Consider the following 56,651-nt stretch of genomic DNA (forward strand, 5'->3'; position numbering starts at 1 on the left):
GCGGGACCGGGCGTCCGGTCCCGCGGCCCCGGCCGGCGGGAGCCCGTCCGGCGGGGCGGAGCTGCCGGGGCGGGGCTCAGGCGGGGCGGGGGCTCAGTTGGCGTGCAGGGCCGCGTTGAGCTCCACGGTACGGCCGGCGCGCGGCAGCACCTCGACCGCGCCGCTGAGCGAGTTGCGGCGGAACAGCAGGTTCGGGACCCCGGAGAGCTCCGAGGCCTTCGCCGTGGACTGCGCCCCGTCGGCGAGCACGCTCACCCGCGTGCCGGCGGTGACGTAGAGGCCGGCCTCGACCACGCAGTCGTCGCCGAGGGAGATGCCCACCCCGGAGTTCGCCCCGAGGAGCACGCGCTCGCCCACGGTGATCCGCTCCTTGCCGCCGCCGGAGAGGGTGCCCATGATGGACGCGCCGCCGCCGACGTCCGTGGCGTCGCCCACGACCACGCCGGCGCTGATCCGGCCCTCGACCATGGACTGCCCGAGGGTCCCGGCGTTGAAGTTCACGAAGCCCTCGTGCATCACCGTGGTGCCGGGGGCCAGGTGGGCGCCGAGCCGGATCCGGTTGGCGTCGCCGATCCGCACGCCCGAGGGCACCACGTAGTCCACCATCCGCGGGAACTTGTCGACGCTGTGCACGGTCACGTGCCCGCCGGTGGCCTTCATCCGCAGCAGGGCCAGGGTGAGCTCCTCGGCGAGCACGGGGCCGCGGTCGGTCCAGGCGACGTTGGCGAGCAGGCCGAACACCCCGTCGAGGTTCACGGTGTTGGGCCGCACGAGGCGGTGGGAGAGCAGGTGCAGGCGCAGGTACGCGTCGGCGGCGTCGGCGGGGGCGGCGTCGAGGTCGACGACCGTCTCGACGAGCTCGCTGCGGACGTTGCGGTCCGCGTCGGCGGTGGCCGCCAGCCGCAGGTCGGCGTCGAGGGAGGTGTCGACCGCGTCGGACAGGGCCGGGGAGGGGTACCAGACGTCGAGGACGGTGCCCTCCTGGGGGCCGGAGGCCACGACGGTGGCCAGGCCCAGACCGGAGGCGGGACGGCCGGGGGCCGGGCGGCCGGCGGCGGTGCGAGAGGTGGGAGAAGTCATGGCGCCCATCCTACGGGGGGAGCCGGAGCCCGGCCGAGCCGGGCCCGGGGACCCCGCCGCTATGCTGGCAGCCATGATCGCACCCGACCTCGACCTCGCCGCGGACCCTGCCGAGCTCACGGCCGCCCTCATCGACCTGGAGTCCGTCTCCGGCGGCGAGGGGCCCATCGCCGACGCCGTGGAGGCCGCGCTGCGCCGACTCCCGCACCTGACGGTGCACCGGGACGGGGACGCCGTGGTCGCCCGCACCGAGCTGGGCCGGAAGGAGCGGGTGGTGCTCGCCGGGCACCTCGACACCGTGCCCCTGCCCGCCGTGCCCGGCGCCCGCGGGACCGTGCCCTCGTCGTGGGAGGACGCCGGCGGCCGCCGGGTGCTCTACGGCCGCGGGGCCACCGACATGAAGGGTGGCGTGGCCGTCCAGCTCGCGCTCGCGGCGGCCCTGACCGCGCCCGGCCGGGACGTCAGCTACGTCTTCTACGACCACGAGGAGGTCGACGCCGCGGCCAGCGGCCTGGGGCGGCTGCAGCGCAACGCCCCGGAGCTGCTCGAGGCGGACTTCGCGGTGCTGCTCGAGCCCACGGACGGGACGGTGGAGGGCGGGTGCAACGGCACGATGCGCTTCCGGATCACCACCACCGGGCGGGCGGCCCACTCGGGGCGGTCCTGGATCGGGGAGAACGCCATCCACAAGCAGGCCGACGTCCTGGCCCGCCTGGCCGCCTACACCCCGCGCACGATCACCGTGGAGGGCCTGGACTACCGGGAGGGCCTCAACGCGATCCGGATCGGCGGCGGCGTGGCCGGCAACGTCGTCCCGGACACCGCCCACGTGGAGGTCAACTACCGCTTCGCCCCGGACAAGACCCCGGAGGAGGCCGTCGCCCACGTCCGGGAGGTCTTCGCCGGCTACGAGCTGGAGGTCACCGACCTCTCGGCCGCGGCCCGCCCCGGCCTGGACCGCCCCGCCGCCGCGGCGTTCGTGGCCGCGGTGGGCCAGGAGCCGAAGCCGAAGTACGGCTGGACCGACGTGGCCCGCTTCTCCGCGATGGGGGTGCCGGCGGTGAACTTCGGCCCCGGCGACGCCCTGCTCGCCCACACCGACGACGAGCACGTCAGCGCCGACGCCGTGCGGGAGTGCTACCGGGCCCTCGCCGCGTGGCTCACCGGCTGAGCGGGTCCCCGACGGCGGCCTCCTCGGCGGCGAGGGGGCCCTCGGCCGGCTTGGTGGAGCCTCCCGTGCGGTAGCTGAGGAACCGGGAGAGCCACGCCGCCAGCAGCGTCAGCAGGTAGTTGATCAGCACGAAGACCAGGGCCACGACGAACAGCGTCTGGAGGATGTTGCCGTCCCCCGAGCCCAGGCGCCGCCCGCTGGCGAGCAGCTCGGGGTAGGTGATGATGTAGCCCAGGGCCGTGTCCTTGAGGATGACCACGAACTGGCTGACCAGCGAGGGCAGCATGGCCGTCAGCGCCTGGGGGAGCTCGATCAGGCGCAGCGAGCGGGACGGCGTGAGCCCGATGACGAGCCCGGCCTCCCGCTGCCCCTTCGGCAGCTGGTGGACGCCGGAGCGGATCAGCTCGGCGATCACGGACCCGTTGTAGAACATCAGCCCGAGGACCACCGCCCAGAAGGGCACGTTCGACGGCTCGACGAGCCCCGCCCGCCCGATGCCCAGGTAGAAGAAGATCATCATCACGAGCACCGGGACGGCGCGGAAGAACTCCACGACCACGGTGGAGACCCACCGGACGGGCCCGAGCTGGGAGAGCCGGCCGAGCCCGAAGACCAGGCCGAAGGCGATGGAGAGGACCACGGCCAGCAGCGCCGCCCGCAGGGTGTCCCACAGGCCCGGGAGCAGGAAGTTCTCCCAGGCGCGCGCGGTCAGCAGCGGGGTCCACTTCTCGGCGTCGAGCTGGCCCTTCTCGGCGAGCTCGCCCAGCACGATCCAGGCGAGGGCCGCCGCGAGCAGCACGCCGAGCACGTTGAGCGCCGCGCTGATCCGCCGGCCGCGGGGTCCTTGGACGTCGAAGAGGACGTTCTGGGTCTTGGCCATCAGCGCTTCACCGCCAGTTTCCGGGAGGCCCAGGTGGTGAGCAGGCCCACCGGGACCACGATGAGGACGAAGCCGAGGGCGACCACCAGGAAGATCGCGACGATCACGTCCGGGCGGAACTCGATCATGGTCTTCATGAGCGAGGAGATCTCGGTGACCGACGCGGCCGCGGCCACCGTCGTGTTCTTCGTCAGGGCGATCAGGGTGTTGCCGAGCGGCGTGACGGCCCCCCGCAGCGCCTGCGGGAAGATGATCAGCCGGGCGGCGGGCAGGAAGGACAGGCCGATGGCCCGGGCGGCCTCGGCCTGGCCGGCCGGGACGGTGTTGACCCCGGAGCGGATGGCCTCGCAGACGAAGGCCGCGTGGTAGAGGCTCAGGCCGATGACCGCCCAGGTGAAGAAGTTCTGGTCGAAGTCGCCGGAGAGGTTGATCCCCAGCTGGCTCCACACCCCCAGGACCAGGAACACGAGGATGATGGTCAGCGGGGTGTTGCGGAACAGGTTCACGTACCCGGTGCCCAGCAGCCGCAGCGACGCGATGGGGGAGATGCGCATCAGCGCGATCAGCCCGCCCAGGACGGCCGAGCCGATGGCGGCCCAGAACGTCAGCCGGAGGTTGACCCAGAACGCGGCCAGGACGTCGAACTGCTCGAACAGGCTGGCGAAGTCTGCCAGGTAGTCGCTCACGGGAGCTCCCGGGGATCGGGGTGGTGCTGGGTCACGCGAGGGCCCTTCGTCGTGGATCGGTCGGTGTGCTGCGGGGGCGCGCCTCCCGTGGCCGGCCGGAACCGGCCGGCCACGGGCTCACGCGTCCGTGGTCACTCGCCGCAGGGCTCGGGCTCCGGCGGGTTCAGCTCCGCGTTGAACGAGTAGTCGGCCCCCTCCGTGTTGGCGGTGACCGCCTCCTCCCAGGCGCCCTCCTCGACCATCTTGGTGATGGCCTCGTTGACGGCCTCGCACTGGTCGGAGCCCTGGGGCAGGCCCACGCCGTAGCGCTCCTCGGAGAAGGTGTTGCCCACCACCTTGAACTTGCCCTGGTTGGCCTCGGTCGCGGCCAGGCCCGCGAGGATGATGTCGTCCGTGGTCACGGCGTCCACCTGGCCGGACTCCAGCGCGGTGAGGCAGTCGGCGTAGCCGGGCTGCTCGACGAGGTTGGCGCCGGGCTGGTCCTCCTTGACCTTCTGCGCGGAGGTGGAGCCCGTCACCGAGCACAGGTTCTTGCCCTCGAGGTCGTCCGGGCCGGTGATCGAGGTGTCGTCGGTGCGCACCAGCAGGTCCTGGCCGGCCACGAAGTAGGGGCCGGCGAAGTCCACGGTCTGGTCGCGCTCCTCGGTGATCGAGTAGGTCGCGAAGATCATGTCCACCTGGTCGTTGGAGAGCATGTTCTCGCGGTTGGCCGAGGGGGACTCGACCCACTCGATCTGGTCCTCCGAGTAGCCGAGCTCGGTGGCGACGTACTTCGCGACGTCGACGTCGAAGCCGGTGTACTCGTCCCCGTCCCGGAAGCCGAGGCCCGGCTGGTCGTACTTGATGCCGATCCGGACGGACTCGCCGGACCCGCCGGTCTCCCCGCCGCCGGCCTGCTCTTCGCCGCCGCCGCACGCGGTGAGGGTCAGGGCCGCGGCCGCGGCCATCGCGGCGAGTCCGAGGGGCTTGGTGTTGCGCATGGTCTGCTCCTTGCAGTCGGGGTGGTGACGTTCGGTTCGGAGGGGCGGTGGACGGTCAGTGGCCGAGGATCTTGCCCAGGAAGTCCTGGGCGCGCGCGGAGCGCGGACGGGTGAAGAACTCCTCGGGGGTGTTCTCCTCGACGATCTGCCCGTCGGCCATGAACACGACGCGGTCGGCGGCCCTGCGGGCGAAGCCCATCTCGTGGGTCACCACGATCATCGTCATCCCCTGGCGGGCCAGGGCCACCATGGTGTCGAGCACCTCGTTGATCATCTCGGGGTCGAGGGCGGAGGTCGGCTCGTCGAAGAGCATGACCTTCGGCTCCATGGCCAGGGCGCGGGCGATCGCCACGCGCTGCTGCTGGCCGCCGGAGAGCTGCGCCGGCAGCTTCTCGGCCTGGTTCGCCACGCCCACCCGGGTCAGCAGCTCCATCGCCCGCTGCTTCGCCTCGGCCGCCGAGCGGCCCCGGACCTTCACGGGCCCCAGGGTCACGTTCTGCAGGACCGACTTGTGGGCGAAGAGGTTGAACGACTGGAAGACCATGCCCACGTCCGCCCGCAGCCTCGCGAGGGCCTTGCCCTCCTCGGGCAGCCGCTTGCCGTCGATGAGGATCTCCCCGTCGTCGATGCTCTCGAGCCGGTTGATCGCGCGGCACAGGGTCGACTTCCCGGACCCGGACGGGCCGATCACCACGACGACCTCGCCGCGGCGCACCTCCAGGTTGATGTCCCGGAGCACGTGGAGGTCCCCGAAGTGCTTGTTGACGTGCGACATGCGGACCAGGGCCTCGCCCGTGCCGGGCGCGGCGGCGGACGGTGCGGCGGCCGGCGGAGTGGCGTGTGACATACCGGAAAGATAGCCCAGATTTCTTCCGTGTGATGGCGAACACGTTGCGGGCACGTTAAATGCGTACCCATCCGTAGGAATGTTTCGCCGGCGGGCGCCCGCGCAGTCGCCGGGCGGTGCGGGCGCGGCGCATAGCCTGGTGCCATGACCGAACTCTTCGTGGTGCTGACCGGCCTGGTCCTGCTGCTGACCGTCTCGGGCGTCGTCCTGCTCGGCCGCGACCGGCTCTCCGCCTGGACCGCTCCCGCCCGGGACGGGATCCGCGCCGAGCGCGCCCCGGACGCCCCGCTCGTGCTGCCCGAGATGATGACGCGCGAGGACGTCGGGCGGATCGCCTTCTCCGTCCGGCGCCGCGGCTACGACCCCGGGGAGGTGCACGCCGTGCTCGAGCGCCTCGCCCGGCAGCTGCCGGACCGGGACCCCGGATCCGCTCCGGCGCGGGGAGCGTGAGCTCCCGGCTGGCCGCCGCCCCCTGGTGGGTGCAGACAGCGCTCGTCTGGGCGGCCTCCCGGGTGTGGGCGTGGGCCGTGTTCACCACGGTGGGGCGCCAGCAGGGCCCCGGCCCGTGGGGGGACGGCGCCCTGGGCTACCTCGCCTTCACCGGCATCTGGGACTCGGACTGGTACGAGCGGATCGCCCGGGAGGGCTACCCGGAGTCCGTGCCGCGGGACGAGGCCGGGCGCGCCCAGGAGAACGCCTGGGCGTTCTACCCGGTCTTCCCGCTGCTCGTCCGGGCGCTGACAGGGCTCACCGGAGCCGGCTGGGACGCCGCGGCCTCGGCGGTGTCCCTGGCCGCGAGCCTCGCGGCGGCGCTGCTCGTCCACCGGCTCTTCCTCCGGTATGCCGCCCCCGACACGGCCCTGTGGGGCCTGGCGTTCGTGGCGTTCAACCCGGTGGCCCCGGTGCTGCAGGTGCCCTACGCCGAGTCCCTGCACCTGGCGCTGCTGGCCGGGGCCCTCCTGTTGGTGTCCCGGGGCCGCTACCTCGCGGCGGCCCCGGTGGTGCTCGTCATGTGCCTGACCCGCCCGGCGGGCGTGCCCTTCGCGGCCGCCCTCGGGATCACCTGGCTCGTGCGCACCGCGGCCCGGCACCGGGACGGGCGGCTGCACCGGGCGGCCGACGCGTTCGACGGGCTGTTCGCCCTTGCGGTGTTCTCCTGCGCCGCCGCCCTCGCCTGGCCGGCGATCGCCTGGTGGGTCACGGGGGAGCCGACGGCGTACACCGAGACGGAGACGGCCTGGCGGGGCGGCGGGCTGGTCCCGGTGGTCCCGTGGTTCGACGCCGGGACGGACCTCTTCGGCCCGGTCGCCGGACTCGCCGCACCGGTGCTGCTGGTGGCGGGCGGTGTCCTGGTGCTGCGCTCGCGGGTGGTGCGCGAGCGGCTGGACCTGCTCACCCGGGTGTGGCTGGCCGGCTACGCCGGCTACCTGCTGCTGTTCCTGCACCCGCAGACCAGCACCTTCCGGCTGCTGCTGCCGCTGTTCCCGCTCGCGCTGCCGCTGGCCGCGGTCTCGGACTCGCGCGCCTACCGGGTCGCGTGCGTGCTCTCCGGCGCCGTGCTCCAGCTGGTCTGGGTCGGCTGGCTGTGGCACTGGAAGCAGCTGCCCGGGGGCGGGGACTATCCGCCGTGAGCCGCTTCCGGGGTGCACCGGCGCGCGCCGTCCCGGCTCCGGACCGGCCCCGTCCTGTGCCGTCCGGGTCCACGGCGGCGGCTCGGATAGGATGTGGAGAACACCAACTGAGGAAGAGGAGTTCCCACATGGCGGCCATGAAGCCGAGAACCGGTGACGGACCGATGGAGGTCACCAAGGAGGGGCGCAGCCTCATCATGCGCGTGCCGCTCGAGGGTGGCGGCCGGCTCGTGGTCGAGCTGAAGCCGGGCGAGGCCGCGGAGCTCAAGGAGTGCCTGGCCGGCGTGACCGAGTGACGTCCCGCCCGGTGCGGTCCTGTTCGGTGCGGCCCCGTCCGGGGAACTCCGGCGGGAGGCTTCCTCTCCGGGGGCCGCGTCAGCGGCGGACGGCGAGGAGCAGGCCCGAGCCGGTGGTGAGCAGCGCGGTGCTGAAGCGCTCGTCGTCCCGGAACAGCCGGTGCACGGCCCGCATGGTCCGGGTGTTCTCCTCGCGGTTGGCCGGCTGCGCCACCTTGTCCTGGTGCAGGGCGTCGTTGACCACCAGCAGCCCGCCGGGACGCAGCAGCCGCACCGCCTCCTCGGCGTAGCCCAGGGTCCCCTCGGAGTCCGCGTCGAGGAACACGAGGTCGTAGGCCCCGGCGCTGAGCCGGGGCAGCACCAGGGAGGCGCGACCGGGGATGGTGCGGGTCCGGCTCGTGGGCACCCCGGCCTCCCGGAAGGTGTCCCGCGCCGCGCGCAGGGCCCGGATGTCGGAGTCGATGGTCGTCAGCACGGACGCGGCGGGCAGCCCGCGCAGCAGCGCGAGCCCGGAGACCCCGGCCCCGGTGCCCACCTCCACGACGGTGGCGGGCCGCGCCGACGCGGCGAGCACCGTCAGGGCGGCGGCCGTGCCCGGGGTGACCGGCGGGACGCGCAGGGCGAGGGACCGCTCCCGGGCGCGGTAGGCGAGCTCGTCCTCCACGGCGAACGCCTCGGCGTACGACCAGCTCGTCGTCTTGTCCGCGCCCATGTTCCGCCCTTCGTCGCTGTGGTCAATGCGCGTCATCCTACCGGCTGGGTCCCCGCGCCCGGCCATCGTCCAGTCCGCGCCCAGCTTGCCCGCCGATCATGGGACCGACGCCGCGCCCCGCGCCGGCTCCGCCCACCCGCCCCGCACGAAGGAGCCCCGATGCCCCGCCCGGACCGCGCCGCCCCGGTGCCGGCCCGCCCCCGCAGCAACGCGGTGCCGGTGGCCGCCGCGACCGTCAGCGCGGTGCTCACCCTGCTGCTGGGCTCCGGCTACGCGGTCGGGCGCTCCGTCGTGGCGGAGTCCGTGGCGTCCGCGGGTCCCGCGGAGCAGGTCCCGGTCTCGGCGTGGCACGGCACCGGCGGGGTGCTGCACGCGGACGAGGCGTCCGCGGACCGCTGGCGCGCGGAGGGCTGGACGCTGCCCACCCTCGCCGCGGACGGCTACCAGGTGCTCTCCATGGCCCGCGACACCCGCTCCGGCCACCCGGTGGTGGAGGTGCGGCTGCAGCGCGGCGAGGAGCTCGTCGTCGTGGTCGAGCAGCGCGGCGGGATCGACCGGGAGAACCCCATGGACGGGATCACCGGGCTGCCCGTGAGCGCCGAGGGGCTGAGGCCCTCCCCGGTCGAGGGCGTCCCGCTCTGGCTGGAGGCCGGCCCGCCGTGGCGGGTGGTGCTCGTGGGCGAGGACGTGGTGTACACGGTCACGGGGGACAGCGGCCCGTCCGCGATGGCCCGCACCGTCCACCACGTCCTGGCCGACGAGCTCAGCCGGGTGGCCGAGCCCGCCGCGGAGGATCCCGGCGTGGCCGAGACGGTGGCCGCCGGGCTGCGCCGGATCTTCGGCTGACCCGGCCGGCCCCTCCCGACTGGTAAAATTCCATCCTGTGCTCGGCATCAACGGCGGCGAAGCGATCATCCTGGTGCTCCTTGCCCTGTTCATCATCGGGCCGGAGCGGCTGCCGGAGTACGCGGAGAAGCTCAAGGAGCTCGTCAAGGCGGCCAAGCGCTACGCCACCGGCGCCACGGAGGAGCTCAAGGAGACCCTCGGGCCGGAGATCGCCGACGTGGACTGGCGCCGGCTGGACCCCCGCCAGTACGACCCCCGCACCATCGTGCGCCAGGCCCTGCTGGAGGACGACGAGCCGGCCCGGCCGGCCCCGCAGCGCAGCACGCCCCCGCTGACCCGGCTGGCGCCCGGGGAGCGCGCCCCCTTCGACACCGAGGCGACCTGAGCCACCCGTTCGGGACGACCAGAGCCACCCGTGCGGGACGACCGGCTCCGGGAGGCCGGCGGGCGCGGAGCGGTCAGCGGGGACCGAGGCCGAGCGGGCGGCCGGCCAGCCCGAGCGGCCGGGAGCCCAGCACGTCGGCCACCCCGCGCAGCGCCGCCGCCGCGGGCGAGTCCGGGGCCGACCACACCACCGGCCGGCCCGTGTCCCCGCCCTCCCGGAGGGCGACGTCGAGGGGCACGCCCCCGAGCAGCGGCACCTCGTAGCCGAGCCGGCGGGTCAGCGACTCCGCGATCCGGGCGCCGCCGCCGGCCCCGAACAGCTCGAGCACGCTGCCGTCCGGCATGGGCATGCCCGCCATGTTCTCGATCACCCCGGCCACCGTCTGACCGGTCTGCACGGCCAGGGCCCCGGAGCGCTCGGCCACCTCGATCGCGGCCTGCTGGGGGGTGGAGACGACCAGCACCTCGGCGGTGGGCAGCAGCTGGGCCACGGAGATCGCGACGTCCCCCGTGCCCGGCGGGAGGTCGAGGAAGAGGTGGTCCAGGTCCCCGAAGTGCACGTCCGTGAGGAACTGCTCGACCGCCCGGTGCAGCATGGGCCCGCGCCAGGCGACCGGCTGGTCCGGGTCCACGAACATCCCGATCGAGATGACCTTGAGCGCCCCGGCGCGGCCGGTGTCCTGCCGGGCGGCCGCGGGGACCTCCACCACCGGGGGCAGGATCATGTCCCCCACCTGGGTGGGGGACCGGTCGATGCCCAGCAGCCCCGGGACGGAGAAGCCGTGGACGTCCGCGTCCACGATCCCCACGGACCGGCCCCGGGCGGCCAGCGCGGCGGCGAGGTTCACGGTGACGGTCGACTTGCCGACCCCGCCCTTGCCGCTGGTCACGGCGTGCACCCGGGTCAGGGAGGACGGGTCGTTGAAGGGCACGGTCCGGGTGTGGCCCACCCGCTCCTTGAGCGCGGTGCGCTGCTCGGCCGTCATCACCCCGACCTCCACCGCCACGGAGCGCACGCCCGCCACGGTGGACACGGCCTCCCGGACGTCGTGCTCGATGGTCGAGCGCAGGGGGCAGCCGCTGATCGTCAGCAGCACGTGCACCGCGGCGCGGCCGGCGTCGTCGAGGGCGGCGGAGCGGATCATCCCGAGCTCGGTCACAGGCCGGCGCAGCTCGGGGTCGAGCACGCGGTCCAGGGCCGCGCGCAGCGCGGGGTGCAGGTCCTCGGGGGCGAGGACGTCCTCGGCACGGGGGTCAGACACGGGGGATTCCTCTGGTCTCGGGGGCGGGGACGCGGTCGAGGCTCCTGCTCCGGCGGCGGGGGCCCCTGCGCGGGTGCGCAGCCGGCTCGTCGGCGTCCGGCGCGTCCTCCTGCGCCTCGAGGAGCTCCTCGAGCACCGAGCGCAGCTCGGAGCGCACGAAGTCGCGGGTGGCGACCTCCCGCAGCGCGATCCGCAGCGACGCGATCTCCCGGGTCAGGTACTCGGTGTCGGCCAGGTTCTGCTGCGCCCGGCGCCGGTCCTCCTCCTGGGTCACCCGGTCCCGGTCGTCCTGCCGGTTCTGCGCCAGCAGCAGCAGCGGCGCGGCGTAGGAGGCCTGCAGGGACAGCATCAGCGTCAGCAGCGTGAAGTTCAGGGCCCGGGAGTCGAACTGCAGCTCCCGCGGGGCCAGGGTGTTCCAGCCCAGCCACAGCGTCACCAGCACCGTCATCCAGAACAGGAACTGGGGCGTGCCCATGAACCGGGCGAAGCCCTCCGTCCACTTGCCGAACGCGTCCGGGTTCGGCCGGAACCGGTCCAGCAGCCCGGGCCGGTGCTCCCGGGGCTGGTCCAGTGCGTTGACGCGGGCGCGCCGGGCCTCCCGCTCACTCATACCGCTTGCCCACCTTCCGGATCGGGGTGCCGTCGTCGGCGGTGCGCCAGTCCTCGGGCAGCAGGGCGTCGAGGACGTCGTCGATCGTGATCGCCCCCACCACCCGGTCGTGGTCGTTGACCACGGGGATGATGGTCAGGTCGTAGGTCGCCAGCTCGCGGGCGACGTCCTGCAGGGAGGCGAGGTCGGAGACCGGCTCGAGCGAGCGGTCGATCAGGTTGCCCACGGCCTCGGGCGGCGGATAGCGCAGCAGCTTCTGGGTGTGCACCATGCCCAGGTACTTGCCGGTGGGGGTCTCCAGCGGCGGGCGGGAGACGATCACGGCCGCCGCGACCGCGGGGCTGAGCTCCTCCTGCCGGATGTGCGCGAGGGCCTCGGCCACGGTGGCCTCCGGCGGCAGGATGATGGGCACGGGCGTCATCAGCGAGCCGGCCGTGCCCTCCTCGTACTCCAGCAGGCGCCGGACGTCCTCGGCGTCCTCGGGCTGCATCAGGGCGAGCAGCTCCTCCGCCTGGGCGTCGGGCAGCTCGTTGAGCAGGTCGGCGGCGTCGTCGGGCTCCATCTCCTCGAGCACCGTGGCCGCGCGGTCCCGCGCCATGTTGGTGAGGATGTAGACCTGGTCCTCCTCCGGGAGCTCCTCGAGGACGTCGGCGAGCCGGTCGTCCTGCAGCTCGTGGGCGATCTCGAGCATGCGCTTGGCCGACATGTCGTGGATCTCGTCGGCGAGGTCGGCGGGCTGCTGCTCCTCGTGGGAGGCCACCCACTGGGTGGCCGGCTGGTGGCCCGCGGCGGACGGGTCCCCGGCGTCCTCCCAGTCGATGATCAGCGTCTCGTTGCGCCGGCGCATCAGGCCCCCGCCGGTGCCGGTGCGGCGGACGAAGAGCTGGGTGATCAGCCAGTCGCCGGTGTTGCGCTTGCGCTCCATGGCCATGTCCTCGACCGTGGCCTCCCCGGAGCCGTCGCGCAGCACCACGGTGCGGTCGAAGACCTCGCCCACGGCCAGGGTCTCCGCGCCGCGCTGCTCGAAGCGGCGCAGGTTGACGAGCCCCGTGCTGATGATCTTGTCCGCGTCGATGCTGGTCACCCGGGTCATGGGCACGAACACGCGCTTCTTGCCGAGGACCTCCACCACGAGGCCCACCACGAGGGGGCGGCGGGAGGAGCGCCCGTACCGGGCGCTGCCGCGCATCAGCACGACGACGTCGCGCAGCCGGCCCAGACGGTCCCCCAGGGGGTCGAAGACGTCGAGGCCGACCAGGCGCGCGATGAAGATCTTGTCGATGTTGCTGCTCACCGTACAAGACTACCCACCGGGTCCACGGGGCCCGATCCGGCCGGGGCGGGACCGGGGGCGCCGGGCATGGGGGAGAATGGGACCATGAGCACGCCACGGTCCCTGCCCCCCGCCAGCCCCGCCGTCCGCGGCCTGCCCCGCGGTGAGGTGATCGGCCGCTACGGCACCTACGCCGACGCCCAGAAGGCCGTGGACCACCTCGCCGACGAGCAGTTCGAGGTGGACCGGATCGCGATCGTCGGCAACGACCTGAAGTCCGTGGAGCAGGTGACCGGCCGGCTGAGCTATCCGAGGGTCGCCGGCCAGGGCGCGCTCAACGGCATGGTCTTCGGCGCCTTCCTCGGGATGATCCTCTCCCTGCTCGCCGGCGGCGAGTGGGTGTCCTCCCTGCTGGTGTCGGTGCTGCTCGGCGGGGCGTTCTGGATGCTGCTGGCCACGGTGACCTACGCGATGCAGCGCGGCAAGCGGGACTTCACCTCCACCAACCAGATCGTCGCCACCTCCTACGACGTCGTGGCCGCCCCGGAGGTGGCCCAGCGCGCCCGGCAGGTGCTGCAGGGGCTGCGCGGCCTGCAGAGCCTGCCGCTGGGCGGCTCCTTCCGGCCCGGCCCCGCCCAGGGCCCGGTGCACGGCCGGCATCCGCAGGGCCCGGGCGCACCGGGGGCCCCGTGGCAGCGTCCGGCCTACGGCGCCCCGGCCGCTCAGCAGGGCCCCGGGCAGGAGGGCGCCGCTCCGCAGGGCACCGCACCGCAGGGCCCCGCGGACCCGGTCCCCGGGCAGCGGGCCGAGGAGCCGGCGCCCGGGCGCTCCGCCGCCTTCGAGGACCTCCCCGACGGGCGGCCCCAGTACGGCATCCGCCTCCCGGCCGGGGAGCCCGCCCGCCGCGACGCCGGGCCGGACGGGCGCGGGGCCGCCCCGGGGAGCGGACCCGGCGAGCCGTCCGCCGGCGGGAGCACCGCGGCCGACGACCCCCGCTGACGAACGGGAGGCCCGCCCGCGGCGTCGGCTCCGGCGGGAGGACCCCCGCCGGAGCGCGGCCGCTCAGCTCGGGTCGACGCCCTCCCGGGCGTGCCACAGGCCCGTCATCCAGGCCTCCACCTCGTCCGGGGTGCGCGGCAGCCCCGAGGAGAGGTTGACGTTGCCGTCCTCGGTGATCAGGACGTCGTCCTCGATCCGCACCCCGATGCCCCGGTACTCCTCCGGCACGGCGAGGTCCTCGGCCTTGAAGTAGAGTCCGGGCTCGATCGTGAACACCATCCCGGGCTCGATCACCCCGTCCACGTACAGCTCCCGCTTGGCCTGCGCGCAGTCGTGCACGTCCAGGCCGAGGTGGTGGCTGGTGCCGTGGGGCATCCAGCGCCGGTGGTGCTGGCCCTCCGCGGACAGCGAGACCTCCGCGGCCACGGGGAGCAGCCCCCAGCTCTCGAGCCGGCGGGCGAGCACCTCCATGGCCGCGGCGTGCACGTCCCGGAAGCGGTTGCCGGGCACCGCGGCGTCGAACGCGGCGTCGGCGGCGTCGAGGACCGCCTGGTAGATCCGCCGCTGGACGTCGGTGTAGCGCCCGTTCACCGGCAGGGTGCGGGTGATGTCGGCGGTGTAGAGCGAGTCGGCCTCCACACCGGCGTCCACGAGGATCAGCTCCCCGGGGATCACCCGGCCGGTGTTGCGGATCCAGTGCAGCACGGTGGCGTTGTTGCCGCACGCCGCGATGGTGTCGTAGCCGAGGTCGTTGCCCTCGGTGCGGGCGCGGGCGAAGAACGCGCCCTCGACCATGCGCTCGCCGCGGTGCCGGTGGCCGGCGGCCGCCGGGAGCACGTGCACGATGTCGGTGAAGCCGGCGATCGTCGCGCGCACGGCCTCGCGCAGCTGCTCGACCTCGTGCTCGTCCTTGACGAGGCGCAGCTCCGAGAGCGCCTCGGTGAGCTCGCCGTCGAGGGCGTCCGAGCTCTCCAGCTCCACACCAGTGTTCATCCGCGAGGTGTCGACCAGGGCGTCGACGTCGAGGTCGACCTCGCGCACCAGCCGGATCCGCACCCCGCCCAGGGCCGCCGGCCCCGCGTTCTTGGTGACGGCGTCCTCGAGCCCGCCCAGGTCCCGGGTGCGCAGCCCGTAGGCGGTGCCCAGCTCCTCCAGGGTCGGGCGGGGCCCCACCCAGAACTCGCCGTTCTTGGCGTCGGCGTAGAACTCCTTGGAGTCGCGCCCGGCCATCGGGTGGAAGTACAGGGTGGCCTCGTGCCCGCCGCCGTCGTCCCCGTGGCCCTCCGCCACGGGCTCGAGCACCAGGACGGCGTCCGGCTCGTGGTCCACGCCGAGACCCGTGAGGTGGGCGAAGGCCGAGTGCGGGCGGAAGCGGTAGTCCGTGTCGTTGGAGCGGACCTTCAGCGGCCCGGCGGGCAGCACGAGCCGCTCGCCGGGGAACCGCTCGGAGATCCGCCGGCGCCGCCGGGCGGCGAAGTCGGCCACCGGCTCCCGCTCGGTCCCGGCCGGTTCCGGGTCGGCCCACTGGGAGGCCATGAACTGCTGGAAGGCGGGGGAGTCGGGCCGCTGCGACCGGTTCTCGACCCGGTCGGCGAGCGGCTGGTCGGCATCCTGGGGTGTGCTGCTGTGCTCTGTCATGGTTCCTTTCCTCGTCTCGTCCGTCTCATCGTGCCACGGCGGGCCGCGGCCCGTCCCCGCCGGGACCGGTATCGTGGAGGGGTGAAGATCGACCTGCACACCCACTCGGCGGAGTCCGACGGCACCGAGCGCCCCGCGGACGTCGCCCGCGCCGCCCACGCGGCGGGGCTGGACGTGTTCGCGCTGACCGACCACGACACCACGTCCGGGTGGCAGGAGGCCGGGGACGCGGCGGTGGCCCTCGGGGTCGCCTTCGTCCCCGGGATGGAGATCTCCTGCACCACGGACACCGGGATCTCCGTGCACCTGCTGAGCTACCTGCACGACCCCGCGGACCCGGCGCTGCTGGCCGAGGTCGAGTCCTCCCGCGGCTCCCGGCGCACCCGGGCCCAGCGCATGGTCGAGCTGCTCTCGGAGGACTACCCCATCGACTGGGACGTGGTCCTGGACCACGTCCACGAGGACGCCACGGTGGGGCGCCCGCACATCGCCGACGCCCTGGTCACGGCCGGCGTCGTGGAGGACCGCAGCGCCGCCTTCGCCTCGGTGCTGCACAGCCGCTCCCGGTACTACGTCCCGCACTACGCCCCGGACCCGGTGCACGCGGTGCGCCTGGTGCGCGCCGCCGGCGGGGTCCCGGTGTTCGCCCACCCGCTGGCGGCCGCCCGGGGCCGGGTGGTCGGCCCCGAGGTGTTCGAGGCCATGATCGACGCCGGCCTGGCCGGGCTGGAGGTCGCCCACCGGGACAACCCGGACGACGCCCGGGCGCGGCTGGTGCAGATGGCCTCCGAGCACGACCTGCTGGTGACGGGCTCGAGCGACTACCACGGCACCGGCAAGCCCAACCGCCTCGGCGAGAACCTCACGTCGGTGCAGTCGCTCGTGCGGATCGAGGAGCAGGCCACCTCCGGCGTGGCCGTCCGCTACCCCTGAGCCGGCCGGCTCAGCTCCGCACGGCGGCGTGCGGCAGGCGGGCCCGCATGACCTCGACCGCCTCGGGGTTGCGGTCCACGCACACGAACCGCCGGCCCAGCTGCTGGGCGGCGGCCCCGAGGGTCCCGGAGCCGGCGAAGAAGTCCAGCACCCAGTCCCCGCGGGCGGAGCTGGCCGCGACCATCCGCCGCACCAGGCCCACGGGCTTCTGGGTGGGGTAGCCGGTCTTCTCCCGCCCGGTGGGGGAGACGATGGTGTGCCACCACACGTCCGTGGGCAGCTTGCCCCGCTCCACCTTCTCGGGGGTCACCAGCCCCGGGGCCATGTAGGGCTCCCGGTCCACCTCCGTGCTGTCGAAGTGGTAGCGCTCCGGGTCCTTGACGTAGACCAGGACGTTGTCGTGCTTGGCCGGCCACCGGCGGCGGGAGCGCCCGCCGTAGTCGTAGGCCCAGATGATCTCGTTGAGGAAGCACTCCCGGCCGAAGATCGTGTCCAGCATGACCTTGGCGTAGTGCACCTCCCGGTAGTCCAGGTGCAGGTACAGCGTCCCGTCGTCGGCCAGCACCCGCCACGCCTCCCGCAGCCGGGGCTCCAGGAAGCCCCAGTAGTCGGCGAACGCGTCGTCGTAGCTGCGCAGCGCGCCCAGCACCGTCGTGTAGGAGCGCCCGGCGAAGCCGGTCCGGTCGCCTTCCCCGTCCGCCGCGGGGGTCATGCTGGAGGCGCGCCGGCGCTGGGTGCGGCCCGTGTTGAAGGGCGGGTCCACGTAGATCATGCGGAAGGCCCCGCCGGGCAGCCGCCGCAGGAGATCCAGGTTCTCCGCGGCGACCACCGCGTCGGGGCCCTCGGCGTCGAAGACGAAGGGGATCACTCGGCGGCGGTGCCGCTCTGCGCCCGCTGGGCCTCGCCCCCGCCCTGGCCGCCGCGGCGGCGCCGGCGCCGGCGCGTGGCGCCGTCCGAGGTGCGCTCCACCGTGGTCTCCCGGGGGGTCTCCGGGGCGGCATCCCGGGCCTCCCCGCGCTGCTCGCCCGTCCCCGGGGTGTCCTCCCGGCGGCCCCGGCGCCCGCCGCGGTCCTCGCGGCGCTCCTGGCCCCGGTCCGGGCCCCGGTCCTGGCCCCGGCGGGAGCCCCCGCCGGAGCGGCCGGCGTCGCGGTCACGGGAGCGCCCGCCCCGGCCCTCGCCGCGGGGGCCGGCCTTGCGTCCGCCGGGCTCGCCGAGATCCTCGAGCACCTCGGCCTCGAGGCCGGCGTGGGTGCGCCGGGAGCGGGGCAGCCGGCCCTTGGTGCCCTTCGGGATGCCCAGGTCCTCGTACAGGTGCTCCGAGGAGGAGTAGGTCTCCCGCGGCTCGGGAATGCCCAGCTCGAGGGCCTTGTCGATGAGCCGCCAGCGGGGCACGTCGTCCCAGTCCACGAACGTGACGGCGGTGCCCTTGTTGCCGGCACGCCCGGTGCGCCCCGTGCGGTGCAGGTAGGTCTTCTCGTCCTCGGGGCACTGGAAGTTGATGACGTGCGTGACGTCCTCCACGTCGATGCCGCGGGCGGCGACGTCGGTGGCCACGAGCACGTCCACCTTGTCGTTGCGGAAGGCCCGCAGCGCCTGCTCGCGCGCCCCCTGCCCCAGGTCGCCGTGCAGCGGGGCGGCGGCGAAGCCGCGGGAGATCAGCTCGTCCGCCAGCTTGGCGGCGGCGCGCTTGGTCTTCGTGAAGACGATCGTGCGCCCGCGGCCCTCGGCCTGCAGGATCCGGGCCACGACCTCGTCCTTGTCGAGGTGGTGGGCGCGGTAGACGACCTGGCGGATGTCCTTCTTGGTGGCGCCCTCGTCCGGCGCGGCCGCCCGGATGTGCATGGGCTTGGTCATGTAGCGCCGGGCCATGGCCACCACGGGGCCGGGCATCGTCGCAGAGAACAGCATGGTCTGGCGGACCTCGGGCACCGCCGCGAGCAGCTTCTCGACGTCGGGCAGGAAGCCCAGGTCCAGCATCTCGTCGGCCTCGTCGAGCACCACGGCGCGCACCGCGGAGAGGTCGAGGTGGCGCTGCCGGTTGAGGTCGATGAGCCGGCCCGGGGTGCCCACGACCACCTCGACGCCGCGCTGGAGCTCCTCGATCTGGGGCTCGTAGGCCCGGCCGCCGTAGATCGTGGCGACGCGGGCGTCCCGGGTCCGGGCGGCGGTGGAGAGGTCCTGGCCGACCTGGACGGCCAGCTCGCGCGTGGGCACCACGATGAGGGCCTGGGGGGCGCCCGGCTTCCTCAGCTGCGCCCAGCCGGCGTCGCCGCGGCCGACGACGCGCTGCACCACGGGGATGCCGAAGCCCAGGGTCTTGCCGGTGCCGGTCTTCGCCTGGCCGATGATGTCCTGCCCGGACAGGGCCACCGGCAGGGTCATGGCCTGGATGGGGAAGGGGTGGACGATGCCCTCGGCGGCCAGGGAGTCCACGATGTCCTGGCGCACCCCGAACTCGCCGAAGCCCTGCGGCAGCGGCTGGGGGGTCTCGTCGGTCTCCACGACGACGTCGGGGGTGCCGTCCGGCGTCGTCCCGCCGGACGTGAGGTCCTCGGGTGCGGTGTCGGTGATGTAGTCGGTCACGATGCGGGTTCCTTCGTTCGGGCACGCCCGCGCCAGGTGCGCGGACCGGGGTCCGGCCGCGGGCCGCCGTGGAGGCGGCCGCCGGGGGCGTGCGGTGGGTGGAAGCCGATCGCGAGCGTGCGCCGCCCCGACCGGGCGCGCCACGGGATCGTGGGGCCCGGCTCCGGTCCCGTGCGCGGCCGCCGTGCGGGGCCAGGTCGCCGGGAGCGGGGGCGAGAAGGTGTCTGTCGTTCGTGGGATCGCGGGTACGACCGGTCATCCAGTGCGCTTAACAGTGTAGCCCGACGACCGCGCACACTCCGTGCGGTCGCCGGGCCGGGTTCCGCCGTGCTCGGCGGGAGGGCGCTCAGTCGTCCTTCGTGAAGGGCATGAACCCCACGGGCCGCTTCTGCTCGGCGCCGACGGCGGCGTAGCCGATGACGTTCGCGGGGACGACGGTCACGTTGCCCTTGGCGTCGGTGAGGGTCAGCGGGGTCCCGGAGGAGATGGCCGCGGTGATCTGCTCGACGGCCTCCTGCGCCTCGAGCGCGGAGTCGACGACGATCTCCCTCGCGACGTGCTGAACACCGATCTTGATCTCCATGGGTCCTCCTCGGGAACGGGGCTGCGGGTGCGTCCCGGTCAGTCTAGGGAGGGGCCTACTCCCAGTCCTCGTCGATCACCGAGATTCCGCCCCAAGCTAAACGGAAGATCTGCCGCTGGGCCTCGGCGCGCCCGCCGGTGCCCGGGTTGCGGATCCAGTGCACGGCCGCGGTCTGCGCCATGCCCGTCAGGGACCGGGAGACGAGCACCGCGTGCGGGTGGCTGAGCCCGGCGTTGGGCCCGAGCACCGTGGCGATCGCACCGGCCACCGCCAGGTGGAAGCTCTCGAACCGTTCGGCGACCTCGGGGTCGGCGAGCAGGTCCGACTCGAAGATCAGCCGGTGGGCCTCCGGGTTGGCCTCCACGAAGCCGAAGTAGACGTCCAGCATGGACTCCACCCGCTCGCGGTTGACCTCGCTGCCCTGCAGCGCGGCGACGAGGGCCTCCGAGAGCTCCTGGAGGTAGTAGTCGACGAGCGCCAGGTAGAGCTCGCGCTTGCCGGGGAAGTGCTGGTACAGCACCGGCTTGCTCACCTGGGCGGCGTCCGCGATGTCGTCCATCGACGACCCGTGGTAGCCATTGGAGGAGAACACGGTCAGCGCCGTCTCCAGCAGCTGCCGGCGGCGTGCCTCCCGCGGCAGGCGCGCGGGGCGGCCTCTCCGGGTCTCAGTCATGAACCGTTCCTCCTCAACCGGCCGGCGGAGCCGGCCGCACGAAATGCTGCCCTACCCCGCCGCCTTCGGACGGTGGTCGATCTCCGCGGGCGCGGTCCGCTCGGCCGGGGCGGCGGGGACCTCGATGCCGTACAGGGCCTCCAGGCCCGTGATGTACTCGTCCTGCCGGCCCTGCGCGGCGAGCTCCCGGGCGCGCACGGTGGGGGTGTGCAGCAGGGAGCGCACCATGCGGCGCATCGCCAGCTCGATCTGCTCCTTCGCGGCCGTGCAGCCGTGGTGGGACGTGACCTTCTCGAGCTCGGCGTCGAGCACGGCCATGGTGTGCCGGCGCAGCGCCACGATCGCGGCGTCCATGTCCCGTCCGTCCTGGCTCGCGGCGAACTCCTGGGCGGCGTGCTCCACGATGCCGGTCGCGGCCTCGACCGACTCCCGGGTCTCCTCGGGGGCGGCCAGGCGCACCGACTCGAGGGTGATCAGGTCCACGCCGGGCAGGTCCGCCACGGCCGGGTCGAAGTCGCGGGTGAGCGCCAGGTCCACGACGGTGCGCGGCCCGGCGGGCAGCGCGGACGCGCCCATGGGGGAGGAGCCGCCGCTGCAGCCGATCACCACGTCGGCGCGCTCCAGGGCCGCGGGCAGCCCCGCGGGCTCCACCGGGGTCCCGCCGCGGTTCTGCGTGAACTGCTCGGCGCGGCCGGAGGCGGAGAACACCTCGATGTCGGCGCAGCCGCGGTCGCGCAGTGCGGCCATGGTCGCCCCGGCGTAGGCGCCGGTGCCGAACACGAGGGCCCGGCGCGAGGCCCAGGTGCCGGTCGTGACGTCGTCGGCGAGGTCCAGGGCCACGGAGACGATCGACCGGCCGCGCTCGCCCAGCGCGGTCTGCGTGCCCACCTTCCGCGCCGTGCGCGCGGCCGCCTCGAACAGGCGCAGGAGCCGACCGGAGACGGTACCCTCCCGCTGGGCGTCGTTGAGCGCCCGCCGGACCTGCCCGGTGATCTCGCGCTCGCCCACCACGGCGGACTCCAGGCCCGAGACGACCGTGAAGAGGTGGCGGGCGGCGCCCGCGTCGGTGAAGACCCGCAGCGCGCCGGTGACGAACTCCGGGTCGAGCCCGGAGCGGGAGCCGATCTGCTCGGCGAGCTCCGCGAGGACGTCGTCCAGGTCGGCCCGGGGGGCGGAGCCCGGGCCGGGGGCCAGCTCGCCGTAGAGCTCCAGCCGGTTGCACGTGGACAGGGTCACGGCCCCGTGGAGCCGGCCGGAGCGCACCATCTCCTCGGACAGCCCGAGGGCACCGGTGCTGAGACGCGCAACGGTGTTCAGATCGACGTTCTGATGTGAGGCGACGAGTGCGAAGAGGACCACAGTCCATTCATACTAGACGGTCACCGTCCCTGCGCACCCCGGTGACGCGTGAGAGGCCGCTCACCCCCCGGCGGTGACGCTGCGTCGGTAAACGACGTCGGTGTTCCTTGGCACAATGGAGGCACTATGCCTACCACTCCTGAGACGGCGAGCACGCCGGACACGTCGACCGCAGCCGTTCCCGGGCATCCCACGGGCGGCACTCACCCCACGGCGGCGTTCGAGCGCCTGACCGGATCGCTCGGGGCCCTGCCGGAGCGCCATCCGCTGCGCGCCGCCGGGACGGCGGACGCGCCGCTGCTGCAGGCGCTCACCGGCCGCACGCCCGACCGCCGCCCGGTGTGGTTCATGCGGCAGGCCGGCCGCTCCCTGCCGGAGTACCGCAGCCTGCGCCAGGGCACCGCGATGCTCGACGCCTGCCTCGACCCGGCGATGGCCGCCGAGATCACGCTCCAGCCGGTGCGCCGCCACGACGTGGACGCCGCGATCTTCTTCTCCGACATCGTCGTGCCCATGCGGGTGGCCGGGGTGGACGTCGAGATCGTCCCGGGCCGCGGGCCCGTCCTGGAGCATCCGGTCCGCACCGCCGCGGACGTCGCCGCGCTCCCGGAGCTGGCGGACGCCGCCCTGGACCCCGTCCGGGAGGCCGTTTCCCGCACCGTCGCGGAGCTCGGGGCCACCCCGCTGATCGGCTTCGCCGGCGCCCCCTTCACCGTGGCCGCCTACATGGTGGAGGGCGGGCCCTCGCGGGACCACCTCCTGCCGCGCACGATGATGCACGCCGACCCCGCCGCGTGGCGGGCGCTGGCCGAGTGGGCGGCCCGGACGTCCGGGGCGTTCCTGCGCGCCCAGGTCGAGGCGGGCGCCTCCGCCGTGCAGCTGTTCGACTCCTGGGCGGGCTCCCTCTCGCTGGCCGACTACCGGGAGCACGTGCTGGAGCACTCGACGGCCGCCCTCGGGGCCGTCGCCGACCTCGCCGTCCCGCGCGTCCACTTCGGGACGGGCACCGGCGAGCTGCTCGCCGCCATGCGCGACGCCGGAGCGGACGCCGTGGGCGTCGACTACCGGCTGCCCCTCGAGGAGGCCAACCGCCGGCTCGGCGGGACCACGGTGCTCCAGGGCAACATCGACCCCGCCCTGCTCGCGGCCCCGTGGCCGGTGCTGACCGAGCACGTGCGCGAGGTCCTGCGCGGCGGGGACCGGGCGCCGGGCCACGTCGTGAACCTCGGCCACGGCGTCCCGCCCGGGACCGACCCCCAGGTGCTGACCGATCTCGTGCGCTTCGTCCACGACCAGCCGGTGGAGCGGACCCCGGGCGGGAGCACGCCGTGAGTCCCCGTCCCACCGGCCGGCCCGCCCCGCCCCGCTCCGCCCTCGTGGTCGGCGGGGGCGTCTCCGGCCTCGTGGCCGCCCACGACCTCGCCGCGCGGGGCCTGCGCGTCACGCTGGTCGAGGCGGAGGACCACCTGGGCGGCGCCGTCGGCGCCCACCAGGTGGCCGGCCTCGTCATGGACTCCGGCGCGGAGTCCTTCGCGACGCGCTCCCGGGCGGTGCCCGACCTCCTGGAGGAGCTCGGGCTGGGGGGCCGCGTGGTGCAGCCCCGCCGGGGCGGCTCCTGGCTGTTCCTGCCCGACGGCGCGGTCCCGGCCCCCGACTCCGGGATCCTGGGCATCCCCGCCGATCCGACCGCGCCGCGGCTGCGGGCCGCCATCGGCCGCGCGGGCGTGGTCCGGGCCGGCCTCGACCGCCGGCTGCCCGCCTTCGTGGGGATGACCGAGCGCTCCCTGGGCGGTCTCGTCCGGGTGCGGATGGGGGAACGGGTGCTGGAGCGGCTCGTCGCCCCGTTCACCACGGGCGTGCACTCCGCCCACCCCGACGACCTCGACGTCGACACGGTGGCCCCCGGCCTGCGCCGGGCCCTGCGCGAGCACGGCTCCCTCGGCGCCGCCGCCGGGGCCCTGCGCCGGGCCGCCCCCGCGGGGGCGAACGTGGCCGGGCTGCGCGGCGGCATGAACGCCCTGTCCGAGGCCCTCGTGCGCGAGCTCGAGGGCGCGGGCGTGAAGCTGGTCACCGACTACGACGTCATCGCCCTGGACCGCGATCCCCGCCGTGAGGGCTGGATGGTCATCCAGCGCCAGCCCCGCCGCGGCGAGAAGACCGCGGTGGCCCGCGGGGAGCTGCTGGTCATGGCCACGGACGGCGCGACCGCCGTCCGGCTCCTGGCCGGGCACCGCCACGAGCTCCAGCGGTTCACCCCCGAGCCGGGCCCCCAGGTCGCGCTCGCCACGCTCGTGGTGGACGAGCCGCGCCTGGACGGCGCCCCGCGGGGCACGGGCCTGCTCGTCAGCGAGGACGCCCGCGCGGTGCGGGCCAAGGCCCTCACCCACGCCAGCGCCAAGTGGGACTGGCTGCGGGAGGCCGCCGGCCCGGGCCGGCACGTGCTGCGCCTGTCCTACGGGCGCGCCCAACCCGACGCCTCCGCGGTGCCGCCCGAGGTCGCCCTGCCCGAAGAGCAGCTGATCCGGCTGGCGCTCTCCGACGCCTCGACCCTGATGGGGGTGCCCCTGCGCCCCGCGCAGCTGGTCGGCGCGGACATCGTGCGCTGGCGCTCGGCGCTGCCCCGCGCAGGCGTCGGCCACGCCCGCCGCGTGACGGAGTTCCGCCGGGCGGTGGCGCAGCTGCCCGACGCCGTCGCCGTCGGCGGCTGGCTGGCCGGCACGGGACTGGCCTCAGTCGTCGCCGACACCCGCTCCCAGGTCCGCGCGCTCCTCGCCGAGGCCGGCGTCCCGGAGGCCGCCGCGCCGCCCGGGCCCGCCCCGGCCCGGACCGACACCGACCCCACCCGACGAAAGGACTGATCCTTGAGCCACGACACCAGGCCGCAGTCGCACGACGGCCGTCCCGCCGCCGAGCCCGAACAGGCGCAGGACGGGGGTGCGGAGCGGCTCTACTGGGCCGTGTGGAGCGTGTTCGCCCGGCCCGCCGGGCCCTCCGGGACCGCCGCAGACGGCTCCGCCGCGGAGTTCGACGGCGTCGTCGAGCAGCTGGCCGCCGAGGGCGTGACGCTGCGCGGGGTCTACGACGTCTCCGGCATGCGCGAGGACGCCGACGTCCTGACCTGGCTGCACGGCGAGGACCCGCAGGCCCTGCAGGCGGCGGTCCGCCGGCTGCGCCGCACCGGCCTGCTGGCCGGCACCGACCAGGTCTGGAACGCGATGGGCGTCCACCGGGAGGCCGAGTTCACCCGCAACCACTCCCCGTCCTTCGCCCGGGGGGTCCCGGCCGAGCAGTGGGTGTGCGTCTACCCGTTCGTGCGCTCCTACGAGTGGTACTACATGAACCCCCAGCGCCGCGGCGAGATGCTGCGCAACCACGGCATGGCCGCCCGGGACTACCCCCAGGTGCTCGCCAACACCATCGCCTGCTTCGGGCTCAACGACTTCGAGTGGCTGCTGGCCCTGGAGGCGCCCGAGCTCGTGGACCTCGTGGACGTGATGCGGGCCTTCCGCAACACGGAGGCCCGGCTGCACGTGCGCGAGGAGACGCCCTTCTACACCGGCCGCCGGATCGGCACCGGGGAGATCGCGGAGGTGCTGCGATGACCGCCGAGAACGACCTGTCCCGCGCCCGGGCCCACCGGCCCGAGGACTACGACGCCGTCGTCCTCTCCTCTTTTGGGGGCCCCGAGGGCCAGGACGACGTCCTGCCCTTCCTGCGCAACGTCACCAAGGGCCGCGGCATCCCCGACGAGCGGCTCGAGGAGGTCGCCACCCACTACCGGGCCAACGGCGGCGTGAGCCCCATCAACGCCCAGAACCGCGCCCTGCGCTCCGCCCTGGAAGCGGAGCTGCTGGGCCGGGGGATGCACGTGCCCGTGCTGTGGGCCAACCGCAACTGGGCCCCCTACGTGACCGACGTGGTGCGGGAGTGCCACGCCCGGGGCATGCGCCGGCTGCTGGTGCTGGCCACGAGCGCGTACTCCAGCTACTCCGGGTGCCGGCAGTACCGCGAGGACTACGGCGTCGCGCTCGAGGAGCTCGGCCTGCAGGACGAGATGCACATCGACAAGGTGCACCAGTACTACGACTCCGAGGGGTTCGTGCAGCCGTTCGTCGAGGGCCTCCGGGACGGCCTCGCGCAGGTCCGGGACCGGCTGGGCCCCGAGGGCGGGCGGATCGCGATCCTGTTCTGCACCCACTCCATCCCCACCACCGACGCCGAGGCGGCCGGGCCGGCGCGGATGGAGTTCGAGGAGGACTCCGCCTACGTGGCGCAGCACCTCGCCGTCGCCCGGACCGTGCTCGAGCGCGTCGGGCCCGAGGAGCTGGGGGACCACACCTGGGACCTCGTCTACCAGTCCCGCTCCGGGCCCCCGCAGGTGCCGTGGCTCGAGCCGGACGTCAACGACGCCCTCGAGGAGCTCGCCGCGCGCGGTGTCGCCGGGGCGGTGCTCGTGCCGCTGGGCTTCGTCTCCGACCACATGGAGGTCAAGTGGGACCTCGACACCGAGGCCCTGGAGACCTGCGAGCGGCTGGGCCTGCCGGCCGTGCGCACCCCCACCGCCGGCATCCACCCGGCCTTCGTGTCCGGGCTGGCGGACCTCGTCGAGCAGCGGGTCGCCGGCCGCGCCGCACCGCCGCGGGTCTCCGCGTGCGCCGAGGGCACGTGGTTCGACGACTGCGCCCCCGACTGCTGCGTCAAGGTGCTGCGCGGTGCGGCCGGGCCGCGCCCGACCATCGCCCAGCGGCCCGCGGGCGAGCCGATCCCCGTCGGTCTCGACGGGTCCGGGGAGGTGCGGTACGCGTGACGGCCGAGACCGCCCCGGACCGGCCCGTCCTCCGGGTCGGGACCCGCGGCTCCCAGCTGGCCCTGACCCAGACCGGCACGGCGGCGCGCGCCGTGGCGGCCGCGGGCGGCCTCGAGCCCGAGCTCGTCACGATCCGCACGGAGGGTGACGTCCTGACCGGCCCGCTGTCCCAGATGGGCGGCACCGGGGTCTTCGCCACGGCCCTGCGCGCGGCGCTGCTGGCGGGCTCGGTGGACCTGGCCGTGCACTCGCTCAAGGACCTGCCCACCGCCCCGGTGCCGGGCCTCGAGGTGGCCGCCGTGCCCGAGCGGGAGGACCCGCGGGACGCCCTGTGCGCCCGCGACGGGCTCACCCTGGCCGGGCTGCCGGCCGGGGCGAGGGTCGGCACCGGGTCCCCCCGGCGGGCTGCCCAGGTGCGCGCCGCCCGCCCGGACCTGGAGATCGTGGACATCCGCGGCAACGTCGGCACCCGCCTGGCCCGCGTGGCCCCCGGCGACCTCGACGCCGTGGTGCTCGCCGCCTCGGGGCTGCACCGGCTGGGCCGGCAGGACGCCATCACCGAGCTGATCGACCCCTCCGTGATGCTCCCGGCACCCGGCCAGGGCGCCCTGGCCCTGGAGTGCCGGAGCGAGGACGCCGCTGGGGACGCTCCGCTGGCCGTCGCCCTGGCCGCCGTGGACCACCTGGAGACGCGTCTCGCCGTGACCGCCGAGCGCGCGCTGCTGACCCGTCTCGAGGCCGGCTGCGCCGCGCCCGTCGGCACCTACGGGCGCCTCCGGGACGGCGAGCTGGTGCTCGACGTGGTCGTGGCCGACCCGGACGGCAGCCGGGTGATGCGCCGCGGCGGCAGCACGGCGGAGCGCACCGTCGACGCCGCCCGGGAGCTCGGGATCCGGCTGGCCGACGAGCTGCTCGCCGACGGCGCCGGCCGACTGGCCCGGCTGACGCTCTGAGGCCCGTGCCGCGCCCCGGCCACGACGAGCGCCCCGGTGCCCTGTGCGGGGCCCGGGTCGTCGTCACGCGCTCCGCCGGGCGGGCCCGGGAGCTCGTGGCGCTGCTGCGCGCCGACGGGGTCCGCGTCCGGCTCGCGCCGCTGCTCGAGCCGACCCTGCCGGAGGACACCGCGGCGCTGTCCGCGCTGCTGGACCGCGCGGCGGCGCCCGGGGCCGCGGGGCACAGCTGGCTGGCGGTCACCTCGGTCAACACCGTGCACGCACTGCAGGCGGTGGCCGGAGCGCCGGGGCTCGGCGCGCGGCTGGCCGCGGCCCGCGGCGCGGGACTGCGCGTGGCGGCGGTGGGGGACGCCACGGCGGCGGCCCTCGCCGCCGCCGGACTGACCCCCGACCTCGTGCCCGGCGCGGCGCACTCGGCCGCGGGGCTGCTCGCGGACTGGCCGGACGATCCGGCTCCCGGCACCGTCCTGTTGCCGCTGTCCGCCCGGGCCCGGCCGACCCTGGAGGCGGGCCTCACCGCCAAGGGGTACCGTGTCCTCACGGCCACGGCCTACGACACCGTCCCGTGGCCGGCCCCGGAGCCCCTGGTGCCGGAGACCGCGCAGAGCACCGGCGACGTGCCGCTGCTGGACCGCGCCGGGGCCCTGGCGGCCCTGGCCGCCGGCGAGGCCGACGCGGTGGTGCTCACCGCGCCCTCCCACCTCGCCGAGCTGGTGGGCGAGGACCCCGCCGTGCTGGCGGGCACCGCCCTCGTGGCCATCGGCGAACCGACCCGGCAGGCGGCCGCCGACCGCGGGCTGACCGCCCTCGCGGCGGCCCGCCCCACCCCCGCGGCGGTGCGCGACGCCCTGGTCCGCGCCCTCGCGGACCCCGGCGGGCCGCCGCGCCCGCACCCGACGACACCGACGACATCCCCGACCGAGGAGACGACTCCCGTGACCCACCGACCCCCGCGCTACGACCTCGTGTCCCGGCCCCGCCGGCTGCGCACCACTCCCGCCGTGCGGCGCCTGGCCGCCCAGACCCGGGTGCACCCGTCCGACCTCATCCTCCCGGTGTTCGTGCGGGAGGGCCTCACCGAGCCCGCACCGCTCGGCTCCATGCCGGGCGTCGTCCAGCACTCCATGGACTCCCTCCGCCGCGCCGCGGCCGAGGTCGCGGCGAAGGGCCTGGGCGGGATCATGCTCTTCGGCGTGCCCGCGCAGCGAGACGCCCGGGGCAGCGCCGGGTGCGACCCGGAGGGCGTGCTCAACCGCGCCCTGCGCGCCGTGCGCGCCGAGGTCGGCGACGACACGGTGGTCATGGCCGACCTGTGCCTCGACGAGTTCACCGACCACGGGCACTGCGGCGTCCTGGCCGAGGACGGGACCGTGGACAACGACGCGACCCTGGAGATCTACGGCCGGATGGCCGTGGCCCAGGCGGAGGCGGGCGCGCACGTGCTCGGGCCCTCCGGCATGATGGACGGCCAGGTCGGGGTGATCCGCGCCGCCCTCGACGAGGCGGGCCGGTCCGACGTGGCCGTCCTGGCCTACTCCGCGAAGTACTCCTCGGCGTTCTACGGCCCCTTCCGGGAGGCGGTGGACTCGCAGCTGCAGGGTGACCGGCGCACCTACCAGATGGACCCCGCCAACCGGCGCGAGGCGCTCCACGAGCTGCAGCTGGACCTGGACGAGGGCGCCGACATGGTCATGGTGAAACCCGCCATGAGCTACCTCGACATCCTGCGCGACGTCGCCGAGGTCTCCCCGGTGCCCGTCTCCGCGTACCAGATCTCGGGGGAGTACGCCATGATCGAGGCCGCCGCGGCCAACGGGTGGATCGACCGGCGCGCCGCCGTCCAGGAGTCGGTGCTCTCCATCCGCCGCGCCGGGGCCGACTCCGTGCTGACCTACTTCGCCGTCGAGCTCGCGGACTGGTTCCGCGAGGAGAACGGCCTCTCCTGAACCCCACCGTCCCCCGAGCCGGCACCCCCGGCGGAAGGAAGCAGACCGAACCCATGAGCGTCTCCCAGGAACTCTTCGACCGAGCCCGCAAGGTCATGCCCGGCGGGGTCAACTCGCCGGTGCGCGCCTTCGCCTCCGTGGGCGGCACCCCGCCGTTCATCACCGCGGCCAAGGGCCCGTACCTCACCGACGTCGACGGCCGCGAGTACGTCGACCTCGTCAGCTCGTGGGGGCCCGCCCTCATCGGCCACTCCCATCCCGCGGTCATCGAAGCCGTGCACGAGGCCGTGGAACGGGGCCTGTCCTTCGGGGCGACCACCCGCGGCGAGACCGAGCTCGCCGAGCTGGTCGTCGACCGGATCGGCGCCATCGACGAGCTGCGGATGGTCTCGACCGGCACCGAGGCGGCCATGACCGCGATCCGCCTGGCGCGCGGGGTGACCGGCCGGGACCTGATCGTGAAGTTCGCCGGCTGCTACCACGGCCACGTCGACTCCCTGCTGTCCGAGGCGGGCTCCGGCGTCGCGACCCTCGCCCTGCCCGGCTCGGCCGGCGTCACCACCGCCACCGCCGCCGAGACCCTCGTCCTGCCCTACAACGACCTCGCCGCCGTCGAGGAGGCCTTCGCGGCCCACCCCGGCCGGATCGCGGCCGTCATCACCGAGGGCGCACCCGCCAACATGGGCGTGGTGACGCCCCTCGAGGGCTTCAACGCGGGGCTGCGCCGGCTCACGCGCGAGCACGGCGCGCTGATGATCTTCGACGAGGTGCTGACCGGCTTCCGCGTGCACGAGGCCGGGTACTGGGGCCTCACCGCGGCCGGCGAGGACGGCTGGGAGCCGGACCTGTTCATGTTCGGCAAGGTCATCGGCGGCGGGCTGCCCGTGGCCGGGGTCGGCGGCCGCGCCGAGGTGATGAACCACCTGGCGCCGCTGGGCCCCGTCTACCAGGCAGGCACGCTGTCCGGCAACCCCGTGGCGATGGCCGCGGGCGCGGCGACGCTGCGCACCGCCGACCGGATCGCCTACCAGACCGTCGACCGCCGGTCGGCCCAGCTGCAGGAGGCCGTGCGCGCCGCGCTGGACGAGGCCGGGGTCGACCACTCGATCCAGTCGGCCGGCAGCCTGTTCTCGGTGGCCTTCGGCACCTCGGCCACCGGGGTGCACGACTACGCGCAGGCCAGGGCGCAGGAGGCGTTCCGCTACCCGGCCTTCTTCCACGCCATGCTGGATCAGGGGGTGTACCTGCCCCCGTCGGTGTTCGAGGCGTGGTTCCTCTCCGCCGCCCACGACGACGCGGCGATGGACCGGATCGTCTCCGCCCTGCCGGCGGCGGCCCGCGCCGCCGCCGAGGCCCGGCCGGCCGCCTGAGCGGCGTCCGCCCCGGCGGCGCTCAGGCGTCCCCGGGGCGGCGCAGCGGCCAGGCGCCGTCCACCACCGCGTCGGGCCGGGTCCGCCGGAAGTACTCCTGCAGGCTCGCGGCCTGCTCCGCCGCCCAGCCCACCTGGTCCTCGTGCAGCGCGGCGGCCGGGCGCACGAGCTCGGGGAACCGCCGCGCCATCAGCACCGCCAGCCGCTCGGTGGCCACGGAGTCCGCGGCCGAGGTGTGCGCGGCGGTGAGCTCGACCCCGTACTCCTCGCACAGCGCGCCGAGGGTGCGCTTGCCGCGCCGGTACCGGTGGACCTGCTTGTTCAGGACGTAGGGGTCGAGCACCGGGAACGGCTGCGGCACCTCGACGCCGTGCCGCCGGCCCTCGTGGGCGAGGACCGTGAAGTCGTAGGAGGCGTTGAACACCAGCACGGGCGTCCCCGCGGCGAACAGCTCGGCCAGGACTGCGGCGATCTGCGCGACGACCTCCGCCGCCGGCCGGCCCTCGGCGCGGGCCCGCTCAGTGCTCACCCCGTGCACGGCGGCCGCCTCCGCCGGGATCTCGACCCCCGGGTCCGCCAGCCACTCCCACTCGTCCGTCACCGTGCCGTCGGCGTCGGTGCGCACGACGGACGCCGTGACGATCCGGGCGGTGTGCGGGTCCCGTCCGGTCGTCTCCAGGTCGAAGGCCGCCCGCGGCTCCTCGGTCCACGCCGGGGCGGCCCCGGGCGCGTCCGGGGGAGGGGCGAGCTCGAACAGGACGTCCTGCTCCGCGCCGGCGTCCGAGGGCGCCGGCGGCGCGGCGGGCAGCGGCGCGGCGTCGAACAGGGACGGCTGGTCGGTGGCGTCGGCGGGGCGTGAGGGCATGGGACCACCGTACCGGCCCCGTCCGACCCCCTGCGCCGCGCCGCCGGGCCGGACCGGGCGGCGGACCCGTCGCCGGGGCCGGGCGGCCCCCGGCGACGTCCGGGGCCGGCGCCGCCGCCTCCGGACGGCGAGCGCGGCCGGCGACGTTATCCCGTCCGGGCGCCGTGATGGGATGGGTCCCATGCGCCACTCCGAGGACAGCACCCAGACCACCGGCCCCGCCGCGGCACCCGGGGCGGGACCGATCCGCTGGACCCTCGTGCCCCCGTCCGGCGCCGGCCCCGCCCGGCCGCCGTGGCGCCCGAGCGCGGAGCAGGAGGCCGTGGCCGGGCTGCCGGCCGGGTGCGGACCCCGGCTCGTGCTGGGCGGACCCGGGACCGGACGCACCCGGGTGCTCGTAGAGCTGGCGGCGCGCCGGATCGGGGCGGGCCTGGATCCGGACCGGCTGCTCGTGCTCACTCCCTCCCGGCTGTCCGCCGCCCGGGTGCGGGACGAGCTCACCGCGTCCGTGTCCGCCACCATGAGCACCCCGCCGGTGCGGGCGTGGCAGTCCTACGCCTTCGACCTGCTCCGGCGCGCGCAGAACCAGGACCTGCTGCCCGGCGTGGCCCGCAGCCCCAAGCTCCTGTCCGGCCCCGAGCAGGACGTCCTGATCGGCGAGCTCATGGCCGGCCACGCCGCGGGGGAGGGCGCCGCGGTCGTCTGGCCGGCGGACCTGCGAGAGGCGCTGGGCACGCGAGGCTTCCGGCAGGAGGTGCGCGAGCTGTTCGACCGGATGTCCGAGTACGACCTGGCGCCCGGGGACCTGCGGGAGCTCGCCCGCCGGCTGGGCCGCCCGGACTGGGCCGCCGCCGCCGCGATGCGCGCCGAGTACCAGGCCGTGCGCCGGCTGCGGATGCCCGAGTCCTACGACCCCTCGGCGCTGGTGACCGAGGCGGCGCGGGTCCTGGAGGAGCAGCCGGAGTTCCTGCGGGCGGAGCAGGAGCGCCTCGACCTCGTGCTCGTGGACGACCTCCAGGAGGCGACGCCCTCGATCCACCGGCTGCTCGCCGTCCTCTGCCGGGGCCGGGACGCCGTGCTGACCGCCTGCACGGACACCGTCGTGCAGGGCTTCCGGGGGGCCCGGCCGGACCTGCTGCGCACCCTCGACGACCGCCTGGCCGAGCCCGGCCGCCCGCTCCGGCGGCACCTGCTGGGGGAGGGCCTCCGGATGCCGCCGGCCGTCGCGGACGTCTGGCAGCGCGTCGCGGAGCGCATCCCCGCCGTGGCCGGCGCCCGGCACCCGCGGCGGCCCGAGGCCTCCGGCGCCGTGGCGGGGGAGGGGGAGGTCGTCACCGTCGTGCTCTCCTCCCCGCTGCACGAGGCCCGCTGGATCGCCCACGAGATCCTCGAGCGCCACCTCGTGCGGGACGTCCCGCTGGCGGACATGGCCGTGGTCGTGCGCAGCGGCCGCTACCTGGAGAGCCTGGAGCGCCAGCTCTCGGCCCTGGGCGTGCCCGTCAGCACGTCCGCCGCCGAGACCCCGGTGCGGGACGAGCCGGCGGTCCGCCCGCTGCTGGGCGCCCTGCGGATCGTGACCGAGGCCGACGCCGCCGCCGGACCGGACGGGGGCGGGCACTTCGCCGCCCTCACCGTGCAGGCGGCCGTGGAGCTGCTGTCCTCCCGGATCGGCACCGCCTCCCCGATGGACGTCCGGCGGCTGCGCCAGCGGCTCCGGGCGGAGGAGCTCGCCGCCGGCGGCGGCCGGACCAGCGACGACCTGCTCGTCGAGGCCCTGGTGGCCCCCGGCGCGCTGGACGCGGCCGGAGTGCGCTCCGTGCCGGCCCGCAGGATCGCCCGGATGCTCACCGCCGGCCGCCGCGCCCTGCACGAGGAGGGCGCCACCGCGGAGACGGTCCTGTGGGCGCTGTGGGAGGCCGCCGGGGTCGCCGAGTCCTGGCGCCGCCGCGCCCTCGAGGGCGGACCCGCGGGCGAGCGGGCCGACCGCGACCTCGACGCCGTCGTGGGCCTGTTCGAGGCGGCCGAGCGCTACGTCGACCACCTGCCCGGGGCGAGCCCCGCGCAGTTCCTGGACTACATCGACAGCCAGGAGCTGCCCATGGACACCCTGGCCGCCCGCGCCCCGACCGACGAGACCGTCGAGATCATGACCCCGGCCACCTCCGCCGGCCGGCAGTGGCCGGTCGTCTTCGTCGCCGGGGTCCAGGAGGGCGTGTGGCCGAACACCCGCCTGCGGGGGCAGCTGCTGGCCGCGGACCTGCTCACGGACGCCCTCGACCTCGGCGTCGAGCAGGCCGCACGGGTCACCCCGGTCACCCGGATGCGCGAGGTCCGCCACGACGAGCTGCGCTCCTTCTCCGCCGCGGTCTCCCGCAGCCGGGGCACGCTCCTGGTGACGGCGGCCTCCGACGAGGACCAGCAGCCCTCCGAGTTCCTGGACCTCGTCGACCCGCCGGGCACGGGCCCCGGCGACGGCGTCCGCGCCGTCGTGGACGCCCCCCGGCCCATGACCCTGCGCGCCCTCGTGGCGGAGCTGCGGCAGTGGGTGCAGCTGCACGACGAGGACCCCGTGCGCGCCGAGGCCGCCGCCCGCCTGCTGCACCGCATCGCCTCGTCCCCGCGCCCGGTGCCCGGGGCCCACCCCGACACCTGGTGGGGCGCGGCCGAGCTCTCCAGCACGGCCCCGGTCTTCGACGAGGGGGTCCCGGTCCCGGTCTCCCCGTCCCGGATCGAGACCATCCACCGGTCCCCCCTCGACTGGTTCGTGGCGGCCTCCCGGGCCGAGGCCGCCACCGACCTCAGCCGCAGCCTCGGCTCGCTCGTGCACGCCGTCGCCGAGGAGTTCCCGGAGGCCCCCGGGACCGAGCTCGTGGCCGAGCTCGAACGCCGCTGGCCCACGCTCGGGCTCCCGGAGACCTGGGAGTCCGCGGTGCAGCTGGAGCGTGCCCGGCAGATGCTGCGCAAGTTCGCCCAGTACGTGGTGGACGCCCGCAGCCGGCACGGCCGGCGGCTGGCCTCGGTGGAGGGCTCCTTCAGCGTGCTCGTCCAGGGCAGGGCCCGGGACGCGCTGCTCCGCGGCCGGGTGGACCGGCTGGAGCTCGACGAGCAGGGCCGCTACGTCGTCGTCGACCTGAAGACGGGCCGGAACCAGCCGGCCGGGGCGAAGATCGCCGAGCACCCCCAGCTGGCGGCCTACCAGGTGGCGCTGTCCGCGGGCGCGGGCACGGCCATGGTCGCGGGCGAGGACGAGACCGTCCTGGAGCTGCCCGGCGGCACGGTCACGGAGCTGCCCGGCGGTGCCCTCCTCGTCCAGCTGGGCACCCGGGCGAAGTCCCCCTCCGTGCAGCAGCAGGACCCCCTGGACCCGGCCGACACCTGGGCGCGGGACCTGATCACCCGCGCCGCGGAGCTGGTGGCCGGGGAGCACTTCGTCTCCCGCCACGACCAGGCGGAGGGCGCCTTCGGCGGGCACGGGTGCCGGTTGCCGCAGATCTGCCCCCTCTGCGCCGAGGGCCGGCAGGTGAGCGAGCCGTGAGCACCGCCCCCGGCTCCGCCGGACCCCACGCCGGGCGCCCCGGCGCCACCGCCCCCCGAGCACAGGAGGATCCCGTCCCCATGACCGAGGCCCCCACCGCCTCCACGGCGCGGACCGGGCACGACCCGGACCACCCCTACGGCGGGATCGATCCCCGGCACAGCCCCGAGGAGCTCGCGGAGCTGCTCGGCGGCAACCGCCCCACCGCCCAGCAGTCCGCCGTGATCTCCGCCCCGCTCTCGCCCCGGCTCGTGGTCGCCGGCGCGGGCTCGGGCAAGACCGCCACGATGGTCGACCGGGTCGTGTGGCTCGTGGCCAACGGCATCGTGGCCCCCGACCAGGTCCTCGGCGTCACCTTCACCCGCAAGGCCGCCGGGGAGCTGGGGGAGCGGATGCGCTCCCGGCTCGCCCGCCTGCGCGCCGAGGGCCTCGTCGCGCCCGCCGGCGCCGAGGACGACACCGTCCCGGCCGCGCCCCAGGACCCGGTCGTCAGCACCTACCACTCCTACGCCAACACCCTCGTGCGCAACTACGGGCTGCGGATCGGCATCGAGCCGGACACCACGCTGCTGGGCCAGGCCCGGACGTGGCAGATCGCCGCGCAGACCGTGGAGGCGTGGACCGGGGAGCTGCTCGAGGCCATGCCCGCGAAGTCCACCATGGTCCGCGCCGTCCTCGACCTCGCCTCGGCGTGCGCGGAGCACCTCGTGGAACCGGCGGCCGTGGAGCGCTTCGCGGCCGGGCTGCTGGGCGAGCTGGCCACCACCCCGCCGGGCCGGCGGAAGAAGACCCTCGGCGCGGCGCTGAAGAAGGTGGAGGAGAACCAGCGCACCGCGTGGGTGCTCGCCGAGCTCGTGGCCGACTTCGCCCGGCGCAAGGAGGAGGCCCAGGCCATGGACTTCGGGGACCTGCTCTCCGCGGCGGCCCGGCTGGCCGAGCAGGACCCGGCCGCCCGCCGGACCGAGCGGGAGCAGCACCGCGTGGTGCTCCTCGACGAGTTCCAGGACACCTCGCACGCCCAGCTGCGGCTCTTCGCGGCCCTGTTCGGGCAGGGCCACTCCGTGATGGCCGTGGGCGATCCCCAGCAGTCGATCTACGGCTTCCGCGGAGCCTCGGCCGGCCAGCTGTTCGGCTTCTACGACTCCTTCCCGGTGGCCCCGGGCCAGGACGGGGACCCCAGCTTCCTGACCACGGCGTGGCGCAACGACGCGAGCATCCTCGACGTCGCCAACACCCTCGCCGCCCCTCTGCGGACCCTGCCGGCGTGGGCGCGGGGGACGTCGCCCCTGACCGTCCCCGAGCTCACGCCCCGGCCCGGCGCCGGCTCCGGGCACGTGCGGCTCAGCCGGTACGCGACCGACGTCGAGGAGGCCGCCGCCCTCGCCGAGCAGGTCCGCGCCCGCCGCGAGGAGCACCGCGGGGACCCGGAGGACGAGATGCCCACCATGGCGGTGCTGTGCCGCAAGCGGTCCCAGATCGAGCCCGTGCGCCGGGAGCTCGCGGCCCGCGGCATCCCCTACGAGGTCGTGGGCCTCGGCGGGCTGCTCAGCACCCCGGAGGTCTCCGACGTCGTGGCGACGCTGCGGGTGCTGGACGACCCCGGCCGCTCGGACGCCCTGGTGCGCCTGCTCGCGGGGGCCCGGTGGCGGATCGGGACCCGGGACCTCATGGCGCTGTCCGACTGGGCGTCGCACCTGGAGCGGCGCCGCACCGAGGCCGCGCAGGCCGGTCGCCCGGAGGACCTCGAGAGCCCCGTGACCGCGGAGGAGGCCGACGAGGAGGCCCTGGTCGAGCCGGACCTCTCCGACCACGCCTCGCTCGTGGAGGCGCTCGAGACCCTCCCGCGCCCGGGCTGGACGTCCGCGCACGGCCGGTCCCTGTCCGAGGCCGCCCGGCACCGGCTCGGCAGGCTGCGCACCGAGCTGGAGCACCTGCGCTCCTACCTCTCCGACGACCTGCCCAGCCTGCTGCACGAGATCGAGACGGTCCTCGGCCTCGACATCGAGGTCGCCGCGCACCCGCACCGCTCCTCCCACCAGGCGCGGCGCAACCTCGACGCCTTCCAGGAGGCGGCGCAGTCCTTCACCGCCTCGTCCGCGACCGGCGACGTCTCGGCGTTCCTCGCCTGGCTCGACGTCACACTGGCGGAGGAGAACGGGCTCGAGCCGGGCCCCGACCGCGTCCGGCACGACGCCGTGCAGCTGGTCACCGTGCACTCCTCCAAGGGCCTCGAGTGGGACCACGTGTACGTGCCCGGTCTCAACGCCAGGAACTTCCCGACCGACAACCCCGCGCGCTGGACCCTCGACACGGGTGCCCTCGCGTGGCCGCTGCGCGGGGACGCCCGGTTCCTGCCGCAGTGGTCCGTGGACACCACCGACCTCAAGGCCCTCGAGGAGTCCCACACGGAGTACCTCGAGCTCGCCGCGCAGCACGCCGAGGACGAGGAGCGGCGACTGGCGTACGTGGCGGTGACCCGCGCCCGGACGGTGCTGGAGCTCTCCAGCACCGTCTTCCGCGGCACCGCCGCCAAGGGCCAGGAGCCCTCCACGTTCGTGGCCGAGCTGACGCCGCTGACCGAGGGGGCGGCCCCGCCCGTCCGGCTCGGGCCGTGGGCCGCGGTGCCCGAGGGGACGCGCAACCCGGCCGCCGCCACCGTGCTGAGCGCGCCGTGGCCCTACGACCCCCTGGAGGGGCCCGAGATCACGGAGACGGTCACGGCGGAGGACGGCACGCAGACCGTGCGGGTGAGCCCGCCGGCCCACCTCGGGCGCCGGTCCCGCCTGGAGCAGGCCGCCCGGGCGGTCCGGGAGCGCGGCTTCGAGGCCACCGCGGACCTGGACGTGGAGGACCTGCTCGGCGCCGGGGAGCGCGACGGACGCTCTCCGGACCCGCGGCGCTGGTCCGAGGAGGCCCGGATCCTCCTGGCCCGGCACGAGGACGCACGGGCCGAGCGGTCCGTGCCCATGCCGTCCCACGTCTCCGCCTCGACGCTCGTGGCGCTGTCCCGCGACCCGCTCGAGGTCGTCTCGGGGCTGCGGCGCCCCATGCCCAGGCGGCCCGGGACCGCCGCCCGCCGCGGCACCACCTTCCACGCGTGGATCGAGCAGTACTACGGCAGCTCCGCGATCTTCGACGTCGGCGAGCTGCCCGGCACGGCCGACGAGTACGTCGACGAGGCCTACGACCTCCCGGAGCTGGCGGCCACGTTCCGGTCCGGCCCCTGGGCGGACCGGCAGCCGCACGCCGTGGAGTTCCCGCTCGAGACCCCGATCGCCGGGATCACGGTGCGCGGACGCGTGGACGCGGTGTTCCGCAACGGCGACGGCACGTGGGAGCTCGTCGACTGGAAGACCGGGCGGGCACCGGCCGGTCGGGAGCTGCGGGAGCGCTCGGCGCAGCTGGCCGTCTACCGGCTCGCGTGGTCCCGGCTGCGCGGGGTGCCGCTCGAGGCGGTCACCGCGGCGTTCTACTACGTGGCCGAGGACCGGGTGGTCCGCCCGCACGACCTCTCCGGGGCCGAGAAGCTGGAGGCGGTGATCCGCGAGGCCTACGACGTGGTGCTGCGGTCCTGACCGGATCCGCCCGCCGACGGCCTCCCCGCGGGCCGCGGCTGCGCGACCGGCGACGGGGCGCCGCCGGCAGCGCGGTCCCCGGTGCCGTCCCCGGTGCCCTCGTCCCCGGACCGGCCGTCCGGGACCGCCGGGTCCCCGGGGGAGCGCCCCTCGGGTCCCGGAGCCGGGGGAGCCGTGGGCGCCGGGCCCTGCGCGGGGCGCTGCGGGGCGGCCGGTGCGGTCGCCGGCGCGGTGGCCGCCGCGGTGGCCGCCGCGCCGGCCGCCGCCTCCGCGGCGGAGCGCCGGGCGACGTCCTGGGCGAGCGTGTCCAGCATCTGCTCCGCGTCCGCCACGAGGCCGTCCATCCCGCGGTCCACCGCGCGCACCAGCCACTGCGCCAGGGCGAGCTCCGCGTCCAGCCGGGCGCGGTCCAGCAGGTGCGGGTCCGGCTCCCGGTCCGGGGCCTGGAACGAGGTGCGGCGGCAGGCCGCGGCGTAGGCCTCCAGCACGCTCTCGGCGAGGCGGGCGTCGCGCGCCGCGAGCAGCCACGCGAAGTCCCCCGCGGGATCGCCCACGTGCAGGTCCGTCCAGCCGGTGACCCCCCGCACCCGTCCGCGGGAGATCAGCAGGTCGTCCTCCTGCAGGTCGCCGTGGACGACCCGGGGCGGGAACCGCCACACGGCCCGGTCCTCGAGGACCCCCTTCCACCGGTCCAGCAGCGCGGCGGGCACCCGGCCCGTGGCGGCGGCCCGGCCCAGCTCCACCAGGCGCCGCTGCCGGCACTGCTCGGCCGTGTAGCTCGGCAGGTCCGCGTCGAGGACCAGCGCGGGCGGCAGGGCGTGGATCGCGGCCAGCAGGCGCCCCAGCTGCACGCTCAGGGTCGGGGGCGGCTCGGCGCTCGGGACGTGCCGGTGGTGCTCCGGGTCCGGGGCCGCGGCCATGCGGGCGAGCTCGTCGATGTCCAGCGGCGCCCCCTCGATGTGCGAGTGCACGAAGGCGTGCAGGTGGCCGTCCTCGACCGAGCCCGCCGCGGTGGGCACGAGGAAGGGCAGCCGGGAGCGGATCGCGGGGGTGAAGCAGCGCAGCACGAGGTGCTCCGTCTCCAGGCGCACGCTCGCCTCGGGGCTCAGCGGCGAGCGCACCCGCCACCGGCGGCCCGCGGCGTCGAGGACCACAGCGGAACGGAAGTCGGCGTCGTCGTCCGGGGAGGGACCCACGGCCACGGGCGCGAGTCCGGGGACGCCTGCGGCGGCGACGGCGGCCAGGTGCTCGAGGGAGGTGCTCACGGCGTTCACCCTACAAGAGGCCCGGTCGGGGACGGCCACCGTCGTCCCCGGTCACCGCCGGGACCGGGCCGTGGGTCGGCCGGGATCGCTACAGTGGGGAGCGTGTCCGCCTCCACCGTTCCCCTGCCCGAGCCCGGCCCCGGCGCGTCCTCCGCACCGGCCCCCGGGCGCCTCAGCGCGGCCCGGCTGCCGTTCGCCGCGACCGCCTTCGACCGCGACGCCGTCGACCGCGAGCTCGAGGACGTCCGCGTGCTCGCCGCCCAGGACCCGTCCTCGCTCGTGCTGGTGCTCGCCGGCGGCCTCGCTCCCGTGGCCGGCGACGCCCTGGTCCTCGTCCCGGTCGGCGAGGTGCCGCGCGTCGACCACGACCCGCGCCGGCCGGAGGTCTACCTCGGCCGGCTGCCCGGCGCCGAGGGCGGGCGGGGCCCACGCGTGCTGCTGCGGGCCGTCCCGGCGGCGGAGCCCGCGGACGGGGACGCGGCGGCCGAGCCGTTCGCGGTGCCCGAGCCCGTCGTGGCGGCGGTGACGGCCTCGGCCGCGGCGCGCGGCGTGGACGGGCTGCGCTGGGCCGGGCTGCGGGAGCTGGGCCCCGTGCTCCCCGCCGCGGACACCGCGCTGCTGGTCACCGCGCAGTCCGTGGCGCTGTGGCACCGCGACCACCCCCGGTGCCCGCAGTGCGGGGAGCCCACCGAGGTGATCCGCTCCGGCTGGGCGCGGCAGTGCCCCGACGACCGTTCCCTGCACTTCCCGCGCACCGACCCGGCGATCATCGTGGCCGTCAGCGACGGCCACCCCGACCCCGCCCGGGAGCGGCTGCTGCTGGGCCGCTCGGCCCTGTGGAAGGGCAACCGGTTCTCGACGCTGGCCGGGTTCGTGGAGCCGGGGGAGTCCCTCGAGCAGGCCGTGGTCCGGGAGGTCGCCGAGGAGGCGGGGCTGGTCGTGGGGGACGTCCACTACCTCGGCTCCCAGCCCTGGCCGTTCCCGCGCTCCCTGATGCTCGGCTGCCGGGCCGTGGCGCGCTCCGGGGCGGCCGTGCCGGACGGCCAGGAGATCCTGGAGCTGCGCTGGTTCACCCGGGCGGAGCTGCGGGACGCCGCGCGCACCGGGGCCGTGACGCTGCCCGGGCGGGTCTCGATCGCCCACGCCCTCATCGCGCACTGGCTCGGCGAGGACCTGCCGGAGACCGCGTGGTGAGCGGGGAGGACGCCGAGCAGCTCCCGGACGCCGGCCCCGAGGAGCGGATCCTCGCCGGGCTGGACCCGGAGCAGCGGGAGGTGGCGACGACGCTGCGCGGCCCTGTGTGCGTCCTGGCGGGGGCCGGCACGGGCAAGACCCGGGCGATCACCCACCGCATCGCCTACGGCATCGCCACCGGCGTCTACACCCCGCAGAAGGTCCTGGCCCTGACGTTCACGGCGCGCGCCGCCAACGAGATGCGCAACCGTCTGCGCGGCCTGGGCGCCGGCGGGGTGCAGACGCGCACCTTCCACGCCGCCGCGCTGCGCCAGCTCCAGTACTTCTGGCCGCAGGCCGTGGGCGGGCCCCTGCCCGGGCTGGTGGAGCACAAGGCCCGGCTGATCACCGAGGCCGCGCAGAACATGCGCCTGTCCACGGACCGCGCGGCCGTGCGGGACCTCGCCGCGGAGATCGAGTGGGCCAAGGTCTCGATGCTGACGCCCGACACCTACCCGGCCCGGGCCGCCCGGCGGGACATGCCGCTGGGCTACGAGGTGCGCACCGTGCAGCGGCTCTACCAGTCCTACGAGGAGCTCAAGACCGACCGGCACCTCATCGACTTCGAGGACGTCCTGCTCCTGACCGTGGCCGTGCTGGAGGAGGACGAGCGCGTGGCGGCGACCGTCCGCGAGCAGTACCGGCACTTCGTGGTCGACGAGTACCAGGACGTCTCCCCGCTCCAGCAGCGCCTGCTCGACGCCTGGCTCGGCGGGCGGGACGACGTCTGCGTGGTGGGCGACGCCTCCCAGACGATCTACTCCTTCACCGGGGCGAGCTCCCGGCACCTGCTGGAGTTCCCGCGCCGGCACCCGCAGGCCCGGGTGATCCGGCTCGTGCGGGACTACCGCTCCACCCCCCAGGTCGTGGAGACCGCCAACCGCCTGCTGGCCGCCCGCCGGCCGGGACCGGACTCGACCCCCGGCTCCTGGGCGACCCCGCTGCACCTCGAGGCCCAGCGCCCGGCGGGCCCCCGCCCGTCCTGGAACGAGTACCCCGACGACGAGGCCGAGGCCGCCGGGACGGCCGCGCGGATCCAGGACCTGATCGACGACGGCGTGCCCGCCTCCGAGATCGCCGTGCTGTTTCGCACGAACGGGCAGTCCCAGGCCTTCGAGACGGCCCTGGCCGAGGCGGGCATCGGCTTCCAGCTGCGCGGCACGGAGCGCTTCTTCAACCGCCCGGAGGTCAAGCAGGCCGTGGTGCAGCTGCGCACGGCCGCGCGGGCCGCCGAGGCCTCGGACGAGCCCACCCGGCTGGTGCGGGACATCCTCTCCTCGCTGGGCTACTCGGACCGGGCGCCGCGCTCCACCGGTGCCGTCCGGGAGCGGTGGGAGTCCTTGGCCGCCCTCGTCTCCCTCGCCGACCGGATGGCCGAGGACGCCGCGGCGCGCGGGGAGCAGCTCCTGCTGCCGGACCTCGCGGCCGAGCTGGAGCGCCGCACGGCCCAGCAGGACGCCCCCGTGATGAACGGGGTGACCCTGGCGTCCCTGCACTCGGCCAAGGGCCTGGAGTGGGACGCCGTGTTCCTGGCCGGGCTCAGCGAGGGGCTCGTGCCCATCGGCTTCGCCGAGACCGCGGACGAGATCGACGAGGAGCGCCGCCTGCTCTACGTGGGGATCACCCGGGCCCGCGAGCACCTGGTGCTGTCCTGGACGCTGTCCCGCACCCCGGGCGGTCGGCCCACGCGCAAGCCCTCACGGTTCCTGGACGGGCTGCGCGAGGCCGAGCCCGCCCGGGCGCACGGGCGGCGCAGCCGGGGCGCCCGGGCTCACGCCTGAGCGAGTCCGCACAGGCACAGGCCGCGGTCGAGCTCCAGCAGCACCTCCGCACCGGGCCACGGCGCGCCCAGCAGCCGGGCCGGCGGTGGCCCGCCGTCCGTTCCCCCCGCAGGACCCGGCGGCTCCTCGGGGAGACCCGCGCCCGGCGGGGCGCCGCCCCATAGCCCGTCCAGGGCCACGGCGAGCACCTCGGCCGCCAGGGCGCCGGCCACGGCCTGCGCGTGGGCGGGCCGCGCCCACGCGGCCAGGACGGCCCCCGGACCCTCGGGCCCCGGGCCGGGTGCCCGGGCCCCGAGGGTGGCCCGCAGGCAGTCCGGGCAGGGCCGCTGCGCCCAGGGCACGGTGGGCCAGCGCAGGAGCGCGCCGCCGGCGTGGTGCAGCGGCACCAGGGGGTGGCGCGGGTCGAGGGCCGGGTCCGGCCACGCCGCGCCGTGCCCGCCCGCCGGCAGGTGCTCGGTGCTGCGCACCACCACCGTGCCCGGCAGCAGCGCCGAGGGGAACAGCTCGGGCGCGCTGACCGGGACGCAGCGGGCGTCCAGCGCGCGCAGCCGCCGGCGCAGGGCCTCGTCCCGCGGGCGGCCGAGATCGGCCGGACGGTACACGCCGGTGCCCAGGTCGGCGGCGGCCACGGGCGTGCCGTCGTCGACGTTGAGCCCGAGCACCCCGCAGCGCAGCAGGAGCACGGCCAGCGCGGCCGCGAGGCCGTCGAGGCCCAGCAGCAGGACGTGCACCTCCTCGGGGAGCGGCGGCTCGGGAGGAGGCGGCTCGAGGAAGGGCGGCTCGCGGCGGGACGGCTTGCAGCGGGACGGCTCGCGGCGGGACGGCACGGGACGGGGCGGGCCCGGCGGCGGGGCGGAGCGCGGGCCGGGGACGGAGGGGAGCGGCACGGGGCACCTTCCGGACGGGCGGGCGGGGTGCTCCCACCATGGCCCGGACCGGAGCCGCCGCGCGGTCGCGCGCGGACCGTCCACTGTCCACGTCGGGGGCCGTCCACACGCCCGGCCCGCCGGTTCGCGGCCGGCGGTGCGGGCGTGTTCAATGGCCTCATGCCCGTACCGTCGCAGCCCGAGGTCGTCGTGCGCCGCTCCGCCCGCCGCCGCAAGACCGTGTCCGCGCACTGGAGCGAGGACACGGTGGTGCTCTCCGTCCCGCAGTCCGCGACGCGCCGGGAGATCGAGCACTGGACCCGGGAGCTCGTGCCCCGGGTCGTGGAGCGCCGCCGCCGCGAGGCGGTCAGGGGCGCCGACCGCCGCTCCGACGACCGGCTGCTGGAACGGGCCCGGGAGCTGTCCCGCCGCCACCTGGAGGGCCGGGCCCGGCCCTCCGACGTCCGCTGGTCGGCGCGGCAGAACACGCGGTGGGGCTCGGCGACGCCGGCCACCGGGGTGATCCGGATCTCGGCGCAGCTCCAGGACGCCCCGGAGTGGGTGCTCGACTTCGTGCTGGTGCACGAGCTGGCGCACCTGCTCGAGGCCGACCACAGTCCCCGCTTCCGGGAGCTGGAGGCCCGGTACCCGCGGGCCGGGCAGGCCCAGGCGTTCCTCGACGGTGCCGCCTGGGCCCACCGGACGGGGCGGGCCGCGGGGGATCAGCGGGGCGCGTCCCCGTCCTGAGGCCCCTCGCCCTCCGGCCGCTGCGGGCCGGCGCCGCCGTCCGCGCCGGGGCCCTCGTAGCCGCCCGAGAGCAGCCGCTGGAGCGCGGCGTCGACCTCGTCCTCGGAGGCGGTGAGCAGCCCGCGGCGCTCGGAGAAGCCCGCGGGGTCGTCCAGGTCCTGGTCGGTGGGCAGCAGCTCCGCGGCCTCCCACAGCCCGTCGCGGTCCTGGATCCCCCGGCGCTCGCCGACGTACTGCCAGAACTCCGCCGCCTCGCGCAGCCGGCGCGGACGCAGCTCGAGGCCCACCAGGGCCCCGAAGGCGTGCTCGGCCGGGCCCCCGGAAGCACGGCGGCGCCGCACCGTCTCCGAGAGCGCCCCAGCGGAGGGCAGGTTCGCCGTCGAGTCGACCGTGACCACGTGCACCCAGCCCTCCACGAGCGCCAGGACCGTCTCGAGCCGCTTGAGCGTGGCCTCCTGGTCCGGGGTCTGCTGCGGGGCGAAGATCCCGGAGGAGAGGGCGTCCTGCATGCTCGAGGGATCCATGGGGTCGATGTCCCGCGCCGCCTCCTCGATCCGGGACATGTCGATGTGGATGCCCGCGGAGAAGCGCTTGATGAGCTCCAGGATGTGCTCCCGCAGCCAGGGGTTCGCCGCGAACAGCCGGACGTGGGCGGCCTCGCGCACGGCGACGTAGAGCATGATCTCCTGCGCCGGGATGTCCAGGCCCTCGCCGAACTGCCGGATGCTGGCGGGCAGCAGCCCGGACCGGCCCTCCGCCAGCGGCAGCCCGATGTCGGTGGAGCACAGCACCTCCCGGGAGAGTCCGCCGATGGCCTGCCCCAGCTGCATGCCGAACAGCATCCCGCCGGCGCCGGCCAGCATCCCGGAGGCCCCGCCCATCATGCTCGACAGCTCCGCGGGCAGCTGCTGGGTGAGGGCGTCGGTGAGGGCCTGGGTCACCGACGCCGCGACGGGACCGGTCATGTCCTTCCACGTCTCCTGCGTGGCCTCGATCCACTCCGCGCGCGACCACGCCTGCGGGCGGATCGCGGTCTGCCCGAACTCGGTGTGGTCCACCAGCCACAGCTCGGCGAGCCGCATCGCGTCCTCCACCGCCCCCCGCTGGGCCGCGGTGACGGAGGGGTCGCCGTCCGCCGCGGCGATCCGGCGGGCCTGGTCGTGGGCGAGCTTCCAGTTCACCGGGCCCTCGCCGGCGCCGGCGCCCATCATGGACTGGATCTGCTGGAACATCATGGACATCGCCTGCGGGTCCATCGGGATCCCGGCGCGGCCCAGGTCCTCGGGGCTCATCCCGCCCTGGCCCATGAGGCGCTCCAGCATCTCCTGGAAGGGATCCTTGCGGTGGTCCCCGGAGTCGTCCCCGGGGGTGTCGCCGGGGGTGTCCCCGGAGCGGTCGTTGGGAGGCTGCGGAGTCATGGGTCCACCGTTTCGTCGGATCGGTCACGGGATCGGGGCGCGCGGGCGCGCCCCGACGTCTCTGCGTCCAGCCTAGCGATCCCCGGTCGGGGCCGACCATGGGCCAACTCCCAGTTCGCTGGTAGCTCACGGGAGGCTCCGCCGCGATAAACTGGACCGTCCGGACCGGGAGGCTCCCGGCCCCCGGGGCCCACCGACGACCGCCGAGGACTGCCCGTGACCGTTTCCCCCCGCCCGCGCCGCGGCCTGCGCCGCCGGAGCCTCGAGTCGTGGGCGCTGCTGGGGTCCGCCGGGCTGCTGCTCGCCGGGACGGTGCTGCCCGCGCCGTACGTGATCGAGTCGCCGGGGCCCACGTTCAACACGGTGGGGGAGCACGACGGCCGGCAGCTGCTGGGCGTGAGCGGCGCGCCGACGTATCCGAGCGACTCCGTGCTGGACCTCACCACGGTCTACGTGACCGGGGGCCCGGCCCGCGACGTCAACGTCCTCACCGTCCTGGGGTCCTGGCTGGACCCCTCCGCGTCCGTGGTGCCGGCCGACAGCCTCTACCCGCGGCAGGTCTCCGGCCAGGACGTGGACGACGCCGGGACGCTGGCGATGTCGTCCTCGCAGGAGCACGCCGTCGCGGCGGCCCTGGGCCACCTGGACATCGGCTACGGCACGGAGCTGTCCGTGCACGGCACCGTGCCCGGCGGCCCGGCCGACGGTCTCCTGGAGAGCGGCGACGTGCTGCGCCGCGTCGACGGCTCGGCCGTCTCGTCGGTGTCCGGCCTCAAGGACGCGCTCGACGCCGCGGGGGAGGAGGGCGTGCGCCTGGAGGTGGAGCGCTCCGGCGAGCCGCGCGAGGTCGCGGTGGACACCGTGCGCGACGAGGCGACCGGCGCCTGGCAGCTCGGCGTCCTCCTCGTGCCCGACTTCGACTTCCCCGTGGACGTGGACTTCGAGCTCGACGAGGTCGGCGGCCCCAGCGCGGGCATGATGTTCGCCCTCGGGATCGTGGACGAGATGACCCCGGGCTCGCTGGCCGGCGACCGTCACCTGGCGGGCACCGGCACCATCACCCCGGAGGGGGACGTCGGTCCCATCGGCGGGATCCGGCAGAAGCTCGAGGGGGCGCAGCAGGCGGGGGCCGAGGTGTTCCTGGTCCCCGAGGGCAACTGCGCCGAGGCGCGGGGCCACGTGCCCGAGGGCCTGACGGCGGTGTCCGTGCGCACCCTCGACGACGCCGTGGCGGCCGCGGAGGCCGTCGCCGAGGGCCGGGACCTCTCGGCGCTGCCCGGGTGCACCGCCGCATGAGGGCCGCCGCGTGCACGATTGCACCCCCGAGAACGGCCCGGGCAGAATGGTCGGGGCCCCCCGTCGATGCGTCGGCGGACCCGATCCCTCCCGGGTCGGCGCAGCACCCACGACACCACGCACCACACCTGACGATCGACGCGAAATGCAGAGGTAACCAGTGACCGCCGGACCCACAGCCCCCCGACCACCGAGGCAGCAGCCAGCAGGACAGCGGCGGAAGCGGGGTGCGCTCTGGCCGACCGTCGTCATCGTGCTCGTCCTCGTGGCCGCCTTCGTGGGGCTGACCCAGCTCTACACGGACGTCCTGTGGTACGACCAGCTGGGCTACCTGAGCGTGTTCTTCACCGAGAACGCCACGAAGATCGCGATCTTCGTGGTCTCCGCCGTGTTCGTGGCCGCGCTGATGTTCGGGAGCCTGTTCCTCGCCTACCGCAGCCGCCCCATCACGGCCGAGTCGATCGTCGACGACAACCTGCGCCGCTACCAGGAGGCCCTCGAGCCGGTCCGCAAGATCGTCATGGTCGTCGTGCCGGTGCTGTTCGGGCTCTTCGCGGCGAGCACGGCGATGACCCAGTGGGACACGGTCCTGCTGTTCCTGAACCAGGAGCCGTTCGGCCAGGAGGACCCGCAGTTCGGCCTGGACCTGGGCTTCTACGTCTTCACCCTGCCGTTCCTGCGCTTCCTCATCGGCTTCCTCGTCTCGGCGATCCTGCTGGCCGGCGTCGCCGGCATCCTGATGCACTACGTCTACGGCGGCATCCGGATCACCGAGCGCGGGCTGTCCACCTCCCGGGCCTCCCGGGTGCACCTGGGGGTGCTGGCCGCGCTGTTCCTGCTGCTGCAGGCGGCGAACTTCTGGCTGGACCGGTACTCCACCCTGCAGTCGACCTCCGGGGAGTGGACGGGCGCGCTCTACACCGACGTCAACGCCGTGATCCCCACCAAGGCGATCCTCGCCGCGGCGGCGCTGATCGTGGCGGTCCTGTTCGTCGTGGCGTCCTTCGTCGGCCGCTGGCGGCTGCCGGTCATCGGCACGGCCATGCTGCTCGTGGTCGCGGTCGTGGCCGGCGGGATCTACCCGTGGATCGTCCAGCGCTTCCAGGTGCTGCCGACCGAGCAGGCCCTGGAGAGCCAGTACATCGAGCGCAACATCCAGCTCACCCGCTCCGCGTACGGGCTCGACGCGGCCGAGGTGACGCCCTACGACGCCACCACCCAGACCGAGCAGGGCGCGCTGCGCCAGGACACCGAGACGACGTCGAACATCCGCCTGCTGGACCCCAACGTGGTGTCCTCCGCGTTCTCCCAGCTGCAGCAGTTCCGCCCGTACTACCAGTTCCCCGACACCCTCAACGTGGACCGCTACGAGATCGACGGCGAGGTCCAGGACACGGTGATCGCCACGCGCGAGCTGAACCCGGACCAGAACCAGGGCTGGTACAACCAGCACGTGGTCTACACCCACGGCTACGGCGTGGTCGCGGCCTACGGCAGCCGGGTCGAGGCGGACGGCAAGCCCCAGTTCATGCAGTCCGGCATCCCCTCCCGGGGCGTCATCTCCGAGGACTACGAGCCGCGCATCTACTTCGGCGAGAACTCCCCGTCGTACTCGATCGTCGGCGGCGGGGAGGGCGACGAGCCGCTCGAGCTTGACCGCCCGCAGACCGCCGGGGACGAGGCCGGCGACGCCAAGACCACGTTCACCGGCAACGGCGGGCCCAGCATCGGCAACTTCTTCAACCGGCTCGCCTACGGCATCAAGTTCCAGTCCTCGGACCTGCTCCTGTCGGACGCGGTGCGCCCGGAGTCGCAGGTCCTCTACGACCGGGACCCGCGCGAGCGGATCGAGAAGGTCGCCCCCTACCTGACGGTCGACGGCGCCCCGTACCCGGCGATCATCGACGGCCAGGTGCAGTGGATCGTCGACGCCTACACCACCTCCGACGCCTACCCGTACTCGACGCCGTCGGTGCTGCAGGAGGCCACGCAGGACACCCAGACGGCCCAGGGCGCCGCCGCGACCCTGCCGCCGGAGCGGGTGAACTACATCCGCAACTCGGTCAAGGCCACGGTCAACGCCTACGACGGCTCGGTCTCCCTGTACGCCTGGGACGACCAGGACCCGGTGCTGAAGGCGTGGCAGAACGTCTTCCCGGACACGCTCAAGCCCTACTCCGAGATGTCGGCGGAGCTGATGGCCCACGTGCGCTATCCGCAGGACATGTTCAAGGTCCAGCGCGAGCTGCTCAACCGCTACCACGTGACGGACCCGAACAGCTTCTACCAGAACGACGACGTCTGGTCCGTGCCCAACGACCCGACGCAGGACTCCGAGGTCGCGCTGCCCCCGTACTACCTGTCGATGCGGATGCCCGGCGAGGAGGAGGCCAACTTCTCCCTCACCACGTCCTTCATCCCGCAGCAGTCCGAGACGGGCAACACCCGCAACGTGATGTACGGGTACCTCTCCGCCAACTCCGACGCCGGCACCGGCGAGGACGGCGTGAAGAGCGAGGAGTACGGCAGGCTGCGCCTGCTCGAGCTCCCGCGCTCCTCGGTGGTGCCCGGCCCCGGCCAGGCGCAGAACCTCTTCAACTCGGACACCGACGTCTCGACGGAGCTCAACCTGCTCCGCCAGGGCGCGTCCGAGGTGATCAACGGCAACCTGCTCACCCTGCCCGCCGGCGGCGGCATGCTCTACGTGCAGCCGGTCTACGTGCAGTCCTCGGGCGACGCCGCGTACCCGACGCTGCGGCGCGTGCTCGTGGGCTTCGGCGAGGAGGTCGGCTTCGCGCCCACCCTCGAGGAGGCGCTCGACGAGGTCTTCGGCGGCGACTCCGGCGCCCAGACCTCCACCGGCGCCGGCGTCAACGACGCCGAGGCGCAGTCCCCGGACGGGGAGGCCCCGGCGGACGGTGACGCCCCGGCGGACGGTGACGCCCCGGCGGACGGGGACGCCCCGGCCGGCGGCGGCGGCCTCGACGACGCCCTGCTGGAGGCCAACCGGGCGATCCAGGAGTCGGAGCAGGCGCTCTCGGACGGCGACTGGACCGCCTACGGGGAGGCGCAGCAGCGGCTGCAGGACGCCATCGAGCGGGCGCTCGAGGCGGACGGCGTCGTCGCCCCGGAGGCCGAGGGCGCCCTGGCCCCCGAGCAGCCCGCCGGGGAGCCGGCCGAGTAGCCGGTTTGCGGCGCCACCCCGCGGCACGTATAGTCGTACCTGTCGCCGCGGGGTGGAGCAGTTCGGTAGCTCGCTGGGCTCATAACCCAGAGGTCGCAAGTTCAAATCTTGCCCCCGCAACCACGGAAGGCCCCCGGACCGTCACAGTCCGGGGGCCTTCGTCATGCCCGTCGTGCCCGTCGTGCCCGCCGCGGACCTCGTCGGCCCGGCGGGACGGCACCGCGCGCACCCGGGCGCGGCACCGGCCCCGCGGCCGTGCGCCGCGGGGCCGGTCCGGCGCCGGGGCGCCCGCCCGTCAGACCTCTTCGGAGGAGACGATCTTCTCGGCGTTGCGGGACTTCAGCGCCGCCAGCCGGGCCTCGATCTCGCTCTGCTGGCCCAGGGCCTCCAGGGACTCGAACTGCGCGTCGAGGGAGGACGAGGCCAGCTCCTGCTGGCCGAGCAGGCGGGCCTCCTCGCGGCGGATCTTGTCCTCGAAGCGGGAGACCTCGCTGGTCGGGTCGAGCACGTCGAAGGCCTTGATGGCGTCCTGGACCTGCGACTGCGCCTGCACGGACTTCTGCCGGGCGTTGAGCTCGTCGCGCTTGTTGGACAGCTCCTGCAGCTTGCCGCGCATCCGGTTGAGCCCGTCCTTGAGCTTGTCCACGACCTGGGTCTGGGACGCGATCTGCGGCTCGGCGCCGCGCGCCTCCGTCTCGTACTGGATCTGGCGCTGCAGGGCGACCTTGGCGAGGTTGTCGAACTTCTCGGCCTCGGAGGACCTGCCCGAGGCGCGGAACTCCTCCGCCCGGTTGGACGCGGCCAGGGCCTTGTTGCCCCACTCCTGGGCCTCCCGCACGTCCTCCGCGTGGTCCTGCTCGAGCAGGCGGAGGCTGCCGATGGTCTGCGCCACGGCCGCCTCGGCCTCCCGGATGTTCTCGGTGTAGTCGCGCACCATCTGGTCCAGCATGAGCTGGGGGTCCTCGGCGGCGTCGATCATGGCGTTGATGTTGGCCTTCGCGAGCTGGGCGATGCGGCCGAAGATGGACTGCTTGATCATGGTTCCTGCTCTCCTCTGGTGCGTCCGGGAGGGGTCTCCCGGATCGTCGGACGGTCGTGGTCGGGATCGTGGAGGGGGTCGTGGACTGGGTCGAGGTCGGAACGGACGTCGTGGTGGAGGTCGGGGCGGGAGTCGTGGTCCCGGCGCGGCGGGCGGCGGTCCGGTCGGGCGGGGGTGCTCAGAACCCCCCGCCGATGTCGCCGCCGAACCCGCCGCCGAAGCCCCCGTCGAAGCTGCCGCCGAACCCGCCCCCGCCGTCGCCGCCGCCGCTGAAGCCGCCCCCGCCGAAGCCGCCTCCGCCGTTGAGGATGGAGCCGAGCAGGATCCCGCCGAGCATCGCCCCGCCGAGCCCGCTGTTGGACCGGCCCCGGTGGCCGCCCATGCCCATCGGGCCGCCGAAGCCGCCGTAGGAGAAGGACTCCACGTCCCGCTGGGCGGCGTACTGGGCGTCCCCGGCGAGCCGGATCGCCTGGTTGGCGTAGCCGAGGGCCTCGGAGGGCTGCGCCTGCCGTGCCCGCTGGGCGGCCTCCAGGCACCGCTCGGCCTCGGCGAGGCGGGTGCGGGCCTCCGGGCCCACGCCGCCGCGGCGGGCCCAGATGTACTCGCTGGCGGAGCTCACCTGGGCCTGGGCGGAGACGAGGGTGTGGGCCAGGGTCTCCCGCGCGGAGCGGTCGCGGTCGTTCTGGGAGCGCACGGAGGCGAGCCCCTTGTCGAGCTCGTCCTTGGCCACGGCCAGCCGGCGGCTGAGGCCGAGGGGGTCGATGCGCCCGGCGCGCATCTGCTCCTCGACGGTGCCCAGCACGGCGGCGACGCCGGCCACGGCCCCGGCCAGCTCGGGGTTGGACCCGCGCCGGACGAGGGCGTCCGCCTCGGCGACGTCGCGCTGGGCGATCGTCACGGCGTCCCGGAGGGACTCCTCGGCGGCGGCGAGCTCGGTGGCGGCGTGGTCCACGGCGTCGAGCAGGCCGCGGGCCTGGCCCACGCCCTCCTCGGCCGCGCGGATGTCCACCACGGCGTCGCTCGTGCGGCCGGCCGCGAGCTCCCCGCGGGCCTCGGCCACCGCGGCGCCCACGAAGTCGAGGCGGTCGCGGGCCTGGTCGATGTTGTCGCGGACCGGCGCGAGCGCGGTGTCGTGGTAGCGGGCGGCGAGCTCCCGCAGGCGGGCCTCCGCGGTGCCGAAGCGGGGCTGCACGGCCTCGGCCTGGCGCTGGACGTCGGCGAGCGCGTCCGGGGCCCGGGTCTCCAGCTGCCGCAGGGAGCTGAAGGCCTGCTGGTGCTCCTGGAGGGGGCGCTGGGCGTCCTGCGACCGGGCGATGATCTCGGCGAGCCAGGCCCGCTGCTGCTCCTCGGTGTCCGGGATGTGGTCCTCGAGCTGCTGCTGCAGGGCGAAGGAGGCCTGGAGGTGCTTCTTGGCGTCCTGGACGGCCCGGCGGAAGGGCTCCACCTGCTCGTCCCCGTACTGCAGCTGGGCGAAGGCCAGTTCCTGCTCGGAGTGCTGGATCGCGTTGTCGGTGGCCACCAGCAGCGTCCCGGCGCGCTTGCGCAGCTCGCCCACCGGCACGTCCGGATAGGGCCCGGCCGGGTGCTCCTGCGCGGCCTGCCGGCCGTCGTGCTGCTGCCCGCGCTGCCGGCGCCTCTTGTTCCGCGAGGCGATGCCGTAGACGGCCAGCCCGCCCAGGCCCAGGGCGCCGAGGCCCAGGATGCCCGCGCCCGCGCCGCCGCCGGTCTCCGCGCCGCCGGCCGCCGCGCCGCCGCCGCCGAGCTCGGTGTCGATGCCCTCGACCGCTCCGCGGACCGCGCCGTCCCAGTCCTCCGTGGCCAGCGCGGGGGAGACGTGCTCCCGGTAGATGCGCTCCTGCTGCGCCCGGTCCAGGGGGCCGGCGGAGGAGGCCGCGAAGCGCGCCTGACGGTCCTCGGTGGCCACGACCAGCACGGCGTCGGAGCTGCCGAAGCCGTTGAGCGCGGCGAACTCCTCCAGCCACGCCTGCGGATCGCCGGGGCTGGTGAAGGTGTCGACGAACACCGCCGTGAGGTTCACGCCCTCGTCCGCGGCGAGGCCGCGCACGTCCTCCTCGAGCGCCGCGGGGTCCTGCAGGACCCCGGAGTCGTCGACGATCCGCTCGCCCGGGGGCACGTCCACGGGCGGTTCCGCGACGGCCGCCCCCACGGGCACGAACAGGGCGAGCGCCAGGCCGCAGCCGGCGGCGGTGCGGCGGGACACGGGGCACCAGTGCATGATCTCCCTCACGTGGTCGGTGCTCCCGATTCTAGGGCGGGGCCGGGGCCCCGTGCCGGAAGACGTCATGCCTACGCGCAGGGCGAAATCGCAAGGAGGCTGACGACCCCACCGCGGGCGTCCGGGCCGCGTCCGGGGAGCACCCGGGCGGTTCCCGGGCCGCTCCCGGACCGTTCCCGGGCGACGGGGAGGCCTCTCAGCGTAGTTTCAGTGCCGGGCGGGATACTGGGGAGCAGATCCGCCCGTCCCGCCCCGCCCGGCGGTCCGGGCCCGGCCGTTCCCAGGAGGAGAGCCCCCATGTCCGATCCCCGCGACCCGCGCTTCGACGCCGAGACCCAGCACACGCAGCCGATCCCGCCGGTCGGCGGCCGTCCCTCCCCGGACCCCTGGTCCTCCGGCGCGGCCTCCGGGCCGGGCGCCCGCCCGGTCTACGGGGCCGCGCCGGACGGGCCCGGGCAGCCCGCCGCGGGGCCCGGGTGGGGGAGCAGCGCCGGGAACGGCACCGAGGGGGCCCGTCCCGGCCGGCGCAGGGGCTTCTCGGCGGGCGCGCTGGTCACCGGGATGGCGCTCGCCGCGCTCGTGGGCGCGGGGGCGGCCGTGGGGACCGACGCCCTGCTGGACGGGGGCGGCACCGGCACGGTCGCGAGCGGCTCCACGTCGGAGTCGATCATCGTCAACGACCAGGACGAGGTGAACGCGGTCACCGCCGCGGCGGTCAAGGCCTCCCCGTCGGTGGTGACGATCTCCGCCTCCGGCGGCGGGCAGTCGGGCTCCGGCTCCGGCGTGATCCTCGACGCCGAGGGCCACATCCTGACCAACACCCACGTGGTGACGCTCGACGGCACGGCCAGCGACCCCGGCATCGAGGTCCAGCTCGAGGACGGCAGCGTCCACCGGGCCACCGTGGTCGGCACGGACCCGCTCTCCGACCTCGCGGTGCTCAAGATCGACGTGCAGGGCCTGACGCCGGCGACCCTGGGCTCCCTGGAGGACGTCAACGTGGGCGACACCGCGATCGCGATCGGGGCCCCCCTCGGACTGGCCGGGACGGTGACCGACGGCATCGTCTCCACCCTCAACCGCACCATCGCCGTGGCCTCCTCCGCCGCGCCGTCCACGCCCTCGGAGGGCGGCTCCGAGCAGGGCGGCGGCAACGACTTCTTCTTCGACCTCCCGGACGAGGACGGCCGGGGCGGGGGCTCGCAGGGCGCCGCGGCGTCGGTCTACCTCAACGTCATGCAGACCGACGCCGCGATCAACCCGGGCAACTCGGGCGGTCCGCTGATCAACACCGACGGCGAGGTGATCGGGATCAACGTGGCGATCGCCTCGGCCGGGGCCGCCACGGAGGCCGGCAACATCGGGGTCGGCTTCTCCATCCCGGTCGACACCGCCCGGCGCGTGGCCGAGGAGATCATCGCGGACGGCAGCGCCAGCCACGGCTACCTCGGCACGAGCGTCAGCGCCGCGCCCGCCGCGGACGGGCAGAGCCGGGCGTTCTCCGACGGCGCCGTGGTGCGCGAGGTCGTGCCGGGCTCGCCGGCCGACGAGGCCGGGCTGGAGGTCGACGACGTCGTCACCGAGTTCGACGGGCACCGGATCGAGGACGCGAACTCCCTCACCGCGGCCGTGCGCGAGCTGCCGGCCGGCGGCACCGGCAGCATGACCTTCCTGCGCGACGGGCAGGAGCGCACCGTCGAGGTGACCGTCGGGGACGCGGCCGAGCAGTCCTGACCCGGGCCGGCCTAGCGGCCGGCGCCGGCGAAGCCCAGCTGGCGCCAGGCCTCGTAGACGGCGATGGACGCCGAGTTCGCGAGGTTGAGCGAGCGGCGGGCGGGCAGCATCGGGATGCGGACCCGCGCGGTGACGTGCGGGTCCGCCTTGACCTCGGCGGACAGCCCCACGGACTCGCGGCCGAAGAGCAGCACGTCGCCGGGGCGGTAGGCGACGTCGGTGTGCGCCAGCTCCCCGTCCGTGGTGAACGCGAAGACGCGCTCCGGGGCCAGGGCCGCCCACGCCGCCTCCAGGTCCGGGTGCACGCTTAGCACGGCGAGGTCGTGGTAGTCCAGGCCGGCCCGGCGCAGGTGCGCGGAGCCGAAGTCGAAGCCCAGGGGCTCCACGAGGTGCAGCTCGGTCCCGGTGACGGCGGCCAGGCGGATCGCGTTGCCGGTGTTGCCCGGGATCTCGGGGGAGTGGAAGAGGATGCGGAGCATGCCCGCCAGTCTACGGACGCCGGGCCGGCGCCCGCTCCGGCGTCCTAGACTGGAAGGCGTGCCCCACCGTCCCGTCTACCTCGACCACGCGGCCACCGCGCCCCTCCGCCCCGCCGCGCTCGCCGCGGTCACCGAGCAGCTGGCCCGTGGCGGCAACCCCTCCTCGCTGCACCGGGCCGGGCGGTCGGCGCGCACCGTCGTCGAGCAGGCCCGCGACGACGTCGCCGCGGCCCTCGGCGCGGACCCGGTCGAGGTGATCTTCACCTCCGGGGGCACGGAGGCGGACAACCTGGCCGTGCAGGGCCTCTACCGGCACCGGCGGGAGGCCGACCCGCGCCGCCGCCGCATCCTCGTCTCCTCGGTGGAGCACGCCGCGGTCGCCGAGACCGTGGAGTGGCTGGCCCGGCACGAGGGCGCCGAGCCCGTGCACCTGCCGGTCGACGCCGCCGGCCGGGTGGACCCGGCGACGGTCCGGGCGGAGCTGGCCCGGGACCCCGGCGCCGTGGCGCTGCTGAGCGTCATGTGGGCCAACAACGAGGTCGGCACCGTCCAGCCCGTGGCGGAGCTGGCCGCGCTGGCCGAGGAGTTCGGCGTCCCGTTCCACTGCGACGCCGTCCAGGCCTTCGGCTCCCTGCCCGTGGACGCGCACCTGCCCGGGCTGACCACACTGGCCGTCTCGGCGCACAAGCTGGGCGGTCCCGTGGGCGCGGGAGCGCTCGTGGCCGGGCGCGCGGTGGGGCTCACGCCGGTCCAGCACGGAGGCGGGCAGGAGCGCAGGATCCGCTCCGGCACCCTCGACGCCGCCGCGCTCGCCGGTTTCGCGGCCGCGGCCCGGGAGGCCGTGGCCGAGCGGGCCGGGGAGGCCGAGCGGCTCGCGGCCCTGCGCGACCGGCTGG

General features: G+C 75.4%; 46 protein-coding genes, 1 tRNA gene and 1 pseudogene (1 of these 48 running past the window's edge). 26 read left to right on the forward strand and 22 right to left on the reverse strand.

The window, feature by feature from the left end; translation table 11 throughout:
* Nucleotides 1–93: 93 nt before the first annotated feature.
* Nucleotides 94–1,080: a 2,3,4,5-tetrahydropyridine-2,6-dicarboxylate N-succinyltransferase gene (dapD, locus tag ACWCOM_RS10165; protein WP_454548629.1), complete on the reverse strand. Its 987-nt coding sequence runs from the start codon at nucleotides 1,078–1,080 to the stop codon at nucleotides 94–96.
* A 61-nt stretch (nucleotides 1,081–1,141) separates the two neighbouring features.
* Here dapD and dapE point away from each other — a divergent pair, with 61 nt between their 5' ends.
* A complete protein-coding gene (gene dapE / locus ACWCOM_RS10170; protein ID WP_454548630.1) occupies nucleotides 1,142–2,251 on the forward strand; it encodes a succinyl-diaminopimelate desuccinylase in 1,110 nt (369 codons plus the stop codon).
* On the opposite strand, the gene ACWCOM_RS10175 is transcribed toward dapE, so the two are convergent.
* From ACWCOM_RS10175 to ACWCOM_RS10190, 4 genes are all read right to left on the reverse strand, one after another.
* On the reverse strand, nucleotides 2,241–3,131 hold the full coding sequence (locus ACWCOM_RS10175) for an amino acid ABC transporter permease (RefSeq protein WP_454548631.1): 891 nt from the start codon (nucleotides 3,129–3,131) through the stop codon (nucleotides 2,241–2,243). The genes dapE and ACWCOM_RS10175 overlap by 11 nt on opposite strands.
* Nucleotides 3,131–3,817 (reverse strand): amino acid ABC transporter permease, encoded by a 687-nt coding sequence (locus ACWCOM_RS10180; RefSeq protein ID WP_454548632.1) that lies wholly within the window; start codon nucleotides 3,815–3,817, stop codon nucleotides 3,131–3,133. The genes ACWCOM_RS10175 and ACWCOM_RS10180 overlap by 1 nt, the downstream gene beginning before the upstream one ends.
* Before the next feature lie 131 nt (nucleotides 3,818–3,948).
* Entirely contained in the window at nucleotides 3,949–4,797 is an 849-nt protein-coding gene (locus ACWCOM_RS10185; RefSeq protein ID WP_454548633.1) for a glutamate ABC transporter substrate-binding protein, read from the reverse strand.
* Between the two features lie 55 nt (nucleotides 4,798–4,852).
* Nucleotides 4,853–5,572, reverse strand: a complete 720-nt coding sequence (locus tag ACWCOM_RS10190) for an amino acid ABC transporter ATP-binding protein (RefSeq protein ID WP_454548722.1) — start codon at nucleotides 5,570–5,572, stop codon at nucleotides 4,853–4,855.
* Between the two features lie 216 nt (nucleotides 5,573–5,788).
* Here ACWCOM_RS10190 and ACWCOM_RS10195 point away from each other — a divergent pair, with 216 nt between their 5' ends.
* From ACWCOM_RS10195 to ACWCOM_RS10205, 3 genes are all read left to right on the forward strand, one after another.
* Nucleotides 5,789–6,094: a DivIVA domain-containing protein gene (locus ACWCOM_RS10195; protein WP_454548634.1), complete on the forward strand. Its 306-nt coding sequence runs from the start codon at nucleotides 5,789–5,791 to the stop codon at nucleotides 6,092–6,094.
* Nucleotides 6,091–7,275: a hypothetical protein gene (locus ACWCOM_RS10200; RefSeq protein ID WP_454548635.1), complete on the forward strand. Its 1,185-nt coding sequence runs from the start codon at nucleotides 6,091–6,093 to the stop codon at nucleotides 7,273–7,275. Before ACWCOM_RS10195 ends, ACWCOM_RS10200 begins: the two co-directional genes overlap by 4 nt.
* 128 nt (nucleotides 7,276–7,403) lie before the next feature.
* Complete coding sequence (locus tag ACWCOM_RS10205; RefSeq protein WP_075872508.1) at nucleotides 7,404–7,571, forward strand: DUF3117 domain-containing protein; 168 nt, start codon at nucleotides 7,404–7,406, stop codon at nucleotides 7,569–7,571.
* 79 nt (nucleotides 7,572–7,650) lie between these two features.
* Here ACWCOM_RS10205 and ACWCOM_RS10210 read toward each other — a convergent pair whose 3' ends face one another.
* Nucleotides 7,651–8,283, reverse strand: a complete 633-nt coding sequence (locus ACWCOM_RS10210; protein ID WP_454548636.1) for an O-methyltransferase — start codon at nucleotides 8,281–8,283, stop codon at nucleotides 7,651–7,653.
* 159 nt (nucleotides 8,284–8,442) lie between these two features.
* On the opposite strand from ACWCOM_RS10210, the gene ACWCOM_RS10215 reads away from it, so the two are divergent.
* Both ACWCOM_RS10215 and ACWCOM_RS10220 read left to right on the forward strand, forming a co-directional pair.
* Nucleotides 8,443–9,129, forward strand: a complete 687-nt coding sequence (locus ACWCOM_RS10215) for a hypothetical protein (RefSeq protein ID WP_454548637.1) — start codon at nucleotides 8,443–8,445, stop codon at nucleotides 9,127–9,129.
* Nucleotides 9,130–9,166: 37 nt separating this feature from the next.
* Nucleotides 9,167–9,514, forward strand: a complete 348-nt coding sequence (locus ACWCOM_RS10220; protein ID WP_454548638.1) for a Sec-independent protein translocase TatB — start codon at nucleotides 9,167–9,169, stop codon at nucleotides 9,512–9,514.
* A 73-nt stretch (nucleotides 9,515–9,587) separates the two neighbouring features.
* Here the strand turns inward: ACWCOM_RS10220 and ACWCOM_RS10225 are convergent, their stop codons facing one another.
* From ACWCOM_RS10225 to ACWCOM_RS10235, 3 genes are read right to left on the reverse strand one after another with little or no spacing between them, the layout of a single operon-like run.
* Nucleotides 9,588–10,775, reverse strand: coding sequence for an Mrp/NBP35 family ATP-binding protein (locus ACWCOM_RS10225; RefSeq protein WP_454548639.1), 1,188 nt, complete (start codon nucleotides 10,773–10,775; stop codon nucleotides 9,588–9,590).
* Complete coding sequence (locus tag ACWCOM_RS10230) at nucleotides 10,768–11,385, reverse strand: DUF1003 domain-containing protein (protein ID WP_454548640.1); 618 nt, start codon at nucleotides 11,383–11,385, stop codon at nucleotides 10,768–10,770. The genes ACWCOM_RS10225 and ACWCOM_RS10230 overlap by 8 nt, the downstream gene beginning before the upstream one ends.
* The gene (locus ACWCOM_RS10235) at nucleotides 11,378–12,679 is read right to left on the reverse strand and encodes a magnesium transporter MgtE N-terminal domain-containing protein (protein ID WP_454548641.1); all 1,302 of its coding nucleotides are present in this window, start codon (nucleotides 12,677–12,679) and stop codon (nucleotides 11,378–11,380) included. Before ACWCOM_RS10235 ends, ACWCOM_RS10230 begins: the two co-directional genes overlap by 8 nt.
* 84 nt (nucleotides 12,680–12,763) lie before the next feature.
* On the opposite strand from ACWCOM_RS10235, the gene ACWCOM_RS10240 reads away from it, so the two are divergent.
* Nucleotides 12,764–13,657, forward strand: a complete 894-nt coding sequence (locus tag ACWCOM_RS10240) for a general stress protein (RefSeq protein ID WP_454548642.1) — start codon at nucleotides 12,764–12,766, stop codon at nucleotides 13,655–13,657.
* Between the two features lie 63 nt (nucleotides 13,658–13,720).
* On the opposite strand, the gene ACWCOM_RS10245 is transcribed toward ACWCOM_RS10240, so the two are convergent.
* Nucleotides 13,721–15,295 (reverse strand): aminopeptidase P family protein, encoded by a 1,575-nt coding sequence (locus ACWCOM_RS10245; RefSeq protein WP_454548643.1) that lies wholly within the window; start codon nucleotides 15,293–15,295, stop codon nucleotides 13,721–13,723.
* 81 nt (nucleotides 15,296–15,376) lie between these two features.
* Here ACWCOM_RS10245 and ACWCOM_RS10250 point away from each other — a divergent pair, with 81 nt between their 5' ends.
* Complete coding sequence (locus ACWCOM_RS10250) at nucleotides 15,377–16,228, forward strand: PHP domain-containing protein (protein ID WP_454548644.1); 852 nt, start codon at nucleotides 15,377–15,379, stop codon at nucleotides 16,226–16,228.
* A 10-nt stretch (nucleotides 16,229–16,238) separates the two neighbouring features.
* Here the strand turns inward: ACWCOM_RS10250 and ACWCOM_RS10255 are convergent, their stop codons facing one another.
* The 5 genes from ACWCOM_RS10255 to ACWCOM_RS10275 form a co-directional block, all read right to left on the reverse strand.
* The gene (locus tag ACWCOM_RS10255) at nucleotides 16,239–17,096 is read right to left on the reverse strand and encodes a DNA-methyltransferase (protein WP_454548645.1); all 858 of its coding nucleotides are present in this window, start codon (nucleotides 17,094–17,096) and stop codon (nucleotides 16,239–16,241) included.
* A complete protein-coding gene (locus tag ACWCOM_RS10260) occupies nucleotides 17,093–18,811 on the reverse strand; it encodes a DEAD/DEAH box helicase (RefSeq protein WP_454548646.1) in 1,719 nt (572 codons plus the stop codon). Before ACWCOM_RS10260 ends, ACWCOM_RS10255 begins: the two co-directional genes overlap by 4 nt.
* A gap of 346 nt (nucleotides 18,812–19,157) precedes the next feature.
* Entirely contained in the window at nucleotides 19,158–19,394 is a 237-nt protein-coding gene (locus ACWCOM_RS10265) for a DUF3107 domain-containing protein (RefSeq protein WP_047803470.1), read from the reverse strand.
* A gap of 55 nt (nucleotides 19,395–19,449) precedes the next feature.
* The gene (locus ACWCOM_RS10270; protein WP_454548647.1) at nucleotides 19,450–20,067 is read right to left on the reverse strand and encodes a TetR/AcrR family transcriptional regulator; all 618 of its coding nucleotides are present in this window, start codon (nucleotides 20,065–20,067) and stop codon (nucleotides 19,450–19,452) included.
* Nucleotides 20,068–20,118: 51 nt separating this feature from the next.
* Entirely contained in the window at nucleotides 20,119–21,426 is a 1,308-nt protein-coding gene (locus ACWCOM_RS10275) for a glutamyl-tRNA reductase (RefSeq protein WP_454548648.1), read from the reverse strand.
* Nucleotides 21,427–21,552: 126 nt separating this feature from the next.
* On the opposite strand from ACWCOM_RS10275, the gene hemE reads away from it, so the two are divergent.
* The 8 genes and pseudogenes from hemE to hemL all read left to right on the forward strand — a co-directional run bounded on the left by hemE (nucleotide 21,553) and on the right by hemL (nucleotide 30,502).
* Nucleotides 21,553–22,758, forward strand: coding sequence for a uroporphyrinogen decarboxylase (gene hemE / locus ACWCOM_RS10280; protein WP_454548649.1), 1,206 nt, complete (start codon nucleotides 21,553–21,555; stop codon nucleotides 22,756–22,758).
* Complete coding sequence (gene hemG, locus ACWCOM_RS10285; protein ID WP_454548650.1) at nucleotides 22,755–24,284, forward strand: protoporphyrinogen oxidase; 1,530 nt, start codon at nucleotides 22,755–22,757, stop codon at nucleotides 24,282–24,284. The genes hemE and hemG overlap by 4 nt, the downstream gene beginning before the upstream one ends.
* A gap of 3 nt (nucleotides 24,285–24,287) precedes the next feature.
* The gene (gene hemQ, locus ACWCOM_RS10290) at nucleotides 24,288–25,028 is read left to right on the forward strand and encodes a hydrogen peroxide-dependent heme synthase (protein ID WP_454548651.1); all 741 of its coding nucleotides are present in this window, start codon (nucleotides 24,288–24,290) and stop codon (nucleotides 25,026–25,028) included.
* Nucleotides 25,025–26,233 (forward strand): ferrochelatase, encoded by a 1,209-nt coding sequence (locus ACWCOM_RS10295; protein WP_454548652.1) that lies wholly within the window; start codon nucleotides 25,025–25,027, stop codon nucleotides 26,231–26,233. The genes hemQ and ACWCOM_RS10295 overlap by 4 nt, the downstream gene beginning before the upstream one ends.
* The gene (hemC, locus tag ACWCOM_RS10300) at nucleotides 26,230–27,186 is read left to right on the forward strand and encodes a hydroxymethylbilane synthase (protein WP_454548653.1); all 957 of its coding nucleotides are present in this window, start codon (nucleotides 26,230–26,232) and stop codon (nucleotides 27,184–27,186) included. Before ACWCOM_RS10295 ends, hemC begins: the two co-directional genes overlap by 4 nt.
* Before the next feature lie 95 nt (nucleotides 27,187–27,281).
* Nucleotides 27,282–28,010 (forward strand): annotated as a pseudogene (locus ACWCOM_RS10305) (uroporphyrinogen-III synthase); the annotation flags it as partial.
* A gap of 111 nt (nucleotides 28,011–28,121) precedes the next feature.
* Nucleotides 28,122–29,132, forward strand: coding sequence for a porphobilinogen synthase (hemB, locus tag ACWCOM_RS10310; RefSeq protein ID WP_454548723.1), 1,011 nt, complete (start codon nucleotides 28,122–28,124; stop codon nucleotides 29,130–29,132).
* A gap of 53 nt (nucleotides 29,133–29,185) precedes the next feature.
* On the forward strand, nucleotides 29,186–30,502 hold the full coding sequence (gene hemL / locus ACWCOM_RS10315) for a glutamate-1-semialdehyde 2,1-aminomutase (RefSeq protein ID WP_454548654.1): 1,317 nt from the start codon (nucleotides 29,186–29,188) through the stop codon (nucleotides 30,500–30,502).
* 22 nt (nucleotides 30,503–30,524) lie between these two features.
* On the opposite strand, the gene ACWCOM_RS10320 is transcribed toward hemL, so the two are convergent.
* Nucleotides 30,525–31,367, reverse strand: a complete 843-nt coding sequence (locus ACWCOM_RS10320) for an exonuclease domain-containing protein (protein ID WP_454548655.1) — start codon at nucleotides 31,365–31,367, stop codon at nucleotides 30,525–30,527.
* Between the two features lie 181 nt (nucleotides 31,368–31,548).
* Here ACWCOM_RS10320 and ACWCOM_RS10325 point away from each other — a divergent pair, with 181 nt between their 5' ends.
* Together ACWCOM_RS10325 and ACWCOM_RS10330 are read left to right on the forward strand one after the other, a co-directional pair.
* Entirely contained in the window at nucleotides 31,549–34,902 is a 3,354-nt protein-coding gene (locus tag ACWCOM_RS10325; protein ID WP_454548656.1) for an ATP-dependent helicase, read from the forward strand.
* Complete coding sequence (locus tag ACWCOM_RS10330) at nucleotides 34,899–38,477, forward strand: ATP-dependent helicase (protein WP_454548657.1); 3,579 nt, start codon at nucleotides 34,899–34,901, stop codon at nucleotides 38,475–38,477. Before ACWCOM_RS10325 ends, ACWCOM_RS10330 begins: the two co-directional genes overlap by 4 nt.
* On the opposite strand, the gene ACWCOM_RS10335 is transcribed toward ACWCOM_RS10330, so the two are convergent.
* On the reverse strand, nucleotides 38,453–39,742 hold the full coding sequence (locus ACWCOM_RS10335; protein ID WP_454548658.1) for a macrolide 2'-phosphotransferase: 1,290 nt from the start codon (nucleotides 39,740–39,742) through the stop codon (nucleotides 38,453–38,455). The two genes, ACWCOM_RS10330 and ACWCOM_RS10335, sit on opposite strands and share 25 nt — an antisense overlap.
* Before the next feature lie 102 nt (nucleotides 39,743–39,844).
* Between ACWCOM_RS10335 and nudC the strand changes: the two genes are divergently transcribed.
* Together nudC and ACWCOM_RS10345 are read left to right on the forward strand one after the other, a co-directional pair.
* A complete protein-coding gene (nudC, locus tag ACWCOM_RS10340; protein WP_454548659.1) occupies nucleotides 39,845–40,936 on the forward strand; it encodes an NAD(+) diphosphatase in 1,092 nt (363 codons plus the stop codon).
* On the forward strand, nucleotides 40,933–42,756 hold the full coding sequence (locus ACWCOM_RS10345) for an ATP-dependent helicase (RefSeq protein ID WP_454548660.1): 1,824 nt from the start codon (nucleotides 40,933–40,935) through the stop codon (nucleotides 42,754–42,756). The genes nudC and ACWCOM_RS10345 overlap by 4 nt, the downstream gene beginning before the upstream one ends.
* Here the strand turns inward: ACWCOM_RS10345 and ACWCOM_RS10350 are convergent.
* Nucleotides 42,747–43,643: a hypothetical protein gene (locus ACWCOM_RS10350; protein WP_454548661.1), complete on the reverse strand. Its 897-nt coding sequence runs from the start codon at nucleotides 43,641–43,643 to the stop codon at nucleotides 42,747–42,749. The two genes, ACWCOM_RS10345 and ACWCOM_RS10350, sit on opposite strands and share 10 nt — an antisense overlap.
* Nucleotides 43,644–43,802: 159 nt before the next feature.
* Between ACWCOM_RS10350 and ACWCOM_RS10355 the strand changes: the two genes are divergently transcribed.
* Nucleotides 43,803–44,369, forward strand: a complete 567-nt coding sequence (locus tag ACWCOM_RS10355) for a M48 metallopeptidase family protein (protein WP_454548662.1) — start codon at nucleotides 43,803–43,805, stop codon at nucleotides 44,367–44,369.
* On the opposite strand, the gene ACWCOM_RS10360 is transcribed toward ACWCOM_RS10355, so the two are convergent.
* Nucleotides 44,345–45,787 carry a zinc-dependent metalloprotease gene (locus ACWCOM_RS10360; RefSeq protein ID WP_454548663.1) on the reverse strand — a complete coding sequence of 481 codons (1,443 nt, stop codon included), beginning with the start codon at nucleotides 45,785–45,787 and terminating at the stop codon, nucleotides 44,345–44,347. The two genes, ACWCOM_RS10355 and ACWCOM_RS10360, sit on opposite strands and share 25 nt — an antisense overlap.
* A 216-nt stretch (nucleotides 45,788–46,003) precedes the next feature.
* Between ACWCOM_RS10360 and ACWCOM_RS10365 the strand changes: the two genes are divergently transcribed.
* From ACWCOM_RS10365 to ACWCOM_RS10375, 3 genes are all read left to right on the forward strand, one after another.
* The gene (locus ACWCOM_RS10365; protein ID WP_454548664.1) at nucleotides 46,004–47,083 is read left to right on the forward strand and encodes a YlbL family protein; all 1,080 of its coding nucleotides are present in this window, start codon (nucleotides 46,004–46,006) and stop codon (nucleotides 47,081–47,083) included.
* A gap of 160 nt (nucleotides 47,084–47,243) precedes the next feature.
* Nucleotides 47,244–50,267, forward strand: coding sequence for a UPF0182 family membrane protein (locus tag ACWCOM_RS10370; protein ID WP_454548665.1), 3,024 nt, complete (start codon nucleotides 47,244–47,246; stop codon nucleotides 50,265–50,267).
* Between the two features lie 46 nt (nucleotides 50,268–50,313).
* Nucleotides 50,314–50,390 (forward strand) — tRNA-Met (locus ACWCOM_RS10375).
* 172 nt (nucleotides 50,391–50,562) lie between these two features.
* Here ACWCOM_RS10375 and ACWCOM_RS10380 read toward each other — a convergent pair.
* Together ACWCOM_RS10380 and ACWCOM_RS10385 are read right to left on the reverse strand one after the other, a co-directional pair.
* Entirely contained in the window at nucleotides 50,563–51,306 is a 744-nt protein-coding gene (locus ACWCOM_RS10380; protein WP_454548666.1) for a PspA/IM30 family protein, read from the reverse strand.
* A 178-nt stretch (nucleotides 51,307–51,484) separates the two neighbouring features.
* On the reverse strand, nucleotides 51,485–53,542 hold the full coding sequence (locus tag ACWCOM_RS10385) for a TPM domain-containing protein (protein ID WP_454548667.1): 2,058 nt from the start codon (nucleotides 53,540–53,542) through the stop codon (nucleotides 51,485–51,487).
* A gap of 297 nt (nucleotides 53,543–53,839) precedes the next feature.
* Here ACWCOM_RS10385 and ACWCOM_RS10390 point away from each other — a divergent pair, with 297 nt between their 5' ends.
* On the forward strand, nucleotides 53,840–55,276 hold the full coding sequence (locus tag ACWCOM_RS10390; RefSeq protein ID WP_454548668.1) for a S1C family serine protease: 1,437 nt from the start codon (nucleotides 53,840–53,842) through the stop codon (nucleotides 55,274–55,276).
* Between the two features lie 11 nt (nucleotides 55,277–55,287).
* Here the strand turns inward: ACWCOM_RS10390 and ACWCOM_RS10395 are convergent, their stop codons facing one another.
* The gene (locus ACWCOM_RS10395; RefSeq protein WP_454548669.1) at nucleotides 55,288–55,755 is read right to left on the reverse strand and encodes a tRNA (cytidine(34)-2'-O)-methyltransferase; all 468 of its coding nucleotides are present in this window, start codon (nucleotides 55,753–55,755) and stop codon (nucleotides 55,288–55,290) included.
* A gap of 58 nt (nucleotides 55,756–55,813) precedes the next feature.
* Between ACWCOM_RS10395 and ACWCOM_RS10400 the strand changes: the two genes are divergently transcribed.
* Nucleotides 55,814–56,651, forward strand: the 5' portion of a protein-coding gene (locus ACWCOM_RS10400) for a cysteine desulfurase family protein (protein WP_454548670.1). The gene runs 368 nt beyond the window's last position; the window shows 838 of its 1,206 coding nt (coding positions 1–838); its start codon is at nucleotides 55,814–55,816; its stop codon lies beyond the right edge, outside the window.

The organism is Kocuria sp. KH4 (genome assembly GCF_053711175.1).

What these genes read in the sequence shown, in the direction of transcription:
- ACWCOM_RS10325 (WP_454548656.1), top strand. Translation starts at nt 31,549, where the DNA reads ATGCGCCACTCCGAGGACAGCACCCAGACCACCGGCCCCGCCGCGGCA.
- ACWCOM_RS10395 (WP_454548669.1), bottom strand. Translation starts at nt 55,755, where the DNA reads ATGCTCCGCATCCTCTTCCACTCCCCCGAGATCCCGGGCAACACCGGC.
- ACWCOM_RS10175 (WP_454548631.1), bottom strand. Translation starts at nt 3,131, where the DNA reads ATGGCCAAGACCCAGAACGTCCTCTTCGACGTCCAAGGACCCCGCGGC.
- ACWCOM_RS10190 (WP_454548722.1), bottom strand. Translation starts at nt 5,572, where the DNA reads ATGTCGCACGTCAACAAGCACTTCGGGGACCTCCACGTGCTCCGGGAC.
- ACWCOM_RS10270 (WP_454548647.1), bottom strand. Translation starts at nt 20,067, where the DNA reads ATGACTGAGACCCGGAGAGGCCGCCCCGCGCGCCTGCCGCGGGAGGCA.
- ACWCOM_RS10295 (WP_454548652.1), top strand. Translation starts at nt 25,025, where the DNA reads ATGACCGCCGAGAACGACCTGTCCCGCGCCCGGGCCCACCGGCCCGAG.
- dapD (WP_454548629.1), bottom strand. Translation starts at nt 1,080, where the DNA reads ATGACTTCTCCCACCTCTCGCACCGCCGCCGGCCGCCCGGCCCCCGGC.
- dapE (WP_454548630.1), top strand. Translation starts at nt 1,142, where the DNA reads ATGCTGGCAGCCATGATCGCACCCGACCTCGACCTCGCCGCGGACCCT.
- ACWCOM_RS10355 (WP_454548662.1), top strand. Translation starts at nt 43,803, where the DNA reads ATGCCCGTACCGTCGCAGCCCGAGGTCGTCGTGCGCCGCTCCGCCCGC.
- ACWCOM_RS10390 (WP_454548668.1), top strand. Translation starts at nt 53,840, where the DNA reads ATGTCCGATCCCCGCGACCCGCGCTTCGACGCCGAGACCCAGCACACG.
- ACWCOM_RS10245 (WP_454548643.1), bottom strand. Translation starts at nt 15,295, where the DNA reads ATGACAGAGCACAGCAGCACACCCCAGGATGCCGACCAGCCGCTCGCC.
- ACWCOM_RS10320 (WP_454548655.1), bottom strand. Translation starts at nt 31,367, where the DNA reads ATGCCCTCACGCCCCGCCGACGCCACCGACCAGCCGTCCCTGTTCGAC.
- ACWCOM_RS10230 (WP_454548640.1), bottom strand. Translation starts at nt 11,385, where the DNA reads ATGAGTGAGCGGGAGGCCCGGCGCGCCCGCGTCAACGCACTGGACCAG.
- ACWCOM_RS10240 (WP_454548642.1), top strand. Translation starts at nt 12,764, where the DNA reads ATGAGCACGCCACGGTCCCTGCCCCCCGCCAGCCCCGCCGTCCGCGGC.
- ACWCOM_RS10360 (WP_454548663.1), bottom strand. Translation starts at nt 45,787, where the DNA reads ATGACTCCGCAGCCTCCCAACGACCGCTCCGGGGACACCCCCGGCGAC.
- ACWCOM_RS10385 (WP_454548667.1), bottom strand. Translation starts at nt 53,542, where the DNA reads ATGCACTGGTGCCCCGTGTCCCGCCGCACCGCCGCCGGCTGCGGCCTG.
- ACWCOM_RS10205 (WP_075872508.1), top strand. Translation starts at nt 7,404, where the DNA reads ATGGCGGCCATGAAGCCGAGAACCGGTGACGGACCGATGGAGGTCACC.
- ACWCOM_RS10215 (WP_454548637.1), top strand. Translation starts at nt 8,443, where the DNA reads ATGCCCCGCCCGGACCGCGCCGCCCCGGTGCCGGCCCGCCCCCGCAGC.
- ACWCOM_RS10195 (WP_454548634.1), top strand. Translation starts at nt 5,789, where the DNA reads ATGACCGAACTCTTCGTGGTGCTGACCGGCCTGGTCCTGCTGCTGACC.
- hemE (WP_454548649.1), top strand. Translation starts at nt 21,553, where the DNA reads ATGCCTACCACTCCTGAGACGGCGAGCACGCCGGACACGTCGACCGCA.
- ACWCOM_RS10380 (WP_454548666.1), bottom strand. Translation starts at nt 51,306, where the DNA reads ATGATCAAGCAGTCCATCTTCGGCCGCATCGCCCAGCTCGCGAAGGCC.
- ACWCOM_RS10210 (WP_454548636.1), bottom strand. Translation starts at nt 8,283, where the DNA reads ATGGGCGCGGACAAGACGACGAGCTGGTCGTACGCCGAGGCGTTCGCC.
- ACWCOM_RS10185 (WP_454548633.1), bottom strand. Translation starts at nt 4,797, where the DNA reads ATGCGCAACACCAAGCCCCTCGGACTCGCCGCGATGGCCGCGGCCGCG.
- hemL (WP_454548654.1), top strand. Translation starts at nt 29,186, where the DNA reads ATGAGCGTCTCCCAGGAACTCTTCGACCGAGCCCGCAAGGTCATGCCC.
- ACWCOM_RS10265 (WP_047803470.1), bottom strand. Translation starts at nt 19,394, where the DNA reads ATGGAGATCAAGATCGGTGTTCAGCACGTCGCGAGGGAGATCGTCGTC.